At 40.6% G+C, this 49235-nt stretch carries 49 protein-coding genes; 45 read left to right on the top strand and 4 right to left on the bottom strand.

Annotation, left to right across the window (positions count from 1 at the left end; translation table 11 throughout):
* Positions 1–634: 634 nt before the first annotated feature.
* On the bottom strand, positions 635–757 hold the full coding sequence (locus RHS_RS30320) for a hypothetical protein (RefSeq protein ID WP_255348096.1): 123 nt from the start codon (positions 755–757) through the stop codon (positions 635–637).
* An 89-nt stretch (positions 758–846) separates the two neighbouring features.
* On the opposite strand from RHS_RS30320, the gene fliB reads away from it, so the two are divergent.
* The 6 genes from fliB to eno all read left to right on the top strand — a co-directional run bounded on the left by fliB (position 847) and on the right by eno (position 9853).
* Complete coding sequence (gene fliB / locus RHS_RS06210; RefSeq protein WP_047832652.1) at positions 847–2016, top strand: flagellin lysine-N-methylase; 1170 nt, start codon at positions 847–849, stop codon at positions 2014–2016.
* Between the two features lie 386 nt (positions 2017–2402).
* Positions 2403–4232, top strand: a complete 1830-nt coding sequence (locus RHS_RS06205) for an ABC transporter ATP-binding protein (protein WP_027294171.1) — start codon at positions 2403–2405, stop codon at positions 4230–4232.
* Positions 4229–6052 carry an ABC transporter ATP-binding protein gene (locus RHS_RS06200; RefSeq protein ID WP_044295972.1) on the top strand — a complete coding sequence of 608 codons (1824 nt, stop codon included), beginning with the start codon at positions 4229–4231 and terminating at the stop codon, positions 6050–6052. The genes RHS_RS06205 and RHS_RS06200 overlap by 4 nt, the downstream gene beginning before the upstream one ends.
* 225 nt (positions 6053–6277) lie before the next feature.
* The gene (gene ahpC, locus RHS_RS06195; RefSeq protein ID WP_027294169.1) at positions 6278–6841 is read left to right on the top strand and encodes an alkyl hydroperoxide reductase subunit C; all 564 of its coding nucleotides are present in this window, start codon (positions 6278–6280) and stop codon (positions 6839–6841) included.
* Position 6842: 1 nt separating this feature from the next.
* Positions 6843–8495, top strand: a complete 1653-nt coding sequence (locus RHS_RS06190) for an FAD-dependent oxidoreductase (RefSeq protein WP_047832651.1) — start codon at positions 6843–6845, stop codon at positions 8493–8495.
* A 65-nt stretch (positions 8496–8560) separates the two neighbouring features.
* Positions 8561–9853, top strand: coding sequence for a phosphopyruvate hydratase (gene eno / locus RHS_RS06185; RefSeq protein WP_047832650.1), 1293 nt, complete (start codon positions 8561–8563; stop codon positions 9851–9853).
* A gap of 98 nt (positions 9854–9951) precedes the next feature.
* Here the strand turns inward: eno and RHS_RS06180 are convergent, their stop codons facing one another.
* A complete protein-coding gene (locus RHS_RS06180) occupies positions 9952–11238 on the bottom strand; it encodes a S41 family peptidase (protein WP_027294166.1) in 1287 nt (428 codons plus the stop codon).
* Positions 11239–11345: 107 nt separating this feature from the next.
* Complete coding sequence (locus RHS_RS06175) at positions 11346–12446, bottom strand: DUF3810 family protein (protein ID WP_047832649.1); 1101 nt, start codon at positions 12444–12446, stop codon at positions 11346–11348.
* A gap of 242 nt (positions 12447–12688) precedes the next feature.
* Between RHS_RS06175 and RHS_RS06170 the strand changes: the two genes are divergently transcribed.
* From RHS_RS06170 to RHS_RS06125, 11 genes are all read left to right on the top strand, one after another.
* Positions 12689–12919: an HPr family phosphocarrier protein gene (locus RHS_RS06170; protein ID WP_027294164.1), complete on the top strand. Its 231-nt coding sequence runs from the start codon at positions 12689–12691 to the stop codon at positions 12917–12919.
* Positions 12920–13175: 256 nt separating this feature from the next.
* The gene (locus tag RHS_RS06165) at positions 13176–13886 is read left to right on the top strand and encodes a LytTR family DNA-binding domain-containing protein (protein ID WP_044295977.1); all 711 of its coding nucleotides are present in this window, start codon (positions 13176–13178) and stop codon (positions 13884–13886) included.
* Entirely contained in the window at positions 13887–15197 is a 1311-nt protein-coding gene (locus tag RHS_RS06160; protein ID WP_047832648.1) for a sensor histidine kinase, read from the top strand.
* 128 nt (positions 15198–15325) lie between these two features.
* Positions 15326–15922, top strand: coding sequence for an accessory gene regulator B family protein (locus RHS_RS06155; RefSeq protein ID WP_047832647.1), 597 nt, complete (start codon positions 15326–15328; stop codon positions 15920–15922).
* Positions 15906–16061 carry an AgrD family cyclic lactone autoinducer peptide gene (locus tag RHS_RS30315; RefSeq protein WP_141728589.1) on the top strand — a complete coding sequence of 52 codons (156 nt, stop codon included), beginning with the start codon at positions 15906–15908 and terminating at the stop codon, positions 16059–16061. The genes RHS_RS06155 and RHS_RS30315 overlap by 17 nt, the downstream gene beginning before the upstream one ends.
* A gap of 391 nt (positions 16062–16452) precedes the next feature.
* Positions 16453–17067 carry a zf-HC2 domain-containing protein gene (locus RHS_RS30310; RefSeq protein WP_052377798.1) on the top strand — a complete coding sequence of 205 codons (615 nt, stop codon included), beginning with the start codon at positions 16453–16455 and terminating at the stop codon, positions 17065–17067.
* A 12-nt stretch (positions 17068–17079) separates the two neighbouring features.
* Positions 17080–19722, top strand: a complete 2643-nt coding sequence (gene polA / locus RHS_RS06145) for a DNA polymerase I (protein WP_047832646.1) — start codon at positions 17080–17082, stop codon at positions 19720–19722.
* Between the two features lie 19 nt (positions 19723–19741).
* Entirely contained in the window at positions 19742–20347 is a 606-nt protein-coding gene (coaE, locus tag RHS_RS06140) for a dephospho-CoA kinase (RefSeq protein ID WP_047832645.1), read from the top strand.
* Positions 20334–21131 carry an MBL fold metallo-hydrolase gene (locus RHS_RS06135; RefSeq protein WP_027294158.1) on the top strand — a complete coding sequence of 266 codons (798 nt, stop codon included), beginning with the start codon at positions 20334–20336 and terminating at the stop codon, positions 21129–21131. Before coaE ends, RHS_RS06135 begins: the two co-directional genes overlap by 14 nt.
* A gap of 103 nt (positions 21132–21234) precedes the next feature.
* A complete protein-coding gene (locus RHS_RS06130) occupies positions 21235–21507 on the top strand; it encodes an ACT domain-containing protein (protein ID WP_027294157.1) in 273 nt (90 codons plus the stop codon).
* Between the two features lie 54 nt (positions 21508–21561).
* Positions 21562–22926 carry a PFL family protein gene (locus RHS_RS06125; protein WP_044295983.1) on the top strand — a complete coding sequence of 455 codons (1365 nt, stop codon included), beginning with the start codon at positions 21562–21564 and terminating at the stop codon, positions 22924–22926.
* Between the two features lie 125 nt (positions 22927–23051).
* Here RHS_RS06125 and RHS_RS06120 read toward each other — a convergent pair whose 3' ends face one another.
* Positions 23052–24368: a nucleotidyltransferase gene (locus RHS_RS06120; protein ID WP_047832644.1), complete on the bottom strand. Its 1317-nt coding sequence runs from the start codon at positions 24366–24368 to the stop codon at positions 23052–23054.
* 480 nt (positions 24369–24848) lie between these two features.
* Between RHS_RS06120 and pta the strand changes: the two genes are divergently transcribed.
* The 28 genes from pta to pgeF all read left to right on the top strand — a co-directional run bounded on the left by pta (position 24849) and on the right by pgeF (position 48800).
* Positions 24849–25844, top strand: a complete 996-nt coding sequence (gene pta, locus RHS_RS06115; RefSeq protein WP_027294153.1) for a phosphate acetyltransferase — start codon at positions 24849–24851, stop codon at positions 25842–25844.
* 81 nt (positions 25845–25925) lie between these two features.
* Positions 25926–27116 (top strand): acetate kinase, encoded by a 1191-nt coding sequence (locus tag RHS_RS06110; protein WP_027294152.1) that lies wholly within the window; start codon positions 25926–25928, stop codon positions 27114–27116.
* 205 nt (positions 27117–27321) lie between these two features.
* A complete protein-coding gene (locus RHS_RS06105) occupies positions 27322–27849 on the top strand; it encodes a DUF177 domain-containing protein (protein WP_027294151.1) in 528 nt (175 codons plus the stop codon).
* Positions 27850–27852: 3 nt separating this feature from the next.
* Positions 27853–28035, top strand: a complete 183-nt coding sequence (gene rpmF / locus RHS_RS06100) for a 50S ribosomal protein L32 (RefSeq protein ID WP_027294150.1) — start codon at positions 27853–27855, stop codon at positions 28033–28035.
* A gap of 179 nt (positions 28036–28214) precedes the next feature.
* Positions 28215–29222, top strand: a complete 1008-nt coding sequence (plsX, locus tag RHS_RS06095; protein ID WP_027294149.1) for a phosphate acyltransferase PlsX — start codon at positions 28215–28217, stop codon at positions 29220–29222.
* A gap of 21 nt (positions 29223–29243) precedes the next feature.
* Complete coding sequence (acpP, locus tag RHS_RS06090) at positions 29244–29474, top strand: acyl carrier protein (RefSeq protein WP_044289983.1); 231 nt, start codon at positions 29244–29246, stop codon at positions 29472–29474.
* Positions 29475–29693: 219 nt separating this feature from the next.
* The gene (gene rnc, locus RHS_RS06085) at positions 29694–30407 is read left to right on the top strand and encodes a ribonuclease III (protein ID WP_027294147.1); all 714 of its coding nucleotides are present in this window, start codon (positions 29694–29696) and stop codon (positions 30405–30407) included.
* On the top strand, positions 30398–33958 hold the full coding sequence (smc, locus tag RHS_RS06080; protein WP_047832643.1) for a chromosome segregation protein SMC: 3561 nt from the start codon (positions 30398–30400) through the stop codon (positions 33956–33958). The genes rnc and smc overlap by 10 nt, the downstream gene beginning before the upstream one ends.
* Positions 33959–34108: 150 nt before the next feature.
* Complete coding sequence (gene ftsY, locus RHS_RS06075; protein WP_027294145.1) at positions 34109–35050, top strand: signal recognition particle-docking protein FtsY; 942 nt, start codon at positions 34109–34111, stop codon at positions 35048–35050.
* Positions 35051–35064: 14 nt separating this feature from the next.
* Entirely contained in the window at positions 35065–36276 is a 1212-nt protein-coding gene (gene ilvA, locus RHS_RS06070; RefSeq protein ID WP_027294144.1) for a threonine ammonia-lyase, read from the top strand.
* Between the two features lie 13 nt (positions 36277–36289).
* Complete coding sequence (locus tag RHS_RS06065) at positions 36290–36988, top strand: phosphatase PAP2 family protein (RefSeq protein ID WP_027294143.1); 699 nt, start codon at positions 36290–36292, stop codon at positions 36986–36988.
* A gap of 51 nt (positions 36989–37039) precedes the next feature.
* Entirely contained in the window at positions 37040–38119 is a 1080-nt protein-coding gene (locus RHS_RS06060) for a lysylphosphatidylglycerol synthase transmembrane domain-containing protein (RefSeq protein ID WP_044295989.1), read from the top strand.
* Complete coding sequence (locus RHS_RS06055; protein WP_044295990.1) at positions 38110–38730, top strand: phosphatidylcholine/phosphatidylserine synthase; 621 nt, start codon at positions 38110–38112, stop codon at positions 38728–38730. The genes RHS_RS06060 and RHS_RS06055 overlap by 10 nt, the downstream gene beginning before the upstream one ends.
* A 159-nt stretch (positions 38731–38889) precedes the next feature.
* Complete coding sequence (locus RHS_RS06050; RefSeq protein ID WP_047832653.1) at positions 38890–39750, top strand: phosphatidylserine decarboxylase; 861 nt, start codon at positions 38890–38892, stop codon at positions 39748–39750.
* A gap of 65 nt (positions 39751–39815) precedes the next feature.
* Positions 39816–40142 carry a YlxM family DNA-binding protein gene (gene ylxM, locus RHS_RS06045; RefSeq protein ID WP_027294139.1) on the top strand — a complete coding sequence of 109 codons (327 nt, stop codon included), beginning with the start codon at positions 39816–39818 and terminating at the stop codon, positions 40140–40142.
* Positions 40143–40145: 3 nt separating this feature from the next.
* A complete protein-coding gene (ffh, locus tag RHS_RS06040; RefSeq protein WP_027294138.1) occupies positions 40146–41492 on the top strand; it encodes a signal recognition particle protein in 1347 nt (448 codons plus the stop codon).
* A 36-nt stretch (positions 41493–41528) separates the two neighbouring features.
* Positions 41529–41774 carry a 30S ribosomal protein S16 gene (gene rpsP, locus RHS_RS06035; protein WP_027294137.1) on the top strand — a complete coding sequence of 82 codons (246 nt, stop codon included), beginning with the start codon at positions 41529–41531 and terminating at the stop codon, positions 41772–41774.
* 16 nt (positions 41775–41790) lie between these two features.
* Positions 41791–42018 carry a KH domain-containing protein gene (locus RHS_RS06030; RefSeq protein WP_027294136.1) on the top strand — a complete coding sequence of 76 codons (228 nt, stop codon included), beginning with the start codon at positions 41791–41793 and terminating at the stop codon, positions 42016–42018.
* A 135-nt stretch (positions 42019–42153) separates the two neighbouring features.
* Positions 42154–42660, top strand: a complete 507-nt coding sequence (gene rimM, locus RHS_RS06025) for a ribosome maturation factor RimM (RefSeq protein ID WP_047832642.1) — start codon at positions 42154–42156, stop codon at positions 42658–42660.
* Between the two features lie 3 nt (positions 42661–42663).
* Positions 42664–43401: a tRNA (guanosine(37)-N1)-methyltransferase TrmD gene (trmD, locus tag RHS_RS06020; protein WP_027294134.1), complete on the top strand. Its 738-nt coding sequence runs from the start codon at positions 42664–42666 to the stop codon at positions 43399–43401.
* Positions 43402–43573: 172 nt separating this feature from the next.
* Positions 43574–43921, top strand: a complete 348-nt coding sequence (gene rplS, locus RHS_RS06015; protein WP_027294133.1) for a 50S ribosomal protein L19 — start codon at positions 43574–43576, stop codon at positions 43919–43921.
* A gap of 71 nt (positions 43922–43992) precedes the next feature.
* Positions 43993–44577 (top strand): signal peptidase I, encoded by a 585-nt coding sequence (gene lepB / locus RHS_RS06010; protein WP_044289375.1) that lies wholly within the window; start codon positions 43993–43995, stop codon positions 44575–44577.
* A gap of 15 nt (positions 44578–44592) precedes the next feature.
* Positions 44593–45444: a ribosome biogenesis GTPase YlqF gene (ylqF, locus tag RHS_RS06005; protein WP_027294131.1), complete on the top strand. Its 852-nt coding sequence runs from the start codon at positions 44593–44595 to the stop codon at positions 45442–45444.
* A gap of 38 nt (positions 45445–45482) precedes the next feature.
* Complete coding sequence (gene lepB / locus RHS_RS06000; RefSeq protein ID WP_047832641.1) at positions 45483–46061, top strand: signal peptidase I; 579 nt, start codon at positions 45483–45485, stop codon at positions 46059–46061.
* A 102-nt stretch (positions 46062–46163) separates the two neighbouring features.
* Entirely contained in the window at positions 46164–46730 is a 567-nt protein-coding gene (gene lepB / locus RHS_RS05995) for a signal peptidase I (RefSeq protein ID WP_027294129.1), read from the top strand.
* Between the two features lie 15 nt (positions 46731–46745).
* Positions 46746–47507, top strand: a complete 762-nt coding sequence (locus RHS_RS05990) for a ribonuclease HII (protein ID WP_047832640.1) — start codon at positions 46746–46748, stop codon at positions 47505–47507.
* Positions 47508–47520: 13 nt separating this feature from the next.
* Positions 47521–47877, top strand: a complete 357-nt coding sequence (locus tag RHS_RS05985) for a YraN family protein (protein WP_047832639.1) — start codon at positions 47521–47523, stop codon at positions 47875–47877.
* Between the two features lie 59 nt (positions 47878–47936).
* Positions 47937–48800: a peptidoglycan editing factor PgeF gene (gene pgeF, locus RHS_RS05980; protein ID WP_047832638.1), complete on the top strand. Its 864-nt coding sequence runs from the start codon at positions 47937–47939 to the stop codon at positions 48798–48800.
* Positions 48801–49235 lie beyond the last annotated feature (435 nt).

Raw genomic sequence — 49235 nt, 5'->3', positions numbered from 1 at the left:
TTTCGCAGCTCACTGCCCGCTTAGTATCCGATGGGAGCCAGTCGAATACTATCCGCCAAAAAGCACTTCGGGAAGGTAAGTAAATGCTCAGCTCTGCTATACGCCTTCCAAACCAATGTCCTGGTCCGCCCCCTTCTCTTTCCGGGATGCAGTTTATTGATACAAAGCTGGTTTTCTCAGCAGGGTGGGACCCCGGGCGTGTGGCATGCCGGACGTTATTGGCTTAGATCACATAAAAACCAATAAACCAGCTGGATGTTATCATTCTGAACTGTCTCTAAATTCTACTACAGTATATTTGTGATTTTAGTACCTACATCCAGTTAAGTTTGTGATCAGGAAAGCAGGTAAAATTTCGTCTTATCATCCCCCTTTCACACTGAACTGCCGTAACACACTCTGCTGCATCTAAAAACGAATAGACCGTCACAGCCCAGGGGTCTCCACCAGGCTGAGAAAACCAGCTTTGTGGCAGTAAACTGGATCTCGGAAAGATGGGTGTGGGAAACTGGTATGGGCGGAGGAAGCGTAGAGCAGAGCTGAGTATTTACTTACCTTTTCGGAGTGTTTTTTGGCGGATAGTATTCGACTGGCTCCCATCGGATACTAAGCGGGCAGTGAGCTGCGAAATGCATCAGGATTTCGGAGCGAATGCCCGCGTGCCGCCAAAAAGCGCTTCGGAAAGGTTAGAAAATACCAGTTCTGCGGCCAGCTGACGGAGCCCATGCCAGTTTCCCACACCCATCTTTCCGTACATTACCTATATCTACAAAGCGTCCTAATCAGCTAAACACAAATTCAAGAAATTGTCCGCTGTATTACCAGAGGTTACAGAAAGGAAAAAATATGCAATATACAATTCCACACTATTTCAAAAAATTCCAATGCACTGCATCTGCATGTCCGGACACCTGTTGTGCCGGCTGGGAAATTGTCATCGATGAAAAAACGGTAAAGAAATATAAAAAGACAAAAGGTTCCTTCGGTAACCGCCTGCACAATTCCATAGATTGGCGGAACACGGTTTTTAAGCAGTATCAGCACCGTTGTGAATTTTTAAATGAAGATAACTTGTGTGATATTTATAAAGAAGCAGGACCTGCAATGTTATGCAAAACTTGCCGTACTTATCCCAGACATATTGAAGAATATGAAGGCTTACGAGAAATATCGCTGTCCCTTTCCTGTCCGCCTTCAGCTGAATTGATACTTGGCTGTAAAGAGCCGGTACGGTTTCTAACAAAAGAAAAAGAAAATATTTCTGAAGAATATGAGGATTTTGATTTTTTACTGTTTACCAAGTTAATGGATGCAAGAGATGCCATAATTCATATCCTGCAGAGCCGTAATCTGGACTGTACTATCCGAATGGCTATGGTACTGGCTTTTAGCCACGACTTGCAGACCCGTATAGACCATGACCAGCTTTTCTCTATGGATGAACTGATCACCCGATATCAGAGTGAAAAAGCTATATGCTTTTTCCAAAAAAAACAGAAAGAATATGAAAACCGGGCAGAAAAACGCTGTTTCGAAATGAAAAAAATGTTTCACATATTTGATCAATTAGAAATATTAAGGAAAGACTGGCCGGAATTTGTAAGCAGCAGTCTGAGCAGTCTCTTTGATGATGGTGCCTCTGCCTATCAAAAAAACCGCAGCAAATTCCAGGAAAACGCCGGATATAAAAGCAATACACACAATACCTGGGAGAACTGGTGCGAACAATTAATGGTTTATTTTATATTCACCTATTTCTGCGGTGCAGTATATGACCGTGAAGCCTATTCCAAAATGAAATTAGCGGTAGTAAGTACCTTGTTGATTCAGGAGTTGGCTCAGGCTCTGTGGCAAAAACAGGACGAAAAGCTAAGCTTTAAGGATTTTACGCGAACGGCGCAGAGATTCTCACGGGAAATAGAACATTCTGATTTAAATCTCAACCGGTTGGAAGATATTTTCTCTGTAGAAGAGACTTATGATCTGGAAAATTTGTTGCTTTGTATTTTTAATTAAAAATATTTCAAAAATATACTTGACTTTAAAAATATGGTAAGTTATACTAATTAAACAATTTGCTTAAAAAATAAAAAAATTAATGAAAGGAGGCAGGCAAAATGAGAAACTTTAGATTTATTAAAACGTTATTAAATGAACGTATAGCTATCAATAACAAGTTGAATAATCAGCGGACATTTTGCCTGCCTTTTCAATGAATATCGTTTTCTTAATGGAGCAGTATGCCTGTTGAGATGTCATTGCGTAAGCACGATAGGAATAGAATAAGGACAGTTAAAAAGTGCCTCTGGTCATTCAGAGGCGCTTTTTTGCTGTGTCGGAAACGGCACAAAATACAGTAACTATTTACATAACAACGAAAAGTATGGAGGGGAAACAGAATTATGGAAAGGAATAAAACAGGAAAAGTGCGCCTGATCGCCCGATTCCTGAAAGGAAATCTGCACCTGTTTGTATTTGCATTGGCATTTTCAATGCTGAATACCGTTTTTAACTCATTAACACCTCAAATTGTCCGAATCTCTGTCGACTCGGTTATCGGTGGCGCAGACTGGCAGCTGCCGGGGTGGCTGATAGAGTTTCTGCATCTAAAACAGCTGCAGAGCTCTGGAGGTAAGGCTTTACTTGCTGCGGCTGCGGCCGTTATGGTAACTGCAGTGATGTCCGGTATTTGCAGTTACTTCAGCAAAATGGGCATTGCCAAAGGATCGGAGTCTTTTGTAAAAAGTATCCGGGACCAATTATATGCCCATATACAAAAGCTGCCATTCTCCTGGCATGTGAAGCATCAGACAGGCGAAATTATTCAGCGATGCACCTCTGACGTGGACGTTGTACGAAACTTTGTCTGTAACCAGATGGTAGAAGTGTTTCGTACCAGTTTTTTAATTATTTTATCTATGGGGATTATGTTTTCTATGAATGTGAAAATATCTCTGGTGGCTCTTTGCTTTATCCCTGTTATAATGGGATATTCCGGATTTTTCTATTCCAAGATCGCCAAAAGATTCCTAAAAGCTGATGAAGCGGAAGGAGAGTTATCCAGTGTTGTTCAGGAAAATCTCACCGGTGTTCGGGTAGTAAGGGCATTTGGCCGAGAAAAATTTGAAATTGACCGGTTTGATCAAAAGAATGAGGCATTTTCCAGCCTGTGGATCCGCCTGGGCCGCCTGATGAGTGCTTACTGGGGAATCGGAGACTTGATCACAGGACTTCAAATTCTTACTGTAATCTGCGTTGGAGTTGTAGTGGCTGTAAACGGTCAGATAACACTTGGAGAATTCCTGGCATTTGTTTCTTATAATGCTACCATGGTCTGGCCGGTAAGGGGACTTGGACGAATTCTATCCGAAATGAGTAAAGCCGGTGTATCCATAGAGCGAGTAGCTTATATACTAGATGCCAAAGAGGAGCAGGACAGCCCAAGCGTAGAAAACGGGCCTATGGACAGAGACATTCATTTTGAACAGATTAACTTTTCCTACGGTACAGGTTATCCTATTTTAAAAAATGTTGATTTTACTATACCGGCAGGCACTACCTTTGCCATTCTGGGCGGAACCGGAAGCGGCAAATCTACTCTGATGCATCTGTTGAACAGGCTTTATGACCTGCCGGAAGAATCCGGCAAGATTACCATTGGGGGCAAGGACATTGCCAAGATGAGCCGGGAGTACCTGCGTAAAAATATCGGAATGGTTTTGCAGGAACCATTTTTATTCTCCAGGGCAATTCATGAGAATATCGCAATTGCCAACGAAGATGTCTGTCATGAGTCCATCCGGGAAGCAGCGCGGATTGCATGTGTAGATGAAGCAATCCAGCATTTTCACAAAGGATATGACACCATTGTAGGTGAGCGCGGTGTTACGTTGTCCGGAGGACAGAAACAAAGGGTTGCAATTGCTCGTATGCTGATGCAGAATGCACCAATCATGGTATTTGATGACTCTCTTTCAGCCGTCGATGCCGAGACAGATGCCAAAATCCGGGAGGCATTACAGGACCAGATGGGAAAAGCTACCGTTATCTTAATATCACATCGTATAACAACACTGATGCAGGCAGACTGCATTCTGGTACTGGATGACGGCAGTGTGGCACAAATGGGAACTCATGAGGAATTGATTGCACAAGAAGGTATTTACAAAAACATTTATGATATACAGATGAACAATGATGATCGTCTGTTACTGGAAGGAGGGGCAATATGAGCTACGAAGAGCAGGAATTTACAAAATCATTTGATATAAAGATCTGGAAAAAGATCCTGCCGTTTCTAAAACCATATAAAAAGATTTTTATCATGATCATCGCACTGAATGTATTCTGCTCACTGGTAGATATTGCACTGCCATTATTTCAGCGCTATGCCATTGATCATTTCATTGAAGAAAAAACCGTTGACGGTATTATAGGATTTGGTGTAGTTTACGCAATCGTAATCCTGCTTCAGACCCTGAGTGTTATATTCTTTACCAGAGGTAATATGAAAGTAGAAATGAAAGTGGGCAGAGACTTAAAAAAGGCTTGCTTCGTACATCTGCAGACATTATCTTTTTCTTATTACAACGTAACGCCGGTTGGATATATTCTGGCAAGAGTCATGAGTGATACTAACCGTATCGCCGGACTGGTAGCCTGGAACCTGATTGATGTTCTATGGGCATCCACATATGTATTCGGAGTATTTATAGCCATGTTGATTCTGAACTGGCAGCTTGCCCTGCTGGTTATACTGATCGTTCCTGTAATTGCCCTGCTGACCGTATATTTTCAGAATAAGATTCTAAACTGGAACCGGAAGGTCCGTAAGATCAATTCCAAAATTACCGGGGCCTATAACGAAGGAATCATGGGTGCAAAAACATCGAAAACCCTGGTAATCGAAGATAAGAATTATGATGATTTTCAGGGGATTACAGAAGAAATGAAAACCTCCGGGGTGCGTGCAGCCAGATTAAGCGCTGTTTATATTCCCCTGGTCATGCTGTTCAGCTCTCTGGCAACCGCTATGGTACTGGCTAAAGGCGGTAATATGGTATTAAAAAACCTCTTGATGATCGGAACCCTGTCTGCATTTACATCCTATGCGGTAGGAATCTTCGAACCGATACAGCAGCTCGCCAGAAATATTGCAGATATTATCTCGGTACAGGCAAATATTGAACGGGTTACCGGTTTATTAGATCAGGAACCTCAGATCGTTGATTCGAAAGAAATCACAGACAAATATGGGGATTCCTTCTATCCTAAAAAAGAAAACTGGGAAACACTTCATGGAGAAATTGAATTTAAAGATGTTTCCTTTCATTATCCGGATGGTAACGAAGAAGTACTAAGCCATTTTAACCTGAAGATTCCGGAAGGAACCACCGTTGCCATAGTGGGAGAAACCGGTGCCGGTAAAAGTACCCTGGTGAATCTGGCGTGCCGCTTCTTTGAACCAACCGAAGGAAAAATACTGATAGACGGGAAAGATTACCGGGAACGCAGCCAGTTATGGCTGCACAGCAACATCGGATATGTCCTGCAAAATCCCCACTTGTTCTCAGGTACCGTCATGGAAAATATCCGCTATGGAAATTTAGAAGCAACTGATGAGCAGGTAATTGCTGCCGCAAAGGCTGTATCGGCCGATCTTGTGGTGGATAAGCTGGAAAATGGATATCAAAGCGATGTAGGAGAAGGCGGTGACCGCCTGTCCACTGGTGAAAAACAACTGATCTCTTTCGCCCGGGCAGTATTGGCGGATCCCAGAATCTTTGTATTGGACGAAGCAACTTCTTCCATTGATACCCAGACAGAACAATTGATTCAAAATGCTACAATGCAGCTGCTTAACGGAAGAACTTCTTTTTTAATAGCCCACAGGCTGTCTACAATTCGCAAAGCGGATGTGATTCTGGTAGTAAAAGACGGTAAAATTATTGAACAGGGAAAACATTTGGAACTGCTAAAACAGAAGGGATATTATCATGACCTTTACAGTAAACAATTCCAAGAAGAATCTTCCCGAAAAGTATTAGCGTAAAGATTTGGGGCTGAATAATTCAGCCTCATTTTTTATACATAAATTTACCAATATATCAATAATAATTATCATTATTAAAATATACATTGACTAAGATACTAACTTGTGATAGAATGCAATTAAGTTAGCAATAACTAACTATAACAATTAATAAGATCAGCAATTTTTGGAATACTACAAGCTGACAATAATTTTAAATATGAAAATCTAAGGAGGAAACAAATTATGTCATTAATCGGAAGAGAAGTAAGTGATTTTAAAGTACAGGCATACGTAGGAGGAGAATTTAAGGAAGTAAGTAAAAGTAATATTATGGGAAAATGGTCGGTATTCTTTTTCTATCCTGCAGATTTTACCTTTGTGTGCCCCACAGAGTTAGAAGATCTGGCTAATAAATACCAGGATTTTAAAAATATCAACTGTGAAATCTACTCGGTATCCTGTGACACCCATTTTGTTCATAAGGCATGGCATGATGCTTCAAAAACAATTCAAAAAATCCAGTATCCTATGCTGGCTGATCCCACTGGGACTTTAACCAGAGATTTTGATGTCATGATTGAAGAAGATGGACTGGCTGAACGCGGCAGCTTCATTGTAAATCCGGAAGGAAAAATCGTTGCATATGAAGTAATCGCAGGAAACGTAGGACGTAATGCCGATGAGTTATTCCGCCGGGTTCAGGCCTCCCAGTTCGTTGCAGAACATGGCGATCAGGTGTGCCCTGCAAAATGGCAGCCAGGTGCAGAAACACTGAAACCAAGCCTGGAGCTTGTAGGACTGATTTAATATGGAAGGGTTATATGATGTAATTATAGTAGGCGGAGGGCCGGCAGGCCTCTCTGCCGCTATCTATATGGCGCGCGCTAGATACCGGACACTGATAATAGAAAAAGAAAAATTTGGCGGACAGATAACCATTACTTCAGAAGTAGTGAACTATCCCGGCATACCCAGTATCAGCGGCAGTGAATTGACCGAAGGAATGCGAATGCAGGCAGAAGCATTTGGTGCAGAATTTCTCCTGGCAAATGTGGAACAATTAGATTTGAATGAAGATATCAAAAGGGTTAAAACTGACCGGGGAGAGAAACGGGCCCTGGGTATTATACTTGCAACCGGCGCATCTCCCAGAAAAATCGGTTTCCCAGGCGAACAGGAGTTTCAGGGCCGAGGGGTCGCTTACTGTGCTACCTGCGATGGAGAATTTTTTACCGGAAAAGATGTTCTGGTGGCAGGCGGAGGCTTTGCTGCAGTAGAAGAAGCAATGTTTCTAACCAAATATGCAAGGCAGGTGCTTATTCTGGTACGGGGGGAATCTTTTTCCTGTGCCAAATCAGTTTCAGATGAATTAGCGAATTACGAAAAGATAAAGGTATTGTTTCATACAGAAATTAAAGAAGCAGGCGGAACAGACAAACTTCAATATGCATTGCTATACAATAGCCAGACCGGGGAAAGCACACGGTTTGAACCGGAGGACGGCAGTTCTTTTGGCATCTTTGTATTTGCAGGGTATGCCCCCGCAAACAGCCTGTTCAAAGATATTGTTGATATAGATGAGCATGGTTATCTGATCACCGATATGAACCATAAAACAAGTATAGACGGTGTTTACGGCGCAGGAGATATCTGCGTAAAAAATTTACGCCAGGTAGTGACAGCCGTTGCAGACGGCGCCAAAGCCGCTACATCTCTGGAAAAGTATGTTTCGGAAGTCCATGAGCGAAAAAATATACCACCGATTCCGATGCCGTTAAAAGCCCACACGAGTGATAGCGCGTCAAGGGAAGCAAATAACCATCCGGAACAGGAAGAATCCCATTCCGATGGAGCATTTATTCCTGCTACCATGAGAAGTCAGCTGAAACCTTTATTTGAAAAGTTTACCAGACAGATCCGATTAAAAGCATTTTTGGATCAAACTCCTATATCACGGGAAGCAGAAGGATTTGTACAGGAAATGGCGGAATTGACTTCCTGGATCGAAACTGAAATCATACAGGATGCAAACATACCACTGACACCGTCCATAGACTTATATGAAAGTTCCGGATTATCTCTTGGATTCCGGTTTCATGGTGTCCCGGGCGGACACGAATTCAATTCTTTTATTGTAACTTTATATAATGCAGCAGGACCGGGACAGATGATTGATGAGCAGCTATTGGGAAGGATACGGGCTATATCCGAACCGGTTAAAATAGATATTGCCATCTCCTTATCCTGCACAATGTGTCCGGACTTAGTTATGGCTGCAGGCAGAATCGCCATTGAGAATGCTAATGTCCAGTGTGATATTTTTGATCTGAATCATTTTCCGAAGCTCAAAGAAGATTATCAGATCATGAGTGTGCCTTGTATGATAATCAATCAGGAGCATGCTTATTTTGGAAAAAAGAGCATCGAGGAAATTCTTGGTCTTATAGATGAAAACAGTTAATATACTGATACAGTAATGCCTGGCAGGTTATTACTGTATCAGTTATAGTCAGAAAGAGGTGCGGTATGAATCAATTAGAAATAGAAAAAGTAATCGGTAGGGAAATCATTGATTCCAGGGGGAACCCAACGGTAGAAGCGGAAGTTCATCTCAAAGACGGAACCATAGGAAGAGGTGCTTCTCCAAGCGGAGCCTCAACCGGAATATTTGAAGCACTGGAACTTAGAGATAATGATAAGACCCGTTTTAAAGGAAAAGGGGTCCAAAAAGCAGTTCAGAATATCAATGAAATCATAAATCAGGTCCTCTCAAATATGAATGCCAGTGACATTTATAAAATAGACAGCGCAATGATTGCAGCAGACCAGACAGAAGATAAATCAAAGCTGGGCGCCAACGCGATCCTTGCCGTTTCCATAGCATGTGTACGCGCTGCTTCTTTATCACTTAAAATGCCTCTATATCAGTTTCTTGGCGGCATCTCCGGAAATAAACTGCCGGTGCCTATGATGAACATTTTAAATGGAGGTGCACACGCTTCCAATACGGTAGATGTGCAGGAATTTATGATCATGCCGGTTGGCGCTTCCAGTTTTAAGGAAGGGCTTCGCTGGTGTACTGAAGTTTTTCATACACTGGCATCCATATTAAAATCCAGAGGCCTTGCTACTTCTGTCGGGGATGAAGGTGGATTTGCACCGGATCTTGCCAGCGATGAAGAAGCTATTCAGTATATTCTAATGGCAATAGAAGAGGCAGGATACCAACCCGGAAGAGATTTTGTGCTGGCGATCGATGCAGCAGCCAGTGAATGGAAAGGTGAAACCAGCGGAATTTATCTGCTTCCTAAGTGTAAAAAGAAATTCACCTCCCAGGAACTGATTGCGCATTGGAAAATGCTCTGTGATAAATACCCCATTTATTCCATTGAGGATGCGCTGGACGAGGAAGACTGGCAGGGCTGGCAGCTCCTTACAAAAGAACTGGGAAGCCAGGTTCAGTTAGTGGGAGATGATCTGTTTGTAACGAATACCAAGCGTCTGAAAAAGGGTATTGAATTGGGCTGCGGAAATTCCATCTTAATTAAACTAAACCAGATTGGAACGGTGTCGGAAACACTGGAAGCCATCAAAATGGCACAGCAGGCAGGTTATACGGCAATTGCTTCCCATCGCTCTGGAGAAACGGAAGATACTACTATTGCTGACCTTGCAGTCGCCCTCTCTACCGGTCAGATCAAAACCGGAGCTCCAAGCAGAAGCGAGAGAGTTGCCAAGTATAATCAGCTGCTCCGTATTGAAGAAGAACTTGGTAATGAAGCAGTGTATCCCGGTATTCATGCATTTAACAGACACTAAATATTATTGACACAAAAAAAGCAGGAGTAAAACGGCTTTATGCCATTTAGTCCTGCTTTTGCATTTGGTTTTCCGATGCTTTATCTGCTTCTTATCTGTTATTTATCAAATATCTTCAATGCTTCCTGAAGCTGTTTATCCTTTTTCAATGGAACATTCGCTTCTTTTGCCTGTTCCTCATCTGCTTCTATCACCACATCCGGTTCCAGTCCGTTACCCTGGATGGAATAGCCGCTTTTTGTGAAATAGCTGGAAATGGTAAGTTTCACGGCTGTGCCATCTTCCAGAGGAATAACATTTTGTACAATTCCTTTGCCAAAGGAAGTAGTTCCTGCTAATGTACCCCATTCATAATCCCGGATTGCACTTGAAAATACTTCTGCCGCACTGGCTGAATTTCCATTCATTAATACGACCGTTGGAAGTTTTACTTCATGCCCGTCCTGTCCGGATATTTCATCAAGGCGGCTGCCATGTTTATCTTCCGTATATACGATCAATCCATCCGGCAGAATATAATCCAGCATGGAAACCACGCTGTCAAGAAGTCCGCCGGGACAGTTTCTAAGGTCATAAACAATTTTTTCCATTCCCTGTTTCTCTAAATCATCAATTGCATTCTTAAACTGTTCAACCGTTACTTCATCAAATTCACTGATCGCAATATACCCGACTTTATCCGGAAGCATTTTATAAGTAATGGTGTCTACTTTTATTTTTTGACGCTTCATGGTTAATTCCAGGGTTTCATCTGTCGATTTACGGTAAACCGTAATTTTAACATCGGTTCCTTCCTCCCCGGATATCATTTCTACGATCTTGTTTAACTCGGTTCCTGAAACATTCATATCGTCTACACCAATAATAATGTCATCTACTAATATTCCAGCGCCTTCTGCCGGACTATTTTCATAGACTTTAGCAATACTGGCTTGTTTTGTTATATAGTGCTGGTTAACCAGTACTCCAATTCCACAGTAATTTCCGGAAGAAGATTTTTTCATTGATTCAAAATCCTCTTTATTGTAATAAGCAGAATAGACATCGTCCAGCCCATACAGCATCCCCTTGTATATCCAGTCCTCAACCTGCTCATTATTCTCATCAAAATAATAATACTTGTCGATTAAATTCTGAATAGTGCTGATCTTATTTGATATACGGGACACATCCAGTTCTTCTTTTTTTCCGGATTCTGTCCCGTTCTCACTTTTAGCGGCAGTTTGCTGTGCCCCATTGGTTTCACCCGCGACAGATCTGGAATCCCAGGCCTTACTGTTCGTATAAATCAATAAAGACATTATACAGATGATCCCCATCGCTGCGGCGCCTGTTATAATGCCTTTCCAATAAGAATTTTTATGATCTCTGTTCTTATCCTCCAATGTTTTGTCCTCCTTGCACTCTCTATATTCAGTATGGTACGTTCCTATTAACTATACCCGTTAAATATTTTAAGTATACAAGGATTTATCAACAGAGTCAATGTAAATTACTTAAAAAACACTTTATATCCTACCATCAAATCTACCATTCTGTTATAACTTTTCACACCGTCCGACTGACCATTCGCTTTTAAATAAGTATCATTCATTTTTACAGCTGCCTTTGCCACTTTTGTATCATAGCGTTTCCAAAAGCTATTATTGGCAGTAAGGTCTGCTTCTACAATGGGGTTAATCTGTCTGCGGATTGTTTTGTAGGCTTCTTTATCCGACTTGCTTAAAACGTTCATGCTGGATATCCAGGCGGTAAGGCTGCCGCTGTAACGAAATTCCGGTACATCCGATTTTTCACATGCCAGATATGCTATAAAATTTGCTTCATCCTCCTGCATAAACCCTTTTAAGTGGGAGAGTTCATGGCACGCAGTAAATGGGATATTATAAGGAAGCATATCTCCATTGTAGTTTGCCTCAATCGTAAAAGGCGAGTAGATGCCGCTTAAATTCTGAACGGATAAAATACCGGATGCCCACAATTTTTTAGGTCTTGGATAATAATCCGACAATCCGATATAGTCTTTACTGACCATCTTCATAGCCTCTACTGCCTGATTCTGTACGGTTGTGTCAACAATACAGATACCTTCCGTATTGCGTTTCACCATTCCTGCCCACAGATTTACTTCTACGGTTAAGTCCTCACACAGGATAGCCAGATCCGAAGAAGTGTAGGAAACAACCTCAAAACCATTATGCTGTGAAAAGGAAACTCTCTGATAATTAATGCCGCAGTTAATGGTATATAAAAAAAATAGAATAGCCGCTCCATGAACCAGATATAAAAGGCCTATGTAAATATGCGATAATTTTTTCTTTTTGCGGACTACTTGCAAAATAAATATGAAAATACTAATGACACAGACGATGATAGCGATATAGAGAAATATTTCTACCAAAGAAAACGGGAATATGGATTCCAATCGCCCGATACAGTTGACCAGGACCGGATAAATCGTTGCCGAATACCATTCTGCAAATCCTTTGTATTCTTTTGCCAGAAATAGCAAAAAGAGGCTAAAAACGTATAATAACATACTTCCAAATAATTGTAACAGTTTTTTGTTGTCATCTACTCCAATTTCTCCCATAATTTGCCCACCCATCACAAAAATTCTAATAATTACATTTTAGCAAAATTCGACAATTTTTTCTACAAAAAACAGAAATGTTCATACAATGTTTACATGTTAATTTTTACCATTAACCCTACCATATTTTATGGGCAAATGTGATAAAAAAAGTACTAAAAATCATAAAATATTACTCTTGTGGAACCAAAAGAAAGAGTAATATAATGATAACATACAAAAGATGGAAAGGAGGTAAACTGATGACAAAGATGCCCGTTAATTTTCAGAGTCCTGAGGACATCATTAAATTTGTAAATATTGTAAGCAGTTATGATTATGATGTGGATTTAAAGTGTGGACACTACGTGGTGGACGCGAAATCCCTGGTCAGTGCATTTACGCTGAGTAATTCCACTAATATTGAGATGCAGATCCATGGCGATGATTGCAATGAATTGTTAGTCCATGTTGCCGAATATTTATGCAATTAGTAGTAGAAATAAGAATGTCATTTGATTAATGTTCTATAGACGGCACATAATCAGATCGGCATTCTTATTTTTTGCGTTTATAATTTTATACAGCGGGACCGTGCCCGTACCTTGAAATAATTGTGGACAAACCCTAAAATAATAGGTATGATAGGCTAGAGTATGTTTATTTTTAAAACATGCGCTGGTAGTCCAAAGAGGACAACCAACTATATACATAAGAATAAATTAATAGAAGGAACAAAGGAGAAATTTTATGCTTCATATCGTCATATGTGATGATCAACCCATTATTGCCGAGAAAATTAAAAATATCATAGTTAGTCAGATGGCTGATACTAATGAAGATTATCAATTAACTGCAAAATATAACGGAAATGATCTGCTTGCATTTGTATCTGAAAATCAGGCAGATCTAATTTTTCTGGATATTGATATGCCGGACATCTCAGGCATGGAAATTGCATCACAGCTTTATCAGTCAGGAATAAGCAACCGCATTGTCTTTGTAACCAGTCATGCAAATCTGGTTTTCGATACTTTTAAGTATCACCCGTTTCAATTTATAAGAAAAGAGTATATGGACACAGAACTGCCGGAAGTCTTGAATGGCTTTCTTGATCTGAACACAGATGAGAATCAGGTACTTGAGATTACAGACGCAGATGGTATACATCTCATTCCCATTAAACAGATCATATTTATGGAAAAGATAGACAGAAAAATTGCTATTATTTGCAACAATGATAAAACCTTCCAGGTCTGGGCATCACTGCGTGATTTTGAAACAACCTATGCTAAGAATGGCCTGTGCAGAATACATAATGGCATTATGGTGAATCTGAAGTATGTTTCAAGTATCGAAAACGACACTGTTATTATGGAAAATGAAATGGAACTTCCAATGAGCAGAAGCCGTAAGAAAGATGTAAAACAGCGGTTTATTACATATATGAGGGGGCGATAAATGAATATACTTTATACAGTAACTAAATACTTAGCCAGTCCGATCGAAAACTTTCTGATTTTATATTTTCTGGTTAAATATCTGGACTATAAAAATGATTCAACTTCAAGTAAAGTAGGCGGTGTGCTAGCCGTCATATTTGTTACGCTTATTGCACAATTTACAGGAACATTCTACAGAAGTGACGTGATACTCCCCATTGTTGCAATTTTTGTTCTGTGGACATATTGCAGATGGGCTCTAAACGGCGGGGCAATGCTTCAAATGCTGTGTTGTTTTACACCATTTATTATGATTACATTGATCAATACACTTACATATCAATTAGTTGCAATGTCTTTTAATATTAGTATTGATGCTTTGTTAACATCAGATTCTTATATGATGATCTGGATATTTATCATTACCAGAGTTTTGCTGTACGTATTTATACAAGTCATATTACGCGTAATGAAACGTAGTAGGCTAAACCTAAGAAAGCGGGAGTGGATTACCTTTCTAATCGTTTTCCTGGTATCTTTTATAACCGATACAACCTTATATTTAATGGTTAGAAATAATCCGACAGATGAAGCTATGAACTTTAAGGCTCTCATCATTCTCATAGGCATTATTATCATTGATATTTATATCTATCATTCCATTTTATCTTTAAGTCAGGAAAATCAGGATATTTTGCATATGGAACTGACAGAATTGAAATGTAAGGAGTTGGAGAGACAGCTGTTCCAGATAAAAGATGCTGAAAATAGAGAAACAAAAATGCGTCATGATTATAAAAATCACCTTGCTTGTATACAAACACTTTTAGTGGAAGAAAAATATGATACCGTAAAAGATTATGCCAAGAAAGTATCAGACTTTTATCTTCAGCAGTCAACAGCTTCTGAAATCTGCAATAATCACACCATCAATGCCGTTCTTCACGCTAAATCGGATGTTTGTCAAAAATATGGTATTCCTTTAGATATCAAAGTAGCGGGAGATACAAGCATGCTGGATGGAGTTGATACCAGTATTGTTTTATTCAATCTCCTGGACAATGCAATTGACGCAAATATGCATAATGAGAATAAATGGATTTCACTGGAGATGTATCAGGAAAAACGGTATTTCAATATTTTTGTGAAAAATCCAATTAAGGAATCAGTTTTAAAGAAAAATCCAAAGTTGATATCTACAAAAAGTTCTTCTGGAAAGCACGGGCTGGGACATCTCAATGTAGAGGATGCTGTAAACAAGAACGGAGGTATTGTAGAATATTACGAAAAAGACAATACATTTATAGCACATATTATGATGAAAATATAAACAAAATACCAGTTAGACGATAAATCAGACCAATTAGTCAATTCGTATTGAAACTTTTAGAATTAATTGGTAAAATCCAATAGAAATGTAAAATTCTATGAAGTTTATATAGGGATTTAGGTGAAGTTATGATTTCTAAGTGTGCTAATGTGGTGACTGATTTATGTGTCCGGAAGATGATCATTCAAGGCACTGAAAAAGAAGTATACCAGTATGGTTTTGAATTAATAATATCAACTGCAGTCAATATATTCTGGGTATTATTAATTGGTATTGTTTACCAAAGAATTTTTTTAGCTTTATTCGGGTTTTTAATTTTTGCATGGATTCGGACCCAAAGTGGAGGATACCACGCAAGTTCTTATTTCAGATGTAACTTTTCATTAATTATTGTATTTGGATTTATCATGACATCTGTTCGTTTTTTTAAAATTACAGATATTAATTTCGCCTTTTTTGTACTGGCATACATATATGTTCCACTTTTTATGTGGCAATTTTCACCAATTGAAAACTTGAAATCCCCTTTAGACACTACTGAAATTCCTCTTATAAAAAGAAAAGTTTTATTGAGAGTACTTGTTTGTGAAGTAGTGGGCATTTGCGGATGGGTATTCGGTTTCAATGAACTCGCTGTTTTAGTTTTGTTTGTTCTTGTTACCGTTATCATATTAATAATTATAGAAATATTGAAAAGGAGGCGATTAAATGAAAACCTGTATTAAAAAAAACCTGTTAAAAGTTGTTGCAGCTGCTGGACATGCTGTAGCATTAGAAGGTGGTGACTGGCCATCATGGTATGGAATTTACCAGCCATCTAAACCAGAAGCTTTAAAAAAATCTAATGGTAAAAGTACCAAATAGGATTCAAAAATTACCAACTAGACAAGAATCTAATCCAGTTAGTCAAAAGCTATTGTAATTTTTTCAAAATGAGTTAATATATTGGTGTTCAGACAATTATTAACTCATTATCCTTTTTCGGAAGCTGTCTGATTTGATTACTGTTATCGTTTGAGGGAGTACTGCGTGAAGTGGGGAACGCGTGTATATAAATATATATGAGCGATAATAACGTACGGAAATTTTTTTAATAAACGAACAGAATCAAATCGGCTTCATAATACGCCTCTGTAATATGCCAGACGCCTTTATCTGGGATATTACAGAGGCCATTTTTATTTTGTAATGGCAATTTTGAATAAGGTGTGTTAGAATCATGTTAGTTTAAATTTTGCCTTTCGGAGGAAAGCATATGGATTGTAAAACTGCCCAGCAGATGATTTTGCCTTATATACAGCGAAAATTAAATGATAAAGAACTCGAAAAATTCATTGAGCATATCAAAGAATGTCCGGAATGCCATGAAGAACTTGAGATTTATTTTACGATCTATTTTGCATTGGAACGTCTGGATGATGAAAGCCATATAAACTATAATATCCAGAAGCTGCTGGTTGATGACCTGCATTCTTCTGAGCATCGTGTCCACCGCAGAAAGATCATGCGTTTTTACCGGCATTGCTTTATGGCTGTGGCGGAACTGGCTCTGTTAATCGTTCTTTTTACCCAGTTTCAGATGTGGGGAAGTAATAAAACGATTCAGCAGACAACAATCTATGAATTTGTCTATGGCAATCCAAAATCCGAGATCGATGAAAATTTAAAAGATATACCTCAGATCTACCAGATTGAAACTATGGATTCTGAGAAAGCTTCCGGCAGTGAAAAGAGCAGTGTGAAAAAAACTCCCGAGACGGAAAGTTCTGCCAATTCTGCCAGCGAAAAATCCACAAATAAAAAAAAGAAGAATACAAAGAAAAAGAATGCAAAAAATAAGAGTACTGAAATTCAGACTACAAAAAAGTAATTGGAGATATCTATGAGTAAAAAAATTGTTTTAATAGATGGACATAGTATTTTAAACAGAGCATATTACGGAATTCCCGACCTGACTAATTCGGAAGGACTTCATACCAATGCGATTTACGGATTTTTGAATATCATGTTTAAAATATTATCCGAAGAAAACGCGGATTATCTGGCAGTGGCATTTGACTTGAAAGCCCCTACATTCCGTCATACAATGTATGCGGATTACAAAGGCACCAGAAAGCCTATGCCGGATGAACTGCGCCAACAGGTGCCGGTGATGAAAGAAGTTCTCCAGTCTATGGATATTCCGCTGATGCAGTTGGAAGGATATGAAGCAGATGATCTTTTGGGCACCGTTGCAAAAAAAATGGAAAAAGAAGGTCTGGTGGTTTCTATCGTTTCCGGAGACAGGGACATGCTGCAGCTTGCAACAGACCAGATCAAAATCCGCATTCCCAAAACGAAACGTACCGGTACGGAAATAGAAGATTACAATACCAAAGATGTAATAGAAAAATATCAGGTTACACCCCCTCAGATTATTGAATTAAAAGCACTGATGGGGGATGCTTCTGACAACATACCGGGAATCCCGGGGGTTGGTGAAAAGACGGCAACAAAATTAATTGTTGAATACGGATCTATTGAAAATGCCCATGCTCATGTGGATGAGGTGAAACCGAATAAAGCCAAAGAATCTCTGAAAAATCATTATGATTTGGCTGTACTGAGTAAGGAACTGGCTACGATTAACATAGAAAGCCCTCTTGAATTCTCTCTGGAAAGTGCAAGAATTCATAACCTCTATACCCAGAAGGCTTTTGAAATGTTTAAGCGTCTGGAGTTTAAAAACCTGCTTTCAAAATTTGACTGCGAAGCACCGGCTAATACAGTGACCGATTCATTTGCGAAAGCTGATGACTTGGGTAAAGTAGAAGAGATATTTACAAATGCCTGTAAGAAAGAGCATGTAGGCTTACAGCTTTTTATAGAGAAAAACTTGCTTTTCGGGTGTTCACTCTGTTTTGGAGCTGCAGATATTTATTTTATACCGGTTCAGGGATTCATATCCGAAGATTACCTGACAGGGAAGATTCATGAAATGATTCGGGCAGTCCCGGGCATTAGTACCATTAATCTGAAAGAACAGTTAGGGTATCTTGCAGTAACCAGAGAACAGCAGCCGAAATTTGCTGACGCAGCCATTGGTGCTTATCTGGTGAATCCACTAAAGGACACATACACATACGAAGATATTGCCAAAGAGTATCTGGAAATGATGGTTCCTTCCAAAGCAGAACTGTTGGGTAAAATTTCTCTGACAGCGGCAGCGGAAGATAAGGAAGCAGAACTGATAACTTATGCCTGCTACGCAGCTTATGTTGCTTTTGCTTCCACACCTAAAATCCGGGAACGCCTTGTGGAAATGAAGATGGATCATCTTTTTGATGAAATTGAGATGCCCCTTGTTTATACACTCTTTGATATGGAGCAGGAAGGGATTCTCGTAGAATCGGACGCACTGAAGATCTATGGGGAACAGCTTCAGATCCGTATTACGGAACTTGAGAAATCTATTTACGAGCAGGCAGGAGAGCAGTTTAATATCAATTCTCCAAAGCAGCTGGGTGTTATTTTATTTGAAAAGTTAAAATGTCCTAATGGCAAAAAAACAAAAACCGGGTATTCTACTGCCGCGGATGTTCTGGAAAAACTGGCTCCGGATTTCCCAATCGTAACCAATATACTGGAATACCGCCAGCTTACAAAATTAAAATCCACTTATGCAGACGGACTTGCGAATTATATCTCTTCTGACGGCAGAATACACAGCACCTTTAATCAGACCATTGCGGCAACCGGAAGAATCAGCAGCACAGAACCAAACCTGCAGAATATTCCCATCCGTATGGAACTCGGCAGACTTATACGTAAAGTTTTTGTTCCAAAGGAAGGCTGTGTATTTGTAGATGCCGATTATTCCCAGATTGAATTACGTGTTCTTGCACATATCTCAGGAGATGAAACTTTAATAAATGCCTATAGAGAAGCTCAGGATATTCACCGGATTACTGCATCCCAGGTATTTCACATACCATTTGATGAGGTTACCGATCTGCAGAGACGTAATGCAAAAGCAGTAAACTTTGGTATTGTCTATGGCATCAGCTCTTTCGGACTCAGTCAGGATCTGAGCATCACCAGAAAAGAGGCATCGGAATATATTGAGCAATACTTCATCACCTATCCCAGAATCAAGCAGTTCCTGGATGAAACCGTAGAAGCTGCTAAAAAAGAGGGATATGTAACGACCATGTTTGGCAGAAGACGCCCTGTTCCGGAATTAAATTCCAGTAATTTTATGCAGCGTTCTTTTGGAGAGCGTGTAGCGATGAACTCTCCGATACAGGGAACTGCTGCAGATATTATTAAAATAGCTATGATTCGGGTAAATAACAGTCTGAAAGAAAAAGGACTGAAATCCAGATTGATCCTTCAGGTACATGATGAGCTTTTAATTGAAGCAGCTCAGGATGAACTTGCCCAGGTAGAACAGATTTTAGAGGCTGAAATGACAGGCGCTGCTGATCTGGCTGTAAAAATGGAGATCGATATGCATACCGGTAATAACTGGTATGAGGCTAAATAGATAGGAGATATGATTACTAATGAAAGTATTAGGAATCACCGGCGGAGTTGGCGCCGGTAAAAGCACCGTTTTAGACTATATTGCAAAAATGTATCATGCGAGAGTCATTCAGGCTGACCAGGTAGGACATCTTCTGATGTCCCCGGGCCAGGTATGTTACTACCGCATTACAGAAACATTTGGAAGCGGAATTCTAAAGGCCGACCAGAATATCAACCGCAGCAAGCTTGCTGATATAGTTTTCCAGGATCACGAGAAATTGCAGAAACTAAATCAGATTGTCCATCCTGCGGTAAAAGAATATATTGTAAATGAAATCAAAAAAGAACACACTGCCAAAAAAGTTCCTTTTGTTGTGATCGAAGCGGCTCTTTTGATTGAAGATCATTATGAAACAATCTGTGATGAATTCTGGTATGTCTACACATCCGATGATGTACGCAGAAAAAGACTGAAACAGGCACGTGGATATTCCGATGAAAAAGTAAAACAAATCATAAAAAACCAGATGCGCGACAACGTATTTCGCCAGCATTGTCAATTTGTAGTTGACAACAGCAGCAATATTGTAGAAAATACATATGAACAAATTGACAGGGGATTGATAGAACATGAATTTTTGTAGTATAACAAGCGGAAGCAGCGGAAACTGTATTTACGTAGGATCAGAACATGCCAGTCTTCTTGTAGACGTTGGCTTAAGCGGCAAAAGAATTGAAGCCGGATTAAACTCCATTGACCGTAAAACGGCCGAAATGGACGGCATTTTAATTACACATGAACATTCTGACCATATTAAAGGCCTGGGAGTTCTCGCCAGAAAATATCAGATACCAATCTATGCAACCGGCGCAACCATTGAGGCAATGAAAGCCTATACACCACTTGGCAAAGTAGATGATTCTCTTTTTTGTGAGATCTATCCGGATGAGCCATTTTGTATTAAGGATCTGGAAGTAGCACCATTTTCTATTTCCCACGATGCGGCCGATCCGGTAGCGTACCGCATTAACCATGAAAATAAATCCGTTGGTGTGATTACCGACCTCGGACATTATAACGATTACATAGTAGACCATCTTCAGGGACTTGACGGCGTACTTCTGGAAGCGAATCACGATATTAATATGCTTCAGGTAGGAAGTTATCCTTATTATCTGAAACAGCGTATCCTTGGAAACAGGGGACATCTGTCTAACGAAAATGCAGGACGGCTGCTCTGCCGGATTCTTCATGATGGATTAAAAACAATTATGCTTGGACATCTCAGCAGAGAAAATAATTATGAGGAGCTTGCATATGAAACGGTCTGCTCAGAAGTGACTTTAGGTGAAAATCCTTATAAAGCCAAAGATTTTCCAATCCGCGTGGCTCACAGGGATGAACCAAGTGAATTATTTGCGATATAAAGCCATAACGTACCGGATCTTTGCTAAGGCCGATCTGGTGCGGAATTGACTTACATATATAGATTAATGTGAAAGAGGACTCCGGTCCCCGAAAGGAGAAGAAATGAAAAAAACAATTATCACAGTCGTAGGAAAAGATACCGTGGGAATCATCGCTAAGGTTTGTACTTTCCTTGCAGAAAACAACGTTAACATCCTGGACATCTCTCAGACAATCGTACAGGGATTCTTCAATATGATGATGGTTACCGATGCAAACAATTCTACAAAGTCTGCAGAAGAATTGGCAAAAGCACTGGAAAAACTCGGCGACGAAATCGGCGTAAGCATCCGCTGCCAGCATGAAGAAATCTTCAACATGATGCATCGTATCTAGAGCGCGTCTGCGGGCGCCAATCTGTCACTATATGAAGAAAGGTAATAATCTGTTATGATAAATTTATTTGAAGTAAGCGAAACAAATAAAATGATTACCCAGGAGAATCTGGATGTAAGAACCATTACTCTGGGTATCAGCCTGTTAGACTGTATTGATTCTGATCTGGGAAAACTAAATCAGAAAATCTACGATAAAATCACGACTCTGGCAAAAGACCTGGTTTCTACCGGTAAAGATATTGAAAGAGAATATGGAATTCCCATCGTAAATAAGCGTATTTCCATAACCCCAATTGCTTTAGTTGGCGGAAGCGCATGTAAATCTTCTGATGATTTTGTAACCATTGCAAAAACACTGGATAAAGCTGCCAAAGAAGTCGGCGTTAACTTTATAGGCGGATATTCCGCTCTGGTCAGCAAAGGAATGACAAAAAGTGATGAATATCTGATTCGTTCGATTCCAAAGGCTCTTGCATGCACTGAGCGCGTATGCAGTTCCATCAATCTGGGTTCTACCAAATGCGGTATCAATATGGATGCGGTGCGTCTGATGGGCGATATGATTCTGGAAACAGCAGAGTACACCAAAGAGAACGATTCTCTTGGATGTGCGAAACTGGTTGTTTTCTGTAATGCTCCGGATGATAATCCTTTCATGGCAGGTGCTTTCCACGGTGTGACAGAAGCAGATGCAATCATTAATGTAGGTGTCAGCGGTCCGGGTGTTGTGAAAACAGCTTTGGAGCAGGTGCGCGGAGAAAGTTTTGAAGTATTATGCGAAACCATTAAGAAAACGGCATTTAAAGTTACACGTGTAGGACAGCTGGTAGCCCAGGAAGCATCTAACCGTCTGAATATTCCTTTTGGAATTATTGACTTGTCTCTGGCGCCAACTCCTGCCATCGGAGATAGTGTAGCTGATATCTTATGTGAAATCGGTCTGGAATATGCAGGTGCACCCGGAACAACTGCAGCACTTGCACTTTTAAACGATCAGGTAAAAAAAGGCGGTGTTATGGCTTCTTCCTATGTAGGGGGATTAAGCGGTGCTTTCATTCCGGTCAGCGAAGACCAGGGTATGATTGACGCAGTTCAGGCAAATGCACTGACCATTGAAAAATTAGAAGCAATGACCTGTGTATGTTCCGTAGGCCTGGATATGATCGCTATACCTGGAGATACCAAATCTACTACCATAGCAGGTATTATTGCTGACGAAATGGCAATCGGTATGGTAAACCAGAAAACAACCGCAGTACGTCTGATTCCGGTTATTGGAAAAGGTGTAGGAGAGATCGTACAATTCGGCGGACTGTTAGGTTATGCACCGATTATGCCGGTCAACAAATATGGCTGTGATGCCTTTGTAAACCGGAAAGGAAGAATTCCGGCTCCAATTCATAGCTTTAAAAATTAAAAATCAGGCGCGATGCTTTTGTATAAGCATCACGCCTTTTTATATGAAACAGGTAAAGTTCGCACCAGCTAGAGCGAACAAATTTGGGTTTAGTTGAGAAGGGGACGCTTTCTTACCTAATCCTGCTATGGCTCTACCAGAATCTGTCTTGTAATTTCATTATATCTGTGATCCTGATATAAATTGGTTACTGCACTATGATATACCTGTGCGCAATAGATATCACAGTCCAGCATCATTTTTGCAGTATTACAAGCCCGCGTGCCCTCTAAAAGTGTATGCGCAACCGCCATTTTTGTAAGGATTGGCAAATCACTTTTTTTCTTAATTTCTGACAACAACACCGAAGCTTTTTTACGAAATCCCAAAACGCGGATGTAACAGGCCGCATTGTCTGATCTTACAGACTTAAGGACTGCATCTCCTTTTATCCCCAGTAAAATATGCATTAATGCCCTCCGGATTCTGGTTTCCGTAAACTGGCGGGTTTTTAAGAGCGAAACAAATGCTTCCAGCCCCTGATAGGAAAATCTCAGGTTCCACATTCTTTTTGCCAATTCGTCAGTAACATCAAAAAATTCTGCAAGTTCTTCTGGATTAGCTGCCGACAGTAAACGATAGTGCAGTAATTGTGAAAAATCTGCACTTTTTACCGGAAACGACTGTGCTGATTCCCGCTTTAAAATAGTATAAACCGCATCCGGAACCTGATCTTTTAATGGATCTGCGTCCGGATCTCTGTACGAACAGCCGGCTCCTGCCTGAACTTCCTGTATCACACGCCGTATGGCAGTTGCTGAACTGATTCCGGCATGAAGCGACTGATCGTGATAACCACTGGTAATACGGTCAATCGTTACCGGAACCATGCTGCTATTTATCTTTTTTAAAGCTTTCAGATACTCAATACCCAGGATGTTATTCGGTGAATCCAGCACCTCTTCCCACTTAGATATATTTCCGTCTCGTTCCTTCATATGCATTTCCCTGAGATAGGAGAGCAGCGCCCCTTCTCTGGCTGCCGGAAAAGATATTCCTTCTGCAAGGAGGGTTTTTAACGTACTTTTGTATTGCGCAGGTTCTGTTATCAGAACTTCTGCAATTTCATTCAGAACCTGAATATCACCACACTCACTGCCAAAACAAATGGCATCTACAATCCCAAGTGAATTTAAAAGCGAGACTGCACCCAGTGCAAAATATTCCGCACTTGCACATGCAAAATATGCTGGAATCTCCAACACAAGATCCGCACCGCATGCCAATGCCATTTCTGCCCTGGAAAACTTGTCAATGATCGCAGGTTCTCCCCGCTGCAGAAAGTTCCCGCTCATTACAACCACCACAAAATCAGCGCCTGTTTTTAATTTTGCCTGTTCTAAATGATATCCATGTCCATTATGAAACGGATTATATTCCGTAATCAGTCCTACAACCTTCATATAATGTTAAAATCCTCCATTCTGTAAATCCAAAAATCCCATAATCATCTATCCATTATACCACACTCCATCCCCTTCGTACATTTCTCTTATGTGCCTATAAAATTTCTCCGGTACCTTTCTTTTTCATCCCACAAATCGATCAAACCAAAACAATCAAAAAATAAACAACAAAATACAAAACCTAATTTTTAAAAATATAATCAAAAATCAAAATGTTTGATCTCAAAATACCGCCTGACGATCCAAAAATCCACTCCTGATATCAAAATTTTATCCAAAAATACAATTTTACCCCCGGTGTATGGAAAAAGATACACCATAACGGTTGAAATTAGCCTTTTATAGGGCTATAATTAAAAAGAATGAAAGGTTGTTAAACATTGTTAAAATATTAATTAACTTGTATGCCAATATGGTATCATGTATAATATTTTTATGACGGTTTGGGGACCTAAAACACGAAAGGAGTCAGAAATCATGGGATTTATTGACGTAATCAAAGAAAGAGCAAAATCAAACAAAAAAACGATCGTACTGCCGGAAACAGAAGACCGCAGAACATATGAAGCAACCGCCCAGATCTTAAAAGAAGGCGTTGCTAATGTAGTACTTGTAGGTAGCGAAGAGGCAGTTAAAAAAGGCAGCGAAGGATTAGACATTACAGGAGCTATCATTGTAGATCCTGCAACTTCAGATAAGACAGCAGGCTACATAGACAAGCTTGTAGAGTTAAGACAGAAAAAAGGCATGACACCGGAACAGGCAAAAGATATTTTATTAAACCAGTACCTGTACTATGGTGTTATGATGGTTAAAATGGGCGATGCAGACGGTATGGTATCCGGAGCATGTCATTCTACCGCTGATACTTTAAGACCATGCCTTCAGATCTTAAAGACAAAACCGGGAACAAAATTAGTATCTGCATTCTTCCTGATGGCAGTGCCAAACTGCGAATATGGTGCAAACGGAACATTTATTTTCGCTGATGCAGGATTAAACCAGAACCCAAATCCGGAAGAATTGGCAGCAATCGCAGCTTCTTCTGCAGAATCCTTCCAGTTATTAGTAGAAGAGGAACCGATCGTGGCAATGCTTTCCCATTCTACCATGGGAAGCGCAAAGCATGCAGATGTTGACAAAGTAGTAGAAGCAACCAGAATTGCAAAAGAGCAGAATCCAAATCTGAAATTAGACGGTGAATTCCAGTTAGATGCTGCAATTGTACCAAGCGTAGGCGCTTCCAAAGCTCCAAACAGCCCGGTAGCAGGTAAAGCAAACGTATTACTGTTCCCAGACCTGGATGCTGGAAATATCGGATACAAATTAGTTCAGAGATTAGCAAAAGCAGAAGCTTACGGACCTGTAACACAGGGTATTGCAAAACCGGTAAATGATTTATCCCGTGGATGCAGCGCTGAAGATATCGTTGGGGTTGTAGCGATTACAGCAGTTCAGTGCCAGGCACAATAGGAAAAATTTACCTACATAATTATACGGAAGTTCTAAAAGAATATAATAAAATGAAAAGAAAACCAACGGAGGTATTTTTTAATGAACGTATTAGTTATCAACTGTGGAAGTTCATCTCTTAAGTATCAGTTAATTAACTCTGATACAGAAGATGTATTGGCAAAGGGGCTTTGCGAAAGAATTGGAATCGAAGGAAGCAGACTTGTATATCAGCCAAAGGGCGGCGAGAAAGAATTTACAGAAAGCCCAATGCCAACTCACAAAGAAGCCATCAAAATGGTACTGGATGCATTGGTAAATGAAAAGACCGGTGTAATTAAGAGTCTGAAAGAAGTTAATGCAGTCGGTCACAGAATCGTACACGGCGGCGAGAAATTTGCTTCTTCTGCAGTAATTACAGAAGAAATGTTAAATGCTGTTGAAGAATGTAACGATCTTGCACCTCTTCACAACCCTGCAAACTTAATTGGTATTCGTGCGTGCCAGGAATTGATGCCTGATGTACCGATGGTTGGTGTATTCGATACTGCATTCCATCAGACAATGCCTGAAAAAGCATATATGTATGGTCTGCCTTACGAATATTATGAAAAATATAAAGTAAGAAGATATGGTTTCCACGGAACTTCCCACAACTTCGTATCCAAAGAAACAGCAAAATTCTTAGGACTTGATATCAATAATTCTAAAATTATTGTTTGCCATTTAGGTAACGGTGCATCCATTACTGCTGTATTAAACGGCAAATCCATAGATACCTCCATGGGATTGACTCCTCTTGAAGGACTGGTAATGGGAACACGTTCCGGTGATATTGATCCTGCTATCTTAGAGTTCCTGTCCAAGAAAGAAAATATGGACATTGATGATTTAATGAACATGTTAAATAAAAAATCAGGTGTTTATGGTTTATCCGGAATCTCAAGCGATTTCCGTGACCTGGAAAATGCTGCTGAAGAAGGAAATGAAGCTGCAATCCGTGCCAGAGCTGTATTCAATTACCGCGCTGCAAAATATATCGGTTCTTACGTAGCTGCTCTCAATGGTGTTGATGCAATTGCCTTTACAGCAGGACTTGGTGAAAATGACTCTCTGGTACGCCGTGATATCATCGCATATCTTGGATACCTGGGCATTACTTTAGATGATGAGGCAAACAAAGCAAGAGGCAAAAAGACTCTGCTTTCCACACCGGATTCTAAGGTGAAAGTTGTTCTCCTTCCTACCGATGAAGAACTTGCAATCTGCAGAGAAACAGTAGCTCTGATTTAGTTTAAAACTATACCGGAATAAGGCGGAGACTGCGAAAGTCTTCGCCTTATTTATATAATTCGGCGGGTCCTGATTAAGGATGCTTTGTGCACTGCCTATATCTGCAAAGCGTCATTAATCACAAAAGCCCACTTTATTGTAAAATTATGTTGACAAAAACAAATTGAATATGTATAATAATTTAGGTGTGGATAGGAGGGTCATAATGCTGATTGACTTAAACGGTGTTTTAAAAAACGACGAATTAGTAATGCAGACTGATGCAGGACTGGAGCTGGAAACCTTTGTTTCGAAGCTTGGCAGTTTTCCTATCATTAGCAGTACCCCCGTTTCTTTACAGATTCAGAACAAAGGAGACAGGAAACTGCACATAACAGGGAGCGGGATAATAACAGTTTTGATTCCCTGTGACAGGTGTCTGGAAGACGTGAAAACTGAAATTAAAGTTCATATTGACAAAGAAATTGATATGAATATAGATGAAGCAGAACATCAGAAAGCACTTGATGAACACAATTATATTGATGGATATAACCTGGATGTGGATAAGCTTGTCTATGGCGAGATGTTATTGAATTGGCCGATGAAGGTTTTATGCAGTGAAAACTGCAAGGGAATCTGTAATCAATGTGGCGCCAATTTAAATCTTGGGACTTGCAACTGTGATCATACAGATTTAGATCCAAGAATGGCCAAAATCCGTGATATCTTTAGCAAATTTAAGGAGGTGTAAACCATGTCAATCTGTCCAAAAAATAAATCTTCCAAAGGAAGAAGAGACAAGAGAAGAGCAAACTGGAAAATGTCTGCTCCAAATTTAGTGAAATGTGCTAAATGCGGCGAACTTATGATGTCTCACAGAGTATGTAAGAACTGCGGAACATACAATAAAAAAGAAATCATATCTACAGAAGCTTAAGATATGATAAAGCATCTCGATGGAGATGCTTTTTTTACGTGCTTTTCTCCTGTTTTTTACCCCTTTTACGCAGAAAACTCAAAGAACTTATGTACTTCGTAAGATTCTCTGAAAATATCTATTGATTTTCTGTATGATGTTTAGTATATTAGTTAATAGAAATACGAGGAGGAAATAATATGCAGGAATTAGTTCGGGTCGCAGTCGACGCTATGGGTGGTGATAATGCCCCGGCAGAGATTGTTAAGGGAGCCGTAACCGCAGTGAATGCGAGAAAAGATATTAAAGTATTCCTGGTAGGGCGCTCGGAAGATGTGCAGAGAGAATTATCAAAGTACACCTATCCAAATGAGCTAGTGGAAGTTGTTCATGCTGAAGAAATTATTGAAACAGCAGAACCGCCGGTTATGGCTATTCGAAAGAAAAAAAGTTCTTCCATTGTAGTAGGGCTGAATCTGGTAAAAAAAGGCGAAGCAGATGCTTTTGTTTCAGCTGGCAGTACCGGAGCCGTATTAGTCGGCGGACAGCTCTTAGTTGGGCGCATCAAAGGAATTGAGCGGCCGCCTCTGGCACCACTGATACCCACTAAGACCGGTGTTTCATTGCTGGTTGACTGTGGCGCAAATGTAGATGCAAGACCATCTCATTTAGTGCAGTTTGCAAAAATAGGTTCTATTTACATGGAAAATGTAGTAGGTATTAAAAATCCTAAAGTCGGTATCGTTAATATCGGTGCAGAAGAGGAAAAGGGCAACGCTCTGGTAAAAGAGACATTTCCACTCTTGAAGGAATGTAAAGACATTAATTTTATCGGAAGTGTGGAGGCCAGAGACATTCCGGCAGGCGTATGCGATGTCATCGTTTGTGAAGCATTTGTCGGAAATGTAATTTTAAAGTTGTATGAAGGTGTGGGTGCCACCCTGATTTCAAAAGTCAAGGCCGGCATGATGACAAGCCTTCGCAGTAAGATTGGCGCCTTACTGGTAAAACCGGCATTAAAAGAAACACTTAAATCTTTTGATGCAAGCCAATATGGCGGTGCACCTTTACTTGGGTTGAATGGCCTTGTGGTAAAATCTCACGGCAGTTCTAATGCGTCGGAGATTACCAACTCCATTGTTCAATGCGTGCAGTTTAAGCAGCAGCAGATCAATGAAAAAATTAAAGAAAAAATTAAAGTAGATTAGTAAAAGAGAGGATTGATGATTATGGAATTCGAAAAGTTACAGAAAATTATTGCCGAGGTACTGAATGTTGATGCAGATGAGATCACAATGGAGACTACATTTGTAGATGATTTAGGAGCTGACTCCTTAGATGTATTTCAGATTATCATGGGAATTGAAGAAGAATTCGATATTGAAATTCCAAATGAAGAAGCAGAAAAAATTGTTTCAGTAGGCGATGCGGTAGAACAAATCAAAAGTGCAATCAACTAAAACGGTTTTTATGAGGGTGTTGCAAAGCAGCACCCTTTGTTGTATAAATACGTTTTATTTATTACCGCCGCAGTGAATGCGGCACAGGAGGATAATGTGAAGTTTGCTTCACATGCGCTTTATTACAGCCGCAGTAAATGCGGCATAGGAGGATAATGTGAAGTTTGCTTCACATGTGCTTTATTACAGCCGCAGCAAATGCGGCACAGGAGGATAACTATGAAATCAACCAGAAAATTAGCAGAACTGGAGAGCAGGATCGGATATAAGTTCCACAATTTCGATCTTCTGGTACAGGCCATGACTCACAGTTCTTATGCAAATGAGCATAAAGCCGCCAGGATGAAAGATAATGAACGCCTTGAATTTTTAGGTGACGCAGTGTTGGAAGTTACCAGCAGTGAGTTTTTATTCCACAATTATCCGGATCTGCCGGAAGGGGATCTGACAAAGCTTCGTGCAAGTATCGTCTGTGAGCCCACTCTTGCCCTGTGTACGAAAGAAATTGAGCTGGGCAGTTATTTACAGCTTGGTAAAGGTGAAGAGCATACCGGAGGCCGTCATCGTGATTCTATTGTGTCTGATGCCATGGAAGCCCTCATAGGTGCCATTTATTTAGATGGTGGTTTTGCTAATGCAAAAGAGTTTATTTTAAAGTATATAATGAAAGATATTGAAAATAAGCAGCTCTTTTATGATAGCAAGACTATCCTGCAGGAAATAGTACAAAGAGATTTTAAAGGTGATGAGATCGTGTATACCCTGACAGGGGAAGAAGGCCCTGACCATGATAAGAAATTTATTGTAGAACTGCATATCGGTGAAAAAAATGCAAGCCAGGGAATTGGACGTACCAAGAAAGCTGCTGAGCAGGAAGCGGCCTATCGCGCCATCATCGACTTGAAAGGAAAGACAAAAGAGATATGTACTTAAAAAGCATAGAAATCCACGGCTTCAAATCTTTTGCCAACAAAATTGTCTTTAAGTTTCACAATGGTATTACCGGTATCGTGGGACCAAATGGCAGTGGTAAGAGTAATGTTGGCGATGCTGTCCGCTGGGTATTGGGTGAGCAGCGTGCAAAACAGCTGCGTGGTGCCAGTATGCAGGATGTTATCTTTTCAGGAACGGAAAACAGGAAACCTATGGGGTTTGCATCCGTTGCCATTACGCTGGATAATGAAGACCATCAGCTGCCCATTGATTATAATGAAGTAACCGTAACCAGACGCGTATACCGTTCCGGCGAAAGTGAGTATCTAATCAACGGTACCACCTGCCGTCTGAAAGATGTCAATGAGCTTTTTTACGATACCGGTATTGGTAAAGAAGGATATTCCATTATCGGACAGGGACAGATTGATAAAATTTTAAGTGGAAAACCGGAAGAGCGCAGAGAACTTTTTGACGAAGCAGTAGGTATTGTAAAATATAAACGCCGGAAACTGGCCGCCCAGAAAAAGCTGGAAGATGAGAAGCAAAATCTGGTTCGTGTTAACGATATACTATCCGAATTAACGAAACAATTAGGGCCCCTTCAGAGACAGGCTGAAACCGCGAAAATCTATCTGAAGAAAAAAGAAGAATTAAAGACGGTAGATGCCAATATGTTTTTAATGGAGATGGACCGCATCAAAGCCCAGCTTCGGGAAATAGAAGAAAAGATCTCCATTTCCAATCAGGATCTGCAGTCCACAAAAGCCAATTATGAAAGTGCAAAAGTGGAGTACGAGCGGATAGAAAAAGAAATGGAAGAGTTAAGTGCTAAGATCGAGGAAGAAAAAGAACGCTCCAATAAAAACCAGTTGTTAAAACAGCAGTTAGCCGGACAGATTAATGTCTTAAAAGAGCAGATTAATACGGCAAAGCTAAATGGTGAACATTTACAAAACCGTATCCTGAGCATACAAAAAGAATTGGATGGAAAAACACAGCAAAAAGACTCGCAGCAGACAGAGCTTGGTCTTCTAAAAGAACAGCTGGATAAATTCCAGGCTGTAGAAGTAGAAAACAAAGCGGTCGGCTTAAAGCTCCAGGAAAATACCGGTATTCTGGAAAGCCATATTGAAGAGGGCAAGAACCAGATTATTGATTTATTGAATAAGAGAGCATCTACAAAAGCCAAGCTGCAGCGCTATTCCACAATGATTGAACAGATCCAGATCCGAAAAGCAGAACTGAGCCAGAAAATCCTAAAATTAAAAAGTGAAGAATCTGAGCAGGAAGAATCTCTTGCTGCATATCAGAAGGATTACATGGAAGTTTCCGCCCGTATTGATGCTTTAAGTGAAGAAAGTACAAAGTATGATAATGAAGTAACCGAACTGCAGCAGATCCTTTCCCAGCAGAATGAACAAATGGAAACCGGGCAGACCGCTTACCATAGGGAAGCATCCCGTTTGGAGTCCTTAAAAAATATTACCGAGCGATATGATGGATATGGCAACAGCATACGGCGCGTTATGGAACAAAAAAACCGGGAAACGGGAATCATGGGCGTTGTTGCAGATATTATTAAAGTGCAGAAATCTTATGAAACCGCAATCGAAACCGCTCTGGGCGGAAGTATCCAGAATATTGTTACCCAAGATGAACATACAGCAAAACGTATGATTGATTTTCTAAAACGGGGCAAATACGGACGGGCTACCTTCCTTCCTCTGACAAGCATTGGCAACCGAAATGGATTCACTAATGAGAAAGCTTTAAAAGAACCCGGAGTCATTGGACTGGCAAGTTCTCTGGTAGATGTAGAAAGCTGCTATGAAGGGCTTGCAAAATACCTGTTGGGCAGAACCGTTGTAGTTGACCATATTGACAATGCAATTATCATAGCAAAAAAATATCAGCATACCCTTCGTATTGTTACACTGGACGGAGAATCCCTAAGTCCCGGAGGATCTATGACCGGTGGTGCATTTAAAAATTCCAGCAATCTTCTCGGACGAAGAAGAGAAATTGAAGAATTAACGGAAAGTGTTGCACTTTTAAAGAATGATATGGAAGAACTCCAGAAATCCATTGACGTGAACCGTGATAAACGGCGCATCCTGCGTAATAAAATTGTAGAGCTGAAAGACAGCCTGCAAAAAGAGTATATCGTCCAGAATACGGCGAAAATGAAGATTAAGCAGATGCAGAGCCGCAACACGGAAACAAAATCCGGATACGCCCAGTTAAAACGGGAATCTTCCGAAATCGAAGCACAGATTTCAGACATACGGATAGAAGAATCGGAGATCCAAAAAGAACTGGAAGAATCTGTATCCCTGGAGAAGAAAACAGAATCTCTGATCCTGGGACTTCAGAAGGAACTGGAAGTCAAGAAACAGGAGCAGGATGCACATAATAGCAAGTCAGAAGGAATCCATCTTGATCTGGCTAATTTAAAACAAAAAGAAGAATTTATACATCAAAATATATCACGTATTAACCATGAGATGAAATCCTTACAGGAAGAGCGGGAATCTATTAAAAATGATATTCTGGAAAATGAAAAGGATATTCAAAAGAAAGCCCATGATATACGGGAGATAGAAATATCCATTGCAAAAGCTTCGGAACACGAAGGCGAATCGAACGGCCAGGTAAAAGAGTGGATGGAGAAAAAAGACAGCCTTTATACCAGTCACAAGTCTTTCTTTGCCAAACGGGAAGAGCTGTCTGAACGCATGGCAATGCTGGATAAAGAAAATTTCCGTCTGGCAAGCCAGCTTGAGAAGCTGGAAGAGAGTAAGGAAACCCAAATCAATTATATGTGGGAAGAATATGAACTGACGGTAAGCACCGCTCATGAATTTAAAGACGTTTCTTATGAAAACCAGGGGCAGCTGAAAAAGGCGATTCAAATCCTCAAATCTGATATCAAAGGTCTTGGTTCCGTTAATGTCAATGCCATTGAAGATTTTAAAGAATTGTCTGAGCGCCATGAATTCCTCAGCACACAACATGATGACCTGATTAAGGCAGAAGAAATACTGCTTGGCATCATAGAAGAACTGGACAGCGGAATGCGCGCCCAGTTTAAAGAAAATTTTGCCATTATCCAGGCAGAATTTGACAAGGCATTTAAACAGCTGTTCGGAGGCGGCAAAGGCAGCCTGGAACTGGTGGAAGATGAAGATATTCTGGAGGCGGGCATCCGCATTATTTCCCAGCCGCCAGGTAAGAAGCTGCAGAATATGATGCAGTTGTCCGGCGGTGAGAAAGCATTGACAGCAATTGCCCTTCTCTTTGCCATTCAGAAACTGAAGCCATCACCTTTTTGTCTTCTGGATGAAATTGAGGCAGCGCTTGATGAGTCAAATGTTACCAGATATGCAAAATACCTTAATAAGTTGACAACGAATACACAATTTATTATTATTACACATAGACGTGGTACAATGGAAGTTGCGGACAGACTGTATGGTATCACTATGCAGGAAAAGGGTGTATCCGCACTGGTATCCGTTAATTTAATTGAAGATGAGCTAGATAAGTAGGAGAGTGGCAGTATTGCAGGCAAGCCTGTAATATGCAATGGGAATAAGGTTGAAAGAAAATTTTGATATAGAAAGGATGCCACGGTGATTCTTTCAACCTGTTTTATTGTGGCAGTATTGCAGGCAAGCCTGTAATATGCAATGGGAATAATTATGGAAGAAAAGAAAGGGTTTTTTAAACGGCTTGTGGAAGGGCTGTCAAAAACCAGGGCTAATATTGTTGCTGGAATTGACTCCATTTTCAGTGGCTTTTCCAGTATCGATGACGATTTTTATGAAGAGATAGAAGAAATTTTAGTCATGGGTGACCTGGGTATTAATGCCACTACCGCTATTATCGAAGATTTAAAAGCAAAAGTGAAAGAGCAGAAAATCAAAGAACCTTCCGAATGCAAGCAGCTGCTGATTGACAGCATCAAAGAGCAGATGGATGTAGGTGAAACAGCATATGAATTCGAAAACAAACAGTCAGTGGTGCTGGTTATCGGTGTAAACGGCGTTGGAAAAACCACCAGTGTAGGAAAATTGGCCGGTAAATTAAAAGATCAGGGGAAAAAGGTAATTCTGGCCGCAGCAGATACATTCCGTGCCGCAGCAGGAGAGCAGTTAACCGAATGGGCAAACCGGGCAGGTGTGGATATTATCGGCGGACAGGAAGGTTCTGATCCGGCTGCTGTTGTATATGATGCTGTGGCATCAGCGAAAGCAAGGCATGCGGATGTGCTGTTATGCGATACGGCAGGCAGGCTTCACAACAAGAAAAACCTGATGAATGAATTGGGTAAGATTAACCGTGTGCTTGAGCGGGAATATCCGGAAGCTTACCGTGAAACACTGGTAGTACTGGATGGCACCACCGGACAAAACGCATTGGCACAGGCAAGGGAGTTCAGTGAAATTGCGGACATTACTGGTATTATTTTAACAAAACTGGATGGGACAGCCAAGGGCGGCATTGCAGTTGCAATCCACTCTGAACTTGGTATTCCCGTGAAATACATTGGTGTGGGAGAAAGTATTGATGATCTTCAGAAGTTTAATGCAGATGAATTTGTAAATGCATTATTCAACGTACAAACCCCGGCAAATTAGAGAAAGGCGACAAAATGTTAACGTTAGATAAGTTTGAGGAAGCTTCCGAGGCAGTGAAGCAGGTTACACAGGAGACAAAACTGGTTTACAGCCAGTACTATTCAGAACAGACCGGCAACAAAGTATTTTTTAAGCCTGAAAATATGCAGCGTACAGGAGCATATAAAATCCGCGGCGCTTACTATAAAATCAGCACATTAACCGACGAAGAAAGAAATAAAGGGCTTATTACTGCCTCTGCAGGCAACCATGCACAGGGTGTGGCATATGCTGCAAAAGCATTTGGTGCTAAAGCAGTAATCGTAATGCCAACCACCACACCGCTCATTAAGGTAAACCGAACCAAAAGTTATGGTGCTGAAGTTGTATTATACGGAGACGTATATGATGAAGCATGTGCCCATGCATATGAACTTGCCAGCGAGCACGGCTATACTTTTATCCACCCGTTTGATGACCTGGCTGTAGCCACAGGGCAGGGAACCATTGCTATGGAAATCGTACAGGAACTGCCTCTGGTAGATTATATCCTGGTTCCGATCGGGGGAGGCGGACTGGCAACGGGAGTATCTGCCCTTGCCAAACTTTTAAATCCCAATATCAAAGTAATCGGAGTTGAACCAGCCGGTGCCAATTGTATGCAGGCTTCCCTGGATATCGGGAAAGTTACTACCATGCCCAATGTTAATACCATAGCAGACGGTACAGCCGTTAAAACACCGGGTGAACAATTATTCTCATATATTCAGAAAAACCTGGATGGAATCATTACCGTAGATGATGATGAATTAGTGGTAGCATTCCTTGATATGGTCGAAAACCATAAAATGATTGTAGAAAACTCCGGCCTTCTCACTGTAGCTGCTTTAAAACATATGGATGTGAAAGGCAAGAAAATCGTATCCATTTTAAGCGGCGGTAATATGGATGTTATTACCATGTCTTCTGTCGTACAGCTGGGATTAATCCAGAGAGACCGGATCTTCACCGTATCCGTACTGCTTCCGGACAAACCGGGAGAACTGGTGCGCGTTGCCACTGTAATTGCAGAAGAGCAGGGTAATGTCATTAAACTGGAGCATAATCAGTTTGTAAGTACGAATCGCAATGCAGCCGTGGAATTGAAAATTACGCTGGAAGCTTTTGGTACGGAACATAAAAACAACATCGTAGACGCACTGAAAAAGAACGGTTATAAGCCTAAGCTTATCCGTCCAAACCTGTAGGAGCTTGAATTACATGTATAGGTGGCTTAAAAAATATGTAGATCCCTGGGCAAAACTCTATTCTATCATACCCTTGGTATCCTGTTTTGTCCTAAACAGTGTTATTTACTTTGGAACACAGCATTTGTGCAAAGACTGGTATCACTATGATTTTACTCTGTCAATCGACCGGATGCTTCCATTTAAACCGGGCTGGGTTTGGATTTACGTGATCTGTTATTTATTCTGGATTGTGAATTATATCATAATAGGACATCTGGGCAGGGATTCGTTATATAAATTTGTAACTGCTGATATGTCCTCCCGTATTGTCTGCATGCTGTTCTTCGTATTGCTGCCAACCACAAACGTGCGGCCTGAGCTGATCGGAGACAGTTTAAGCGTACAACTGCTGGGCTGGGTGTATAAAATGGATCTTCCAATGAACCTCTTTCCTTCCATACACTGCCTGGTAAGCTGGTTCTGTTATATTGGTATCCGGGGCAATAAGCAAGTCCCCAAATGGTACCGTATTTTTTCATGTCTGTTTGCAATTGCAGTCATGATTTCCACGCAATATACGAAGCAGCATTATATTATTGATATATTCGGCGCAGTTGCCCTTGCTGAAATTGCTTATTATTTAAGCAGCAAATATAAATATTATGAGTTTCTTAAGAAAGTTTTTGGAAAAATAAATTGTAAGATACGCAAAATATTGATAGAATATTGATAAATTTATTCTATAATTATCCAGAGGATAATTTAGAAAAGAGGGAAATGCGTGGAATTTTTAAAGAAAAACAAAAAAAACATACTTCAGATCCTGTTTCTTTTTGCTCTTTTGGGCTTTACATTTTATGAATTGTTTAAAGGACAGGAACTGGGTGCCATATGGGAAACCATAAAAATGGCAAAAAAGGGATATATCTGGTTTGGTATTGCCCTGGTAATCGTATTTGTCTGCAGTGAATCGGTAATCATCCACTATATGATGAACTCGCTGAATAAGAAGATCCCTTTACGAAATTGTGTGAAATACAGTTTTATCGGATTTTTCTTCAGCTGTATTACCCCTTCCGCTTCAGGCGGACAGCCAGCTCAGATCTATTATATGAGCAAAGATAAGGTGGAAATCCCAGTTGCATCACTTGTACTGATGATTGTCACCGTTACTTATAAATTCGTATTAGTATTAGTCGGGCTGGTACTGATCATCGGATTTCGTCCGCTGGTGGATAACTACATGAAAGATACAGTATTTTTCTTATATCTGGGACTGATATTAAATGTAGGATGCGTGGCACTGATGTTTATCTTAATATTTCTGCCAAATTTCACAAAAAAGCTAATGCATTTAGGTCTGCATATTTTAGAAAAGGTCCGTATTTTGAAACACAAACCGGAAAGAACAGAACGTCTTTCAAGCGCTATGGATAAGTACCGGGATTCCGCCTATTATTTCAGAGATCATAAGCTGGTTGTTTTCAATGTGATTCTGATTTCCATCTTCCAGCGGTTTTGTCTGTTCTTTTCAACTTATTTTGTATACCGGGCATTCGGGCTTCACGAATTCAGCGCTTTTGAGATCGTCACCTTACAGGCAACTATTTCTATTTCTGTAGACATGCTTCCGCTGCCGGGTGGTATTGGAGCAAGCGAAGCGTTATTTATGTCTATATTTAAACCAATTTTTGGTCCGGCATTAATTTTATCGGGAATGCTGTTAAGCAGAGGTATCAGTTACTATGCACTGCTGATAATCAGTGCACTTGTAACCATTTATGCCCATATCAGCATTACTAGAGCAGCCGTGAAAAGAGAAGCGGCAAAGAGGGAGAAGGATAATATACCATGTGGATAGGATTTTATAATTATACGGTTATTTTAACATATTTAGGACTGATCAGTTCTGTATACGGAATGACAGAAGCATTGGATGGCCGTTTTACGACGGCAATTGCCTGTCTTGTAATATCCGGTATCTGCGATATGCTGGATGGTAAAGTTGCCCGTACCAGAGAACGGACGGACGATGAGAAAAGATTTGGAATTCAGATTGATTCCCTTTGTGATTTGATTTGTTTTGGTGCATTTCCTGCATTTCTGGGATATGGGCTGGGACTTCGGGGGTTCTGGGGAACAACGGCCATGTGTCTCTATGTACTGGCAGCTGTAATCCGCCTTGGATTTTTCAATGTTATGGAAGAAAAGAGACAGCAGGAGACCACAGAAGCCCGCAAACACTATCAGGGTCTTCCCGTAACATCTATCGCAATTATTTTTCCGGTGGTTTATCTCTTGCGTCCAAGTTTTGGACAGCAGACATATCTGCGGATACTGATCTGGGTAATGCTGCTTGTAGCATTTCTGTTTGTCAGTAAAATAAAAGTTTATAAACCAGGAAATAAAATGATGATCGTTATCATTGTAGCGGGAGTCATAATACTTGGCAAGCTGTTACACTTCTATTAAACACGCTCTTGCCGAACAACATTTTAAGAAAGATATGCAATAGGTGGTAAGGTTGAAAGAAAATGATGAAGTAGGAAGGAAGCCACGCTGTGATTCTTTCAACCTGTTTTATTTGTGGCAGTATTGCAGGTACGCCTGCAATATGCGATGGGTGTAAAAATGAAATACATCGACCGAAAAGGAAAACTATATGAAAACGAGGAAACGCAGGATAAAATCCTGCGTAAACTTTATGCTTCCCTATGGGGAAGATTATTGTTAAAACCTCTGATCCGTCCCGGATTTTCCGAATTAGCCGGAAAATTTCTGGATACCGGGGCATCCAGATGCATTATTAAGCTTTTCATACAAAAGAATAACATCGATATGTCACCATATGAACCCAGAGAATATCATTCTTTTAATGATTTCTTTACCCGTGAAATCAAACCGGAAGAACGGATGATTGATTATGACGAGACGCATCTGGTAAGTCCTGCTGACGGTAAAATCAGTGCTTATCATTTGGGTAATACCAATCGATTCTTCGTCAAGAACACCTGTTACACCATATCCTCATTATTACAAAACCAAAAGCTGGCAAAACGTTATAAAAACGGAGCAGCGATTATCATTCGGCTAAGCGTTGACGATTATCACCGTTATTGCTACCCCTCGGATGGTTTGAAATCCTCCAACTATTACATTCCCGGAGTACTTCATACGGTACAGCCGGCAGCCTGTGAAACAGTACCGGTTTATAAAGAAAACCAGCGGGAATATACGCTGATTAAAACCCGCTGTTTCGGTACACTTCTCCAGATGGAGGTAGGTGCGCTCCTGGTTGGACGCATTAAAAATTACCAGCAGGAAGGCTTTGTGAAAAAAGGACACGAAAAAGGGAAGTTTGAATACGGCGGTTCTACAATTATACTGCTTGTAGAACCGGATAAAGTTAAAATAGCACCAGAATTTTTTGAAAATACAGAGAACGGATATGAGACTTTCATTAAGATGGGAGAGTGTATCGGTAAAATTTAATTTTGTCAAGAAAAAATACTTGACAAGAATAACTTTATCGTATATGATAATCAAGGTGATTACAAATGGAAAAATTTGTGGAACAAACTTTATTATATGATTTTTACGGTGAGCTCCTGACGGAACATCAGAGAAATGTCTATGAAGATGTGGTTTTAAATGATCTGTCCTATACGGAAGTCGCGGAGGAGCAGAATATAAGCCGGCAGGGTGTACATGATTTGATAAAAAGGTGTAATAAGATTCTGGATGATTATGAGAACAAATTACATCTGGTTGAAAAGTTTTTGTCTGTGAAGGAAAAAGTAGAGCAGATTCATGCGCTTTCAAAAGGACAGCAGGGGCATGAGGAGATTGAAAGAATATCCAATGAGATATTAGAGGAGTTGTAATCTATGGCATTTGAAAGCTTATCAGATAAACTGCAGAATGTCTTCCGCAATTTACGAAGTAAGGGACGGCTGACAGAAGCAGATGTAAAGACTGCATTAAGAGAAGTAAAGATGGCTTTATTAGAAGCAGATGTAAGCTTCAAGGTTGTTAAGCAGTTCATCAAGGCTGTTCAGGAAAGAGCAGTCGGACAGGATGTTATGAACGGCTTGAATCCGGGACAGATGGTTATTAAGATTGTAAATGAGGAACTGGTTAAGTTAATGGGTTCCGAAACTACGGAGATCGCACTAAAACCCGGTAATGAAATTACAGTCATTATGATGGCCGGACTTCAGGGTGCCGGTAAAACCACAACAACGGCAAAGATTGCCGGTAAATTAAAGTCAAAAGGCCGAAAGCCATTGCTGGCAGCCTGCGATATCTATCGCCCGGCAGCAATCCAGCAGTTACAGATAAATGGTGAAAAGCAGGGTGTGGAAGTCTTCTCTATGGGAGACAAACAGAATCCTGTAAATATTGCAAAAGCCGCTATTGAACATGCGAAAAGCAAAGGATTAAATGTTGTAATCCTGGATACGGCAGGACGTCTTCATATTGATGAAGACATGATGAATGAACTGATTCATATCAAAGAAGCAATTCATGTTGACCAGACAATTCTGGTTGTAGATGCCATGACCGGTCAGGATGCCGTAAATGTATCCGAAATGTTTAATGAGAAGATTGGTATTGACGGCGTCATTGTAACCAAGTTAGATGGTGACACCCGTGGTGGTGCCGCATTATCTATAAAAGCAACCTGTGGTAAACCGATCTTATACGTCGGCATGGGTGAAAAGCTCTCGGATCTGGAACAATTTTATCCGGAGCGTATGGCTTCCAGAATATTGGGCATGGGTGATGTGATGTCACTGATCGAGAAGGCACAGGCCAATATCGATGAAGAAAAAGCCCGGGATATGGAACAGAAGCTGAAAAAAGCACAGTTTGGATTTGACGATTACTTAGAAAGTATGAATCAGATGAAAAACATGGGTGGAATATCCAGTGTATTAAGTATGATGCCTGGATTCGGCAGCAAAGCCAAAGATATTGAAGGAATGATCGATGAAAAGGATATGGCAAGAAAAGAAGCAATGATTCTTTCCATGACACCGAAGGAACGTTCCAATCCGGATATCCTGAATCCATCCCGCAAAAAAAGAATTGCCGCTGGTGCCGGAGTTGATATCAGTGAGGTAAACAAACTGGTAAAACAGTTTGACCAGGCAAGAAAAATGATGAAACAGTTCCCTGGCATGATGGGAGGCAAAGGTGGTAAAAGAGGTAAGTTCAAACTTCCTTTTTAACATATATTGAGAATAAACCAAGGAGGTGAAAGACAAATGGCAGTAAAGATTAGATTAAGAAGAATGGGACAGAAAAAAGCTCCTTTCTATAGAATCGTAGTAGCTGATTCCAGATCACCAAGAGATGGAAAATGTATCGAAGAACTCGGTACTTACAATCCAAACATCGAGCCTAGCGAATTCAAAGTTAATGAAGAATTAGCTAAAAAGTGGCTTGCTAACGGTGCTCAGCCAACAGAAGTAGTTGGTAAACTCTTCAAAATAGCTGGTATCGAAAAGTAGAACAGAGGTGAACGTGATGAAAGAATTAGTAGAAGTAATTGCAAAGTCTCTCGTTGAACATCCGGAAGAAGTAGAAGTAACTGAAAAAGAAACCGGCAAGTCTATTGTTGTAGAATTAAAGGTTGCTCCATCCGATATGGGTAAAGTTATCGGCAAACAGGGACGTATTGCGAAAGCAATCCGTTCTGTAGTCAAAGCTGCAGCTTCTAAGGATGATAAGAAAGTGATTGTGGACATCCTGTAGCTTTTGCTATAAGATTTCATAACGGTCAGGCCTCGTGAAAACGGGGCTTTTCTTACTTTATAAAAAAGTACGGTTTCACAGATTATTTTTAATAGAGAAGAACCCTCCAATTTTAACAAATGAAAGGAAGAGAAAATGGAAGATTTATTACAGGTTGGCATCATTTCCTCCATGCATGGCTTACGGGGCGAGGTAAAGGTATTTCCAACTACCGATGACCCGAACCGGTTCAAAAAATTAAAATCTGTCATTCTGGATACCGGAAGAGAAACAATGGATCTGCAGATCGAACAGGTAAAATTCTTTAAGCAGTTTGTAATCCTGAAATTCAAAGAATACAACGATATCAATGAGGTGGAAAAATTTAAAGGAAAAGGGTTATTTGTAACCCGGGAAAATGCCGTAAAGCTTAAACCAAACGAATACTTCATTGCTGATATGATCGGAATGCAGGTATGTAACGATGACGGAAAAGAACTGGGTATCCTTACCGACGTATTGGAAACCGGAGCAAATGATGTCTATGTGGTAGAAACTCCGGACCGGAAAGAAATTCTCCTTCCAGCCATTAAAGAATGTATCTTAAACGTTGATATCCAGGAACGGAAAATGGAAGTACACTTAATGGAAGGATTGGTGTAACCTATGAATTACCACGTATTGACCTTATTTCCTGAAATGATTCAGGACGGTTTAAATACCAGTATCATCGGGCGCGCAATGGAAAAAGGACTGATTTCCCTGCAAACCACCGATATAAGGGACTATTCCACCAATAAACACCATAAAGTAGATGATTATCCATATGGAGGCGGTGCTGGAATGGTAATGCAGGCAGAGCCTGTATATGGTGCCTGCAAGGCCGTTTCAGAGAAAATAGGATACCGCCCCAGAGTGATCTATCTAACCCCTCAGGGCAGCGTATTTAACCAGACTATTGCAGAAGATCTGGCAAAAGAAAAGGATCTGGTCTTTCTCTGCGGACATTATGAAGGAATTGATGAGCGGGTATTAGAAGAAGTCGTCACAGACTATCTCTCCATTGGTGACTATGTCCTTACCGGCGGAGAACTGCCCGCAATGGTCATGATAGATGCCATTTCCAGACTGGTACCCGGCGTTTTAAACAACGATGAATCTGCACAGTTTGAGTCTTTTCAGGACAATTTGCTGGAGTATCCCCAGTATAGCCGTCCCGAGGAATGGAATGGCAAAATAGTTCCGCCGGTTTTACTGTCCGGCCACCATGCCAATATAGAAAAGTGGCGGAGAGAGCAGTCTGTCATACGCACAGCCCTGCGCCGTCCAGATCTGTTGGACAAGGCTCAGCTCACAAATTCTGAACTGGAATTAATCAGCAGAATATCAGAGCCGGAAGCGTAAATATTGTCCCTATTCTTTAGGATTTATTAAAGAATTTTCTTAAGGATTTATTAAAGAATTTTATTTGACATAATCCAACAAACATGATAAAATAAATAGCGTTGTGAGAAAAGAGATGGTCCTCTGTTACAGACAGTATTAAGAACATCCGATATAAATAAGGAGGCACACAATGAACGATATTATTAAGAACATCGAAGCAGCTCAGTTAAGAGCTGACGCACCAGAATTTAACGTTGGTGATACCGTAAAGGTATATGCAAAGATCAAAGAAGGAAGCCGCGAAAGAATTCAGGTTTTCGAAGGAACTGTTTTAAAGAAACAGGGCGGAAGCAATAGAGCTACATTTACTGTTAGAAAAAATTCTAACGGCATTGGTGTGGAAAAAACCTGGCCGCTTCATTCCCCAAGCGTGGAAAGAGTCGAAGTAATCAGAAGAGGTAAAGTAAGACGTGCAAAACTGAATTACTTAAGAAACCGTGTTGGTAAGAGAGCCAAGGTAAAAGAGTTAGTAAAATAATGAAATGAACCAGGGACAAATACTTAGGTAATTGTCCCTATTTTCTACTAGAGGCAATTGTGAGGTGCATTATGCGAAAAGAACGTGCAAGGAGCAGAGGGGATCGCCAAGGGGAAAAGAAAGAAACGAATACACTAAAATCTATCTTAGGATGGACATTCGAAATCATTGTAGTTATTTTATTTGCATATATCCTGGTATTTTTCTTTGGACAAGTACGGACAAACATCGGTCAGTCTATGGATACGACCCTGTCCGGGGGAGACAAAGTCCTGATTAATACCCTAGCGTATAAACTGGGTGGGCCTTCCAGAAATGACATTATATCATTTAAGCCAAATGGCAGCAAGACCAGCCACGCTTATATCAAACGCGTAATCGGACTTCCTGGAGAAACTATCCAGATTAAAGAAGGCATGATTTATATTAATGACAAGGTATATCTGGAAGATGCGGACTATCCATCGATCAGCAATACCGGTCTGGCTGATCAGCCCATCGTTTTGGGTTCTTCTGAATATTTTGTTTTGGGAGATAACCGCAACAACAGCGAAGACAGCCGCTACGCAGATATTGGCAACGTCAATATTGACGATATCGAAGGCAAAGTCTGGCTTCGTGTCTCACCAGCCAGTGAGTTTGGTTTCGTGAAGTAGAAAGGGCAGAAATTTATGAATTATCAATGGTATCCGGGTCATATGACAAAAGCCAGACGTATGATGCAGGAAGATATAAAATTAATTGATCTGGTTATTGAGCTTGTAGATGCCCGGATTCCACTAAGCAGCAGGAATCCGGATATCGATGAACTTGGAAAAAACAAAGCCAGACTGATTCTTTTAAACAAAGCAGATCTGGCAAATGAGAAGCAAAATGAATTGTGGTCGGCATATTTTAAAGAGAAGGGTTTTTTTGTCGTCAAAGTCAATTCCAAAAACGGTACCGGTATCAAGGCTATTAATGGCGTTATACAGGAAGCATGCCAGGAAAAGATAGAACGTGACCGCCGAAGAGGCATTAAAAACCGTCCGGTCAGAGCAATGGTGGTTGGGATTCCCAATGTAGGAAAGTCCACTTTTATTAATACCTTTGCAGGTAAAGCCTGTACCAAAACAGGTAATAAACCTGGTGTAACAAAGGGAAAACAATGGATCCGTTTAAATAAAAACGTAGAACTTCTGGACACTCCTGGAATTCTATGGCCAAAGTTTGAAGACCAGACAGTGGGCCTTCATCTGGCAATGGTCGGATCCATTAAAGATGAAATTTTAAATGTAGATGAATTAGGCATACAGTTGATTCACTTTTTGAAAGAGCACTATAAGGGAGTGCTTGCAGAAAGATATGAATGTGATGAGTCCGGTACTGATGTAGAAGTATTGGAACAAATCGCGGTAAACAGAGGCTGCCGCTTAAAGGGAAATGATTTAGATTATGCAAAAGCAGCTTCCACAGTAGTTGAAGATTTCAGGAGTGGAAGATTGGGGAAAATCACTATTGAATTTCCGGAAAGAAAAGTTTAAGATTAAAGGGACAAGAGTATAAAGAAAGTGGTGACGGAATGTCAAAAGGGGAAAATAAAGAACCGGGCGGTGAAGAGCCGTCCAGGAGCGTAGTGCGTGAACTTTTAAGCATGTTGATGTACATAGTGATCGTTCTCGTGCTGGCATTTGTAGTGATACATTTTATAGGACAACGTACCCAGGTTAGCGGTCCTTCCATGATTCCGGCTCTGGAAGATAAAGATAATCTGATTGTTGATAAATTAAGTTACCGTTTTCAGGATCCAAATCGTTTTGATATTATCGTCTTCCCTTATTATTATGAAGAGGAAACGTATTATATCAAACGGATTATCGGACTTCCCGGAGAAACGGTACAGATTAACAACGGAACCATCTATATCAATGGCGAAGTACTGGAAGAAAGTTACGGAAAAGAAGTGATGCAGGACAGCGGAATCGCCGAAGATCCAATTGTTCTTGGCGATGATGAGTATTTCGTAATGGGGGACAACCGCAATCAAAGTAAAGACAGCAGGGATCCCCATGTAGGCAATATAAAGCGTTCCGATATTATCGGACGCGCATGGGTAAGAATCTGGCCTTTCAGCAAATTTGGTGTACTGAAACACCAATAAAATCATAATGTTTGGAATAAGCCGGAAATGAGCAGGTGTAAAAGTCTGCCATTGCCGGCTTTGTTTAATATATACTAATAAGTAAAGGAAGCGGTGGACAGCATGAGTCAGAAAAATACTGAGGAAAACAAGGAGAGAAGCATGTTAAGGGAGCTTTTAAGTATGTTACTATATATAGCCATTGTATTAGTAGTAACATTTTTAATTGTTCATTTTGTAGGACAGCGTACACAGGTGGACGGATCCTCTATGTATCCCACACTGGAAAACCGGGACAATCTGATAACCGATAAGATTACATACCGTTTCAAAGATCCGGAGAGATTCGATATCATTGTATTTCCTTATCAGCACGCAGACCATACCTACTATATCAAACGAATTATCGGACTTCCGGGAGACACCGTGCAGGTCATAGACGGAAAAGTTTACATCAATGGTGAAGATTTAAATGAACATTATGGCAGAGAGACTATCGATGATCCCGGAACGGCTGCAGAACCGATCACTCTTGGCGATGATGAGTATTTCGTAATGGGTGATAACCGCAATAACAGCTCTGACAGCCGTGATCCCAATGTAGGGCTTATCCACAGAAAGGATATTATCGGCAGGGCATGGCTTAGAATCTGGCCATTCAGTAAATTCGGATTCTTGAAGCATCAATAGAAAACAGAGGTATTTATGAATAAAAAAATATCAGAGATAAAAGAAGAATTTGAGCATGCCGGATCAAAGGAGCAGCTTTTGCAATTAATGGAAACCTATGCTCCTGATACAAGGACCGGTGTGATCAGTCTGATCAAACGCTATCAGAAAAAAATGGATGCTCTGGAAGCCGAAAAGCAGCGTCTTGAAAAAATGATGGAATATGAGAAAGAATATGAATACATCGGATATGCCTGCGGCATCGACGAAGCCGGAAGAGGACCTCTGGCAGGTCCCGTAGTTGCCGGTGCCGTTATCCTGCCGCAGGACTGCAGAATCATGTATCTCAACGACTCTAAGCAGCTGAGTGAAAAGCGGCGTGAGGAATTATTTGATGAGATTATGGAGAAAGCTCTTGCAGTTGGCGTGGGAATGGCAGGCCCTTCAAGGATTGATGAAATCAATATACTGCAGGCCACCTACGAAGCCATGAGAACCGCAGTATCAAAGCTGTCCATGGTTCCCCAGATTCTTCTTAACGATGCGGTTACCATTCCGGGCATTACGATACCACAGGTACCCATCATCAAAGGAGATGCCAAAAGCTTATCCATCGCTGCGGCAAGCGTAATCGCCAAAGTAACCAGGGACCGGCTCATGAAGGAATATGATGCTGTTATGCCGGAATATGGTTTTGCATCCCATAAAGGATATGGTTCAGCCACCCATATCGCAGCAATAAAACAGTATGGTCCATCTGCAATACATAGAGCTACCTTTATCAAAAATTTTATCTGACAGGAGATTTTGATTGAATAAACGTGTTATTGGTACCATAGAGGAAGACAAAGCCGCTGCCTATTTACAAGCGCAGGGCTTTGTTTTATTAGAACGCAATTACAGATGCAGGATAGGAGAGATAGATATCATCGCAGCCGATGGTTCCTATCTTGTTTTTGTAGAAGTAAAATATCGAAAAGACAGCGGGAGAGGTACATCTCTGGAAGCCGTCAATTACCGAAAACAGGCTGTAATCTGCAAGGTTGCCCGCCATTATCTTATGGTACACCACAAGGCGGAAGATACACCCTGCCGTTTTGATGTAGTTGGCATCGACAACCATAAGATCACACTGATTAAAAATGCATTTCCTTTCCAGCTTACTTAAGTTCGTACTTCAGAACCAGAAGTCAGTAAATTCCATCTCAAAAAGGAGGATATCACATTATGAATATCAAAAGAACCGGAGGCCACGTGATTTGTACGGTTAAAAACGAAACTACTGTACCATTTCTTTCTTTTCCCATGCTGGAAGATACGGGTGTCACCATACATGGCTTCTCTACCCGCCTTGGGGGAGTCAGCAGGGATCATCTCACCAGTATGAATCTCAGCTTCTCCAGAGGTGATAAGGAAGAGAACGTTCGTGAAAATTTCCGCCGTATAGGGGAATCCATCGGCTTTTCCTGTGAAAATCTGGTATTTTCCGATCAGACCCATACCACTAACGTAAGAGTCATCACAGAAGAGGACCGGGGAAAGGGATTTGTGAAGCAAAGAGATTACAGCGATATTGACGGTATGATTACCAATGTACCGGGGCTGGTTCTGTCCACTTTTTATGCCGATTGTGTTCCCCTTTTCTTCGTGGATCCGGTTAAAAAGGCAATCGGACTGTCTCATTCCGGCTGGAAAGGAACCGTAGGTAAAATCGGCAGGGTAACCGTTGAAAAAATGACGGCTGAATATGGTTCAGATCCAAAAGACATATTTGCAGCAATCGGTCCTTCCATTTGCCAGGACTGCTATGAAGTCAGCGAAGATGTTATCCAGCAATTCAGGAAAAATTATGATCCGGCCTTATGGGATTCCTTGTTCTATAAAAAAGCAAACGGCAAGTACCAGCTAAACCTCTGGAAAGCAAATGAATCTGTATTTCTGGAAGCCGGAATCATAAAAGAACACATCAGCATAACCGATATCTGCACCTGCTGTAACCCGGAAATCCTGTATTCACACCGTGCTTCTCAGGGAAAGAGGGGAAACCTTGCCGCTTTCCTGGCTCTTAAGACTGCACCCAAGCAGCTATAAAAAAGCCTTAAGCACAGCATACGCTGCCCGAACCTATTGATTGTTACAAAAATGTAAGGTTAAAAACCAAAATGTAAGGTAAATCCATAGCAACAGCCGCCTTCTTCTTTTATAATAGACTTAAATGGAAAACACGTAAACTTTTACAGAAAGAAGGAGGGTTATAATGAAAAGTTTTCTTCTCACTGCGTTAAGTGCAACATTTGGATTTATCGGATTTTTATGGGTAGCATCAAAAGCTCTGCATATCCTGCTATACCTGATTGATCAAAAAATTGTACGATGACAACTGATACATATGAATTATTAAAACCAGACCTTATATTCATACAATGAAAAAATGAATATAGGATCATTATCTGTCATTATATTGACAAGATCGCTGTCATAATTATATAAACGCAAAAATAAAAATGGCCTTTCACAGCCATTTTT

The sequence above is a fragment of the Robinsoniella sp. RHS genome (genome assembly GCF_001029355.1).
GTDB lineage: Bacteria > Bacillota > Clostridia > Lachnospirales > Lachnospiraceae > Robinsoniella > Robinsoniella peoriensis.
This window is presented reverse-complemented; position numbering and strand designations above follow the sequence as displayed.

Bases quoted from the DNA above. Each gene is read 5' to 3' on its own strand.
- RHS_RS06030 (WP_027294136.1), top strand. From the start codon at position 41,791: ATGAAAGAATTAGTAGAAGTAATTGCAAAGTCTCTCGTTGAACATCCG.
- RHS_RS05990 (WP_047832640.1), top strand. From the start codon at position 46,746: ATGAATAAAAAAATATCAGAGATAAAAGAAGAATTTGAGCATGCCGGA.
- RHS_RS06175 (WP_047832649.1), bottom strand. From the start codon at position 12,446: ATGGGAGAAATTGGAGTAGATGACAACAAAAAACTGTTACAATTATTT.
- RHS_RS06055 (WP_044295990.1), top strand. From the start codon at position 38,110: ATGTGGATAGGATTTTATAATTATACGGTTATTTTAACATATTTAGGA.
- RHS_RS06105 (WP_027294151.1), top strand. From the start codon at position 27,322: ATGCTGATTGACTTAAACGGTGTTTTAAAAAACGACGAATTAGTAATG.
- rplS (WP_027294133.1), top strand. From the start codon at position 43,574: ATGAACGATATTATTAAGAACATCGAAGCAGCTCAGTTAAGAGCTGAC.
- RHS_RS06120 (WP_047832644.1), bottom strand. From the start codon at position 24,368: ATGAAGGTTGTAGGACTGATTACGGAATATAATCCGTTTCATAATGGA.
- RHS_RS30315 (WP_141728589.1), top strand. From the start codon at position 15,906: ATGAAAACCTGTATTAAAAAAAACCTGTTAAAAGTTGTTGCAGCTGCT.
- eno (WP_047832650.1), top strand. From the start codon at position 8,561: ATGAATCAATTAGAAATAGAAAAAGTAATCGGTAGGGAAATCATTGAT.
- RHS_RS06205 (WP_027294171.1), top strand. From the start codon at position 2,403: ATGGAAAGGAATAAAACAGGAAAAGTGCGCCTGATCGCCCGATTCCTG.
- RHS_RS06130 (WP_027294157.1), top strand. From the start codon at position 21,235: ATGAAAAAAACAATTATCACAGTCGTAGGAAAAGATACCGTGGGAATC.
- rnc (WP_027294147.1), top strand. From the start codon at position 29,694: ATGAAATCAACCAGAAAATTAGCAGAACTGGAGAGCAGGATCGGATAT.
- smc (WP_047832643.1), top strand. From the start codon at position 30,398: ATGTACTTAAAAAGCATAGAAATCCACGGCTTCAAATCTTTTGCCAAC.
- ylxM (WP_027294139.1), top strand. From the start codon at position 39,816: ATGGAAAAATTTGTGGAACAAACTTTATTATATGATTTTTACGGTGAG.
- ahpC (WP_027294169.1), top strand. From the start codon at position 6,278: ATGTCATTAATCGGAAGAGAAGTAAGTGATTTTAAAGTACAGGCATAC.
- lepB (WP_047832641.1), top strand. From the start codon at position 45,483: ATGTCAAAAGGGGAAAATAAAGAACCGGGCGGTGAAGAGCCGTCCAGG.
- RHS_RS30310 (WP_052377798.1), top strand. From the start codon at position 16,453: ATGGATTGTAAAACTGCCCAGCAGATGATTTTGCCTTATATACAGCGA.
- RHS_RS06200 (WP_044295972.1), top strand. From the start codon at position 4,229: ATGAGCTACGAAGAGCAGGAATTTACAAAATCATTTGATATAAAGATC.
- lepB (WP_027294129.1), top strand. From the start codon at position 46,164: ATGAGTCAGAAAAATACTGAGGAAAACAAGGAGAGAAGCATGTTAAGG.
- RHS_RS06190 (WP_047832651.1), top strand. From the start codon at position 6,843: ATGGAAGGGTTATATGATGTAATTATAGTAGGCGGAGGGCCGGCAGGC.
- fliB (WP_047832652.1), top strand. From the start codon at position 847: ATGCAATATACAATTCCACACTATTTCAAAAAATTCCAATGCACTGCA.
- acpP (WP_044289983.1), top strand. From the start codon at position 29,244: ATGGAATTCGAAAAGTTACAGAAAATTATTGCCGAGGTACTGAATGTT.
- ffh (WP_027294138.1), top strand. From the start codon at position 40,146: ATGGCATTTGAAAGCTTATCAGATAAACTGCAGAATGTCTTCCGCAAT.
- RHS_RS06065 (WP_027294143.1), top strand. From the start codon at position 36,290: ATGTATAGGTGGCTTAAAAAATATGTAGATCCCTGGGCAAAACTCTAT.
- rpsP (WP_027294137.1), top strand. From the start codon at position 41,529: ATGGCAGTAAAGATTAGATTAAGAAGAATGGGACAGAAAAAAGCTCCT.
- ylqF (WP_027294131.1), top strand. From the start codon at position 44,593: ATGAATTATCAATGGTATCCGGGTCATATGACAAAAGCCAGACGTATG.
- RHS_RS30320 (WP_255348096.1), bottom strand. From the start codon at position 757: ATGTACGGAAAGATGGGTGTGGGAAACTGGCATGGGCTCCGTCAGCTG.
- rimM (WP_047832642.1), top strand. From the start codon at position 42,154: ATGGAAGATTTATTACAGGTTGGCATCATTTCCTCCATGCATGGCTTA.
- RHS_RS06050 (WP_047832653.1), top strand. From the start codon at position 38,890: ATGAAATACATCGACCGAAAAGGAAAACTATATGAAAACGAGGAAACG.
- lepB (WP_044289375.1), top strand. From the start codon at position 43,993: ATGCGAAAAGAACGTGCAAGGAGCAGAGGGGATCGCCAAGGGGAAAAG.
- pgeF (WP_047832638.1), top strand. From the start codon at position 47,937: ATGAATATCAAAAGAACCGGAGGCCACGTGATTTGTACGGTTAAAAAC.
- RHS_RS06165 (WP_044295977.1), top strand. From the start codon at position 13,176: ATGCTTCATATCGTCATATGTGATGATCAACCCATTATTGCCGAGAAA.
- RHS_RS06125 (WP_044295983.1), top strand. From the start codon at position 21,562: ATGATAAATTTATTTGAAGTAAGCGAAACAAATAAAATGATTACCCAG.
- rpmF (WP_027294150.1), top strand. From the start codon at position 27,853: ATGTCAATCTGTCCAAAAAATAAATCTTCCAAAGGAAGAAGAGACAAG.
- RHS_RS06155 (WP_047832647.1), top strand. From the start codon at position 15,326: ATGATTTCTAAGTGTGCTAATGTGGTGACTGATTTATGTGTCCGGAAG.
- RHS_RS06160 (WP_047832648.1), top strand. From the start codon at position 13,887: ATGAATATACTTTATACAGTAACTAAATACTTAGCCAGTCCGATCGAA.
- RHS_RS06135 (WP_027294158.1), top strand. From the start codon at position 20,334: ATGAATTTTTGTAGTATAACAAGCGGAAGCAGCGGAAACTGTATTTAC.
- RHS_RS06170 (WP_027294164.1), top strand. From the start codon at position 12,689: ATGACAAAGATGCCCGTTAATTTTCAGAGTCCTGAGGACATCATTAAA.
- coaE (WP_047832645.1), top strand. From the start codon at position 19,742: ATGAAAGTATTAGGAATCACCGGCGGAGTTGGCGCCGGTAAAAGCACC.
- polA (WP_047832646.1), top strand. From the start codon at position 17,080: ATGAGTAAAAAAATTGTTTTAATAGATGGACATAGTATTTTAAACAGA.
- pta (WP_027294153.1), top strand. From the start codon at position 24,849: ATGGGATTTATTGACGTAATCAAAGAAAGAGCAAAATCAAACAAAAAA.
- trmD (WP_027294134.1), top strand. From the start codon at position 42,664: ATGAATTACCACGTATTGACCTTATTTCCTGAAATGATTCAGGACGGT.
- plsX (WP_027294149.1), top strand. From the start codon at position 28,215: ATGCAGGAATTAGTTCGGGTCGCAGTCGACGCTATGGGTGGTGATAAT.
- ilvA (WP_027294144.1), top strand. From the start codon at position 35,065: ATGTTAACGTTAGATAAGTTTGAGGAAGCTTCCGAGGCAGTGAAGCAG.
- RHS_RS06110 (WP_027294152.1), top strand. From the start codon at position 25,926: ATGAACGTATTAGTTATCAACTGTGGAAGTTCATCTCTTAAGTATCAG.